Here is a 50619-nt window from a genome sequence, read left to right as displayed (position 1 = left end):
TGCAGGCCGCCGTCGATTTCACGCGTGACATTAACTTTGTCGCCGTCTACCGCCACTTCTGAGGCGAAGGTGTAGTCGATGACGCGTATCACCGCGACGAGGATTTTCATAAGGCATGCTCCAGCGATTGAACCATCGGCTTTTTATTCCGCATAGCAAAATAATATTTCACTTTATAAAAATAACAATAAAAAAACGCCTGCCAAAGGTCAAGCGTTTCCTTGAACAGCCCACCTCAGAAAGGCGACCAACCAAACCATAACGCCAGCAGCGGTATCGCCGCGATCAGAAAGCGCCCGTTCCAGCGGTAACCGATGCGGGTGGCGGGTACGCCAGTAAAGCGCGAGAGAATCAGCATGGAAGCGGTCATTGGGGCTGACACAGCGCCAGCGCCCAGCCTACCATTAACGATGCCCCAATCAGCTCAGGCGTTAACCCATCAATGCCCAGCGTGGGTAACAGGCCCACCAACAGCGTCACCGTAACAATCGGGTTGACGCCTATTTGCGCTAGCCCCACCACCATCAGCATGGCCAACACCGCATTCAACGTGCCCAGCGGGTCTAGCACCGCCAATAGCGGTGCAAGCTGCTGGGTGTCCACTAAGCCCACGCATACATGCCCCAAATAGCCTGCCGCCCCGAGCACCACAATCTCATTGGCGCTGGGAGACAGCAACCAAGGTAGCTGACGATGCACCGCCGTTATGGCGGCAGGCAATCCACCATAGCCTAGCCTACGACGCTGCCAAGCCAGCCATAAAAGCGCCCCGGTAGGCGCGCCCAGCAGCGCGGCAATGGGTAGTCGTAAGTCCAGCAGCCACGCAATGGAAAACACCAGCGCCACAATGCCGATTAGCAAAACGCTAAACTGCGCCAACGGGCGCAGCGACGGGGTGACATAGGTTTTATTGGCAGGTGGGGGCGGGCCGGTAAAATAGTCCCCCGCCCAGCCCGCCATAAAAATCAGCGCGGCGGCCCCTAGAATATAGGGTGCCAGCTGTGGCCAGGTGACCTGAGGAAGGCTTGAGATCACCACGGCTCCCCCAATACCCATGGGCGAAATCAGCGGTGCCAGCGAAAATCCGCGCAGCAGCGCCAGCATCATGCGCCGCTGACGGGCCTCGCGCACCCAGGCGCGCCCTTGGGCGGCACTCAGGGTATTGCTCTTTTCGATCATCGCTGCGAACAGATTCAGCACTCCAATGTTCAGAATGATGCCAAACAGCGCCGAGCCCAGGGATAAGATCGGGTAGCGGCGGCTAGGCGGCTGAAGCAGCATGCTTTGCCCGCAGCGGCGCACTAAACGAGAGCGATAGGCAGGTAGGCGCAACATGCTCAGCGCCACCACAAAGGTAGCCAAAAAACGCGAAACGCCCACTCGCCTCAAACAGCAGCTGCCCAGGCGTAGGCGAGCGCCACAGCGCGAGCAGTGTGAGTACGCCAGCGGCACACAGCAGCCCCTTAGCCATGCGGGTGAGTTGGCCCTTCAGGGTCATCAAATAGAGCAGCAGCACGCCAACGCCTGCGGCTTGCCACGCCACGCTGCCACCCACCAAATGAATCAGCGTGGCAAGCGTCACCAGTAGCAAACAGGAAACCCGCAGGCGGGCTGGGCTCACTCGCTAGACTCCCTCAACTGCGGGTCGGGAACGCCTTGTGACGATTCGCTGCCGCTACGGCGACGAAAAGAGCCTTCGCCCATAGCGACGAGATTGCCCTGCTCATCCACGATCTCACCGCTGGTCATGAAGGTTTTTTGCCCGCCGCCACGCAGCGTGCCCGTGGCCCTTAACACGCCTTGCCGAGCAGGCCCCACAAAGGTGGTAGTGAGTGACAGCGTCATCCCACGACGAATATTCCCCGGCACATCGCAGTGCAGGCCCGCTAGGCTTAAGGCACTGTCCAGCATGGAAGCCAGTACACCGCCATGCACATTGCCGCTGCGGTTAAGGTGCTTGGGTTCAATGGTGAGTTCCACTACCGCGCGCCCCTCTTCCCACTCCACCACGTGCATGCCCAGCAGTTCGTGATAACCCATCAGCGCCTGCGGTGTGATTGAGGCGTCAGCGCCGTCTGTTTCGCTCATAAAGCGCTCTCCTGCTGGGCCAAGTCGCGTAGCCGTCCTTTTAAAATCTTACCGCTGGCAGTGGAAGGCAGCGCATCCATCAGCACAATTTGGGTCGGACGCTTATAAGGCGCAAGCCGTTCGGCAATAAAGGCTTTGAGTTCTGCCATATCAACCTCAATACCCGGCTCGCACTGCACGAATGCCACGACCTCTTCATTGCCTGCCACCTGCCGCCCAACCACTGCGGTTAACGTCACCGCAGGGTGCTCATTAATCACTGCTTCCACATCCGGCGGGTAGATGTTGAAGCCCGAGCGAATAATCAGCTCTTTACTGCGGCCCACGATATAGAGCTGATCGTCGTGATCCAGCTTGGCGATATCACCGGTATTGAGCCAGCCATCTTCCGTTAAGGTGGCGCGGGTGGCGTCCGGCTGGCGGAAGTAACCTTTCATGATATTAGGGCCACGCACCCACAGCTCGCCGATCTCATCGCCTGCCTTTTCTGACGTGCCGCTGCTGCCTAAGGGCTCTAACCGATACTCCAACAGCGGCAGCACGCGGCCCACGGTGCTGCTCTGGTGTCGGTCTTCAATGCGGGTTTGACAAATCGTTGGGCTGGCTTCGGTGAGACCGTAGCCATTGTGCAGCGTTAGGCCAAACGCAGCTTCCACGCGTTTTTTGGTATCGCTATCCAGCGGCGAGCCGCCTGCGGAGATATAGATAAGCGCAGGCGCTTCTAACGCGCGCTGCTCACGCTTCAAGTACTCCAGGGCGCGAGCGTACATGGCAGGCACGCCCTGAAGCACGGTAATGCGCTCCTCTTTGAGCGTTGCCAACAGTTGAGCAGCCTCGAAACGCGGCACGGTGTAAAGGCACGCGCCGTTATACAGCGAGCCCATACACACTGATGAGAGGCCAAACACATGAGACATCGTCAGCACGCCGTACACCCGCTGCCCTTCACTCAGATGACGCATGCCGCCGGAAATAGAGGCGATATACAGAATACCGCGATGGGTCAGCATGACGCCTTTCGGCGTACCGGTGGTGCCTGAGGTGTAGATCATCGCGGCTACCTGCTCGGCACCGCTGGCGTGAACAGGCTCTGGCTCGCTATCAAATAGCGATGAAATCGCCAAGCCGCCGAGCTGCGGATGCTGATAGCGGTCAGCCGCGTGGCGCTCGGCGTGCTGGCTCGCCTCTTGGGAGGCTTCGCAGGTGTAAAACACTCGGCGCGGCAGGCAGTTGCCTTGGATTAAATCCACTTCCTGAGCGGAGAGGCGCGAATTGACAATCGCGACCCAAACATCCATTTCACTGGCGGCCAACAGCAGTACCACCAGGGCACGGCAGTTTTCACTGACCGTCATAATACGGTCGCCGGGCCGTATGCCTAAATTAGCTAACCACTCGCAGGCGGCATGAATCTCTTGCCCCAGCTCGGCGTAGCTCCAGCGAACGCTGCCATCCACAAGCGCGGGGTGATCCGCTAGGCGTTTCGCGTTTTCCAGCACGCGGGTGCTCAAGCGCTCGGGAAGTTCTGCTAAAAGCTCGCTTGCCAGACGGCCAAAGATCTTCTCATCTGGCGCTTGGTAAGGGACCGACAGGGCCATTAGGACGCCTCCCGCACCATGTTCCGGGCAATCACCAGCTGCTGAATTTGCGTCGTCCCTTCGTAAATGCGGAACAAGCGCACATCGCGATAGAAACGCTCAACGGCGTATTCCGACATATAGCCCGCACCGCCGTGCACCTGCACGGCGCGATCCGCGACGCGACCCACCATCTCGGCACAGAACAGCTTGCAGCAGGAGGCTAGGGTTGAGACGTTTTCGCCATCATCCTTGCGGCGTGCGGCGTCCATGACCATGGTTTTACCTGCGTAGGCTTCGGTTTTGCTATCTGCCAGCATAGCCTGCACCAGTTGATGCTCCGCCAGCGGCGCACCAAACTGCTTACGCTCCATGGTGTAGCGCAGCGACTCTTCGACCAAACGCTCGGCCACGCCCACACACACCGCAGAAATATGCAGTCGCCCACGGTCGAGCACTTTCATGGCGGTTTTAAAGCCTTGCCCCTCTTTGCCGCCAATGATGTTTTCAGCCGGTACACGGCAGTTATCAAAAATGATATCGCAGGTATGCGCGCCCTTCTGGCCCATCTTGTTATCTGCCGGGCCGCGAATCAGACCGGGCGTATTGCCTTCAACAATAAAGGCGGAGATACCGCCAGCGCCTTTGTTGTCTGGGTCGGTACGCGCCATCACGGTGAACAGGTCCGCTTCCGGGCCGTTGGTGATATAGCGCTTGGTACCGTTTAACACGTAGTGGTCGCCATCGCGCACGGCGGTGGTGCGCAGGCTGGCGGCATCGGAGCCAGAGTCCGGCTCGGTCAGGCAGAACGAGCTAAGAATTTCGCCGGTGGCCAAGCGCGGCACGTATTTGGCTTTCTGCTCTTCAGTGCCGTCAATCAGAATGCCTTGGGCACCGATACCATTATTCGTACCGAATACCGAGCGGAACGCCGGAGACGTTTTGCCGATTTCCATGGCTACCAGAGCTTCTTCTTCCATCGTGAGCCCTAAGCCGCCGTATTCTTCAGGAATGGATAGCCCGAACAGCCCCATCTCCTTCATTTCCGCGAGGATCTCGGCGGGCACTGCATCCTCTTCGGCAAGCCGTGCCTCATTGGGAATCAAACGCTCCCGTACAAAGCGGGCAATGGTATCAACCAACTGATTCAGCAGTTCGGGATCACGGATCATAACGGCTCCTGGTGGCAACGATATTTTTATGGTTGGTGTTCGCGCGGGCAGTGAGGCCTGCAGCAATAATTCTGCATGGCGAAACTAGCGTTCACTCTCTTGTCAGGCACTTTTGCATAGCCTAGGATGGCAGTCAATAAACGAAATGCTATTTTGCAATGCAGAACAACAAACTCTTGCAGCGAGGATTTTGACCTATGTCCAACGACGCAGTCGCCCATTCGTTCAACACTCTTGGAATTGTCGGCACCGGGGCCATGGGTAGAGGGATTGCTCAGCTCGCCGCGCAGGCAGGCCTGAACGTCATGCTATTTGATGTAAAAGAAGGCGCGGTGGCGGAAGCGACTGCCTTTATTAATGGGTTATGGCGGCGCAGCGCCGACAAGCAGCGGATTACCCAAGCCCAAGCCGAGCAGTACGGCGAACGATTGATTGAGGCCCGCGACCTCGCCGCCCTCGCCCCCTGCGATATCGTCGTTGAAGCCATCATCGAGAAGCTGGAAGCCAAAAAGGGGCTGTTTAGCGATTTAGAGGGCATTGTTCGCCAGGATGCCGTGCTCGCCACCAACACCTCTTCGCTGTCTGTTACCGCAATTGCTGCCGCCTGCCAGCACCCAGAGCGCGTGATTGGCTTTCACTTTTTCAATCCCGTTCCGCTGATGAAAATCGTGGAAGTGATTCCGGGGTTACGTACCGCTAACGACGTCACCCAGCGGGTCAATGCCTTGGGCACCGCCATGGGCCACTTTACCGCCCTGGCCACAGATACCCCTGGCTTTCTGGTCAATCACGCCCGGGCGCGCTTTTGGCACCGAAGCACTGCGCGTTCTGAGTGAGAGCGTGACCGACCCCGCCACCATTGACCGCATCATGGTGGATCAAGGTGGTTTTAGAATGGGGCCGTTTACCCTGCTGGACCTGACTGGCCTGGATGTTTCCCATGCGGTGATGGAGTCGGTGTACCACCAGTATTATGAAGAGCCGCGCTTTCGCCCTTCACCACTCACCCGCCAGCGGCTCTCAGCAGGTTTGTTGGGGCGCAAAACCGGTGAAGGCTTTTATCGCTACGTGGATGGCCAGCAGCAGATGCCGGAAGAGCCCGCCATTGCGCCAGCCTCGCCTTGCCCCGTGTGGATCAGCCAAGACGACCCTGGCAGCGCCGCCCAGCTTGCCGAACTGGTCAGCACGGCGGGTTGGCCACTAGAAAGTGCGGACCAGCCCTCCTCAGAGGCGCTGTGCCTGCTGACACCACTGGGCGAAGACACCACGCAGTGTGCCCTGCGCCAAGGCTTGAATGCCGAGCAGTGCGTCGCGGTGGATATGCTGGCGGGGCTGGATAAGCGCCGCAGCTTGATGGCCTCCCCCATTACCCGCCCCGAACTAGTCAATGCCGCCGCCAGCCTGTTGATTGCTGACGGCACGCCGGTCAGCACGCTTCAAGACAGCACCGGCTTTGTGCTGCAGCGTGTGGTGGCCTGCATCGTCAACGTTGGGGCAGATATTGCACAGCAAGGCGTTGCTGCACCCGCCACTATTGATCGTGCGGTGGAACTTGGCCTGGGCTACCCGTTTGGCCCGCTGCGTATGGGCGACCACTACGGCGCTTCGCGCATCCTGACCATCTTAAACAACCTATTAGACGCCACCGGTGACCCCCGCTATCGCCCTAGCCCGTGGCTGCGCCGCCGCGCCGCGCTGGGCATGTCTCTCACTGACGGGCCAACGGGCTGAACCCCCTCAGTTTCAATTACGGCTCAAGTAAGGCTTACACAAACAAGGAAAATAACCATGCAAGACGCCTATATTTACGACGGATTACGCACCCCTTTCGGTCGCCATGGCGGCAGCCTAGCGGCCATTCGCCCGGATGAGCTGCTGGGCTTAACGCTCAAAGCACTGGTGGCGCGTAATCCGTTTGCCCCAGAAAGCTACGAAGAGGTGTTGGCGGGCTGTACTAACCAGGCGGGGGAAGATTCCCGTAACGTGGCCCGTCACGGTGCGCTGCTAGCGGGCCTGCCGATTGAGGTGGCAGGCCAAACCGTCAATCGCCTGTGCGGCAGTGGCCTAGGCGCGATGATGGATGCCGCCCGTGCCGCTTGCTTAGGCGAAGGTGAGCTATTTTTGGCTGGCGGCGTGGAGTCCATGTCCCGCGCGCCTTACGTGCTGGGCAAAGCCGACTCCCCCTACGCTCGCAATCAGCCGATGTTTGATACCGTGATTGGCTCTCGCTTCCCCAACCCGTGGATTGCCAAAGAGTACGGCAGCCACAGCATGCCGGAAACTGCCGATAACATTGCCCACGACCTGAACATTGGCCGGGAGGCCAGCGACGCCTTTGCCGCCCGCTCCCAAGCGCGCTATGCCAAGGCGCTGGCAAACGGCTTTTATGAAGGCGAAATGTTTGGGGTAGAAGTGCCTCAAGGGCGCAAACAGCCGCCGCTGTTGGTAGATAAAGATGAGCATCCCCGCGCTGAAAGCACCGAGGAAAAACTGGCCAAACTCGGCGCGCTGTTTGAAGGCGGTGTCGTGACCGCAGGCAACGCGTCTGGATTAAACGACGCGGCTGCCGCGCTGATTGTCGGCCCGCGTGCAGCAGGCGAGCGAGCTGGGCTTGCTCCGCGAGCACGTATCGTTGCCAGCGCCGTGGCGGGCGTTGCTCCCCGGGTTATGGGCCTGGGGCCGGTACCCGCCTCGCAAAAAGCGCTGGCCCGGGCTGGCCTTTCGCTTGAGCAGATGGACGTGATTGAAATCAACGAAGCCTTTGCGGTGCAGGTGTTGGGCTGCGTTAAGCAGTTGGGTCTTTCCGCCGACGATCCGCGCCTTAATGCCAACGGTGGTGCGATTGCCATTGGCCACCCGCTGGGTGCCTCGGGCGCACGTTTGGCGCTCACTGCGCTGCGCCAGCTAGAAGCCACTGGCGGGCGCTATGCGCTGGTAACCATTTGTATTGGCGTTGGCCAGGGCATTGCGACCATCATTGAACGCCTGGAGAGCTAACCGCCCTCCTGCGGCGCTAGCACAATATCTAAGGCAGGCGCCGCAGGCCAAGCGTTGACTAAGCTCTCTTATCGCGCTTTGCAACGCCCCAGCGCAGGTATGCGATACTTGCCACTCAATGATTGATTAGCCGAGACGCTTGATGGAACCAACCGACGCCGCTGCTGATGAGCCGCAATCACCCGAAAAACATCGCAACTTTGTCACCGCGCTTGCGCGGGGGTTAGAACTGCTCCGCGCTTTTGGAACAGGGGAAGAGTACCTGGGCAATGCAGAGCTCTCGAATCGCCCCCCCATCCCCCGCCCCACGGTGTCCCGGTTAACCTATACGCTGACCCAGTTAGGCTACCTGCAACACAATCGCCACCTTGAGAAGTACCGCCTCGGGCCGGGTGTGCTGGCGCTGGGTTATCGCTTTCTGGCTAATATGGGCATTCGCGAAATTGCTCGCCCCCATTTACAGCATTTTGCCGACGCCACCGACTGCAACGTGAGCCTGGGCGGTGCCGACCGCAGCGACATGGTGTATCTGGAAACCTGCCACGGCCACGGGCCGCTGATTATTCGCTTGGATGTCGGCTCGGGGCTGTCCATCGCCACCTCGGCGATTGGTCGTGCCTGGCTGTGCGGATTATCTGACGAGCGCCGCCAACAGGTGATGCAAGAGCTAGCCGCGTTTCACGGCAGCGATTGGCCGCGCCTTCATGCCGGTATTGAGCAGAGCCTGCGCGACTATGCTGAGTACGGCTTTTGCCTCTCCGAGCAGGATTGGCAGCGGGATATCAGCGCTGTGGCCATGCCGCTCATTTTGGAAGATGGTGCCGAAGTGATGGCGATTAACTGCGGTGGCTCTAGCCTGCGTTTAGATCATGATCGATTGGTCAACAACCTTGGCCCCAGACTCAAGGAAGTAGCAGCGAAAATTAAGCAGGAGCTGGCCCCCAAGTATCGTGCGTCACGTTAAGAAACGACGGCTTACCTTTCACTAACGCTCGTTTGATTGCATCATAGGCCTTCACTGCATGTGAAGGCACTGAGGAGCAGGGATGCCAAACGAGTGGATCACTCAACATGGCGAGCGTGTCTCGCTGCACGGCGAATGGACACTACGCCACTACGCTGAGCTGAAGCGCGCCCTACAGCAGCAGGGTCAGCTAAGCTCGGCATCGCTGTCGCTACCCGGCTTTGAGGGGCTGGATACCGCCGGCGCGGCGCTGATCGTTGAGCTAATTGGTGCTGACAAAACCAAACAAATTGGCGACTGGGCCAGCGATCTCCCCCAGGTGCAGCAGGCTTTGCTGATACGCATTGCCGAGGCTATGGACGCTCCGCTTGAGAGCCCCCCACTCCGACCCAACCGGATTAGCGAAGCCTTAGCGACAGTGGGCCAGCAAATGGTGGCGCTGGGGTCTCAGCAGCGCCAGCTACTGGCTTTCATTGGCTTGGTGCTGGCCACATTTCCCCCACTTCTGTTCCGCCCCCGCCACTGGCGTATTACCGCCACCGTCGCGCATATTCAGCAAAGTGGCTTGAATGCGGTGCCTATCACTGCGCTCTTAACCTTTATGGTGGGCGCAGTGGTGGCGTTTTTGGGGGCCACGGTGCTCCAAGATTTCGGTGCAACGGTTTACACCATTGATCTCGTAGCTTTTTCATTTTTACGGGAATTTGGCGTGCTCTTGGCCGCGATACTTTTGGCAGGCCGCACCGCCAGCGCCTTTACCGCCCAGCTTGGCGCGATGAAATCCAACGAAGAGATTGATGCCCTCAAAACATTGGGTCTCGACCCGATTGAGCTACTAGTGCTTCCCCGGGTGATGGCGATGTTGATCAGCCTACCGCTTCTAGCGTTTGTGGGCATGCTGAGCGGCCTCGTCGGCGGCGCGGTGGTGGCCACCCTATCGCTGGATATTTCTGTAAGTCAGTTCATCACCACACTGCAAAAAGACGTGTCGGTCACTCATTTCCTGGTCGGCTTGAGCAAAGCGCCGGTATTTGCCTTTGTGATTGCCGTCATTGGCTGCCTAGAAGGGTTTAAAGTTAGCGGCAGTGCCCAATCGGTAGGCGCCCACACCACCTCAAGCGTGGTGCGGTCCATCTTTATGGTGATTCTGATAGATGCGTTAGCGGCGCTATTTTTCATGGAGATGGGCTGGTGACCGAGCGATATTCAGAGATGCCGCAACAGCCCGAGCGCGATGAAGCGGTTATTCGCGTGCAGGGGCTGGTGAATCGATTTGGCGACAACGTCGTTCACGAAGGGCTGGACTTGACCCTCTACCGAGGCGCAATTCTCGGCGTTGTCGGCGGCTCAGGTACCGGTAAATCAGTTTTACTGCGCAGTATTGTGGGCTTAAAGCGGCCAAATGACGGCACAGTAGAGGTGCTGAACCAGCGGTTAAATGAGTTAAGTGAGTCCCAACGCAGCCAAGTCGAGCGGCGCTTTGGGGTGCTCTTTCAGCGTGGGGCGCTGTTTAGTTCGCTCAACCTGCAAGAAAACGTTGCGCTGCCGCTTATCGAGCACGCCAAACTCTCTCGGGAAGAGGCCGAGTATCTGGCGCGTATCAAGCTCTCGCTGGTAGGCCTGCCCCCTCATGCCGCACGGCAATTTCCAGAATCGCTCTCTGGGGGCATGGTGAAACGTGCCGCGCTTGCCAGGGCACTGGCCCTGGACCCGGATATTTTGTTTCTCGATGAGCCTACCGCAGGACTCGACCCCATTGGGGCCGCCGCGTTTGACCAACTGCTGGTCACGCTGCGCGATGCAATGGGCTTTAGCGTTTTTTTGGTCACCCACGACCTCGATACACTCTATGCGGCCTGTGACCGAGTCGCTGTGCTGTCGCAAAAGCGCGTTCTGGTGGTGGATACCCTGGAAAACGTCGCGAAAACGAACGACGAGTGGGTACAGGATTACTTTAATGGACCGCGTGGACGCGCTGCACAGCGCTCTGCTGGCCCAACATCTTCTCAGGAGTGACGCACATGGAAACCCGCGCGCACCATATTTTGATCGGCCTGTTTACCGTGCTAACGGCCGCTGCCGCCCTGCTGTTTGCGCTCTGGATGAGCTATGCGGCTGGCCAACGCGACTATCAACCCTACCGCATTTTGTTCGAGCGCAGCGTCAGCGGCCTCTCGGTGGGTAGCAAGGTGCAGTACAACGGCATTGAAGTGGGCGATGTCACCGAGCTTTCCCTCAATCCTGACGACCCACGCCAAGTGATCACGCTTATTCGCGTGTATGAAGACACTCCGATCAAAGTGGATACCCGCGCAAAGCTAGCCTTTGCCAGCATTACCGGCAGTATGTCCGTGCAGCTCTATGGCGGCACCCCAGAAAGCCAACGCTTGCTAGCGCAAAGCAGCGACGATGCGCTTTTCATTCAAGCCGATCCGTCGCCTATTGCTACGCTGTTTGACGAAGGCGAAGAGATGGTCGAAAACCTCAACGCGATTTTGCAGAGTGTGAACGAGCTCTTCGATGACAATAATCGTGAGCAAGCAGGCAATATCCTGACCAATATTGCCCAAATCACCGAGATGATTGCTTCTCAGCAGTCTGCCCTGGATGAAAACATGGCGCTCTTTGGCGATGTGTCAAGCCAAGCCTCCACCACGCTTGAAAGTATCGAATCGCTTAGCCTAGAGGCGAACCGCCTGCTGAGCCAGGAGGGTCAGCAGGTGATGCGCAGCGCAGAGAGCGCCAGCCGCGATGTTGCCAGCGCTGCCCAGCGGATAGAACAGTTGGTGAACGATAACGCGGGTGCTGTGGAAGGCACTCTACAAAGCACTCGCGACATTGCCCCGGCCCTAGCGGCGTTACGCTCGACACTCGCCACCCTTGAACGCATTACGCGGGAACTTGAAGAGAGCCCCACGGACTTTTTCCTAGGCCGCGACCAAGTAGAGGAGTTCCGCCCATGAATATGCACGTTTTACGTAACGGCTTTCTTCTAAGTGCCTTACTCACCCTTTCGGGCTGCTCTATTTTACCGGAGAAAGCGCCATCGACGCTGTATCGCTTGCCTGCTACCACGATGCAGAGCGACCCTGCCACCATCACGCAGCCAGAGCGACTGGGTATCGCTACACCAGAAGCGGGCCACCTGCTCAGCAGCAATCGTATCGTGGTGTTTCCCGAAGGCAATGTGGTCAATGTGTATGAGGGTGCTCGCTGGCATGAAGATGCGCCGGACATGCTGCAAGCCCAGCTGATTGCAGGGCTGCAGCAGCAAGAGCTGTTCGCCAACGTGAGCAGCGATCGGCTACCTCACGACTTGCTGCTATTAAGCGAGCTGCGCCACTTTCAGAGCGAGTATGACACCTCTCCGCCAAGCGTTAACCTGCAGTTAGACGTTCAATTACTCGGCGCGGACCAACAGCCCGTGGCCTCCACCAGCTTTGCGATTCGTGAGCGCGCCACAAGCACTGAGATACCCGATGTGGTGAACGCCTTTGGTAGCGCCACCGACCGTTTAACCGAACACTTGGCGAGCTGGCTAATCACAAACGCGCCGAATTAACAGTGCCGCCTAACGCAGCGGCGCGGGCAAGGCGCTTTTTCTCACATACTCTTTCGGGTCTTTGGGGTAGAAGTGCTCTGGCTGTCGTTCTAAGTGGGTAAAAAAGCGCGTGTCCTTGTAGGGCATCTTCATAAACCCTGACACGCCCAGCCCCTCGATTTGACTGACAGCGGCCAGCATTCGGCTCAGTAGACTTCGAAACTCTTGTTCGCGTTGGGGGTCGAGCAGCCGATAGTAGCTATGGATTTTGAGATGTTTGGGCAGCGCTTCAAAGATGATCATGCCAGTATGGTGAATCTCATTGAGCCGCTGAAGCATCTGCATAATGGAATCCGGCAGCACCAATAGCTCTTCTGGGTCTGGGCCATCTTCAAAGTAGCTGTGCTGCCGGGTGCGATCCTCCATTTCCGGCACCGCGCTCACTTCGTAATTAATCGCCATCTCTGGCTGGCAGTGAAACGCCTCCTCAGGGCTAACACGCTCTAAGTGCAGCGTTTGGCGGGCATTGAACAGGCAGCTTTTAAATACCCCCTGGCGATGAATGGCCCGTGCTAAGTGCACCATGTTATTCACCGCTTCGATAAACGCGGGCTTTAGCGCTGGGTCATGCAGGTTGAGCGACGAATCGATATAAACACCCTCCCGCTCCCAGCGCACTGCTAAACCGCCTACGACCGGGTATTTGCCCAACCGGCTCACCGAGGCCAAAAAGGCTTTTTCGGTTTCTCCCATGCCCTGCATAAACTGTTTGTAGTAGCGATCAAGCTGCACATCGTTAACGTCATTTAACGTCTCCTCAGCGCTTGCCTCGCGTAAAAACGCCTTTCGTGAGCTGTACACCACGGTATCAATTTCTTGGCTAGCCGGGCGACGCAGGCCTTTTCCCCATACGGGCACTAGCGGCGTTTGGGGGGCGATTGGCAGGTCAACCATAACAAGCTTCGCCATGCGCGGCATTTCACGAATAAAGTAATCCCCCGCTTTACGCCGCACCTGTGGGTCGGGGTCGAGCATGCCATCCAGCGTGCGTGCAAACTCAATGGGCAATCCCAATGAGCTGGCCGGAATTGCTCGATGGCCAAAACGGCAGGACTGCGCCGAGGCCAGCGCATAGAGCGTACCTGCCGCCCCCTGCTCATCGAACCGTGGCGACGAGAGCGCTCCGTTCAACTGCTCTTCACCGATAAAATAGACATCCCCCAGCCGTGCATTGGTTTGCTGCAGATTGTCCGACATCAACTCCATTACGTTGGCACCCACGAACTGAAGCGATTCATCCAACTGTGCGAACACCGATGAGCCCCAGTCGATCAGCGCGATGGATTCACTGACCGCATCGAAAACGAGATTGGAAGGCTTGATATCGCCATGTACCACCGGCCGTACATGTGGGCCCGTTTCACGACGCAGCGCTTTGAGAATATCCGCCAGCTGCGCGGCAATGCGCACGATCAATCGTGGTGGGAGCTTTCCCTGCTTGAGCGACACTTGCTCCAGGTTCCAGCCAGGCGCACGCTCCATGACCAAAATCGACTGGCCGCGTGCGCGCTGGTAGGTAATGAGCTTGGGAATTCGGGGGTGCGATACCTGATCGAGCATGAACGCCTCCTCTTCGAGGCGTTCTTGTAAATGAGTGGGCAGCGTAATGCGTGAAAACTTGAACACGTAGTGCGCCTTGACGCCCTGCTGCCATGCGCTGCCTGCAAAAACAAACCCGTAGGCCCCCTTACCAATCAGCTCGATATTTGAATAGCCCAACTGGGCAAGCTGTGCCTGGCACAGCGCTACCCAGTCTTTTAGCTTTCGCGCATCGTGATGGCTTAGCAGGTACACCGACTGCTCTTCGGGTATGTAAAACTGCTGCAGCGGTGCCTGGCTCATAGCAAGGTGCCTACACGGTTAAGCCAGATGAAGCAGCATGCTTTCCGGCGCCTCTAGAAAGCCTTTCCAGGCGTTGCAAAAACGAGCAATGGTACCGCCATCAATAAAGCGATGATCGCCTGCCCAGGTGACCGTCAAAATAGCCCGGCGCTGCACAGCCCCGTGCTCATCAAAGCGCGGCAGCCACTGGGTTTTGCCAATGGCCACAATGGCGGCTTCCGGCGCCATTAATAATCGGCGCAGCGTAGGTTCCCCCAAGAGCACCAATGTTGGAGATACTGATGGTGCCGCCCTTTAGATCTGCCTGCTCCACGCGCCCTTCCCGAGCGGCATTGGTTAGCCTGCCGACCTCTTTGGCAATCTCAAACAGCGTTAAGCCCTCGACACCTTTCACGTTAGGTACCAAAAGTCCCGCTTTGCTATCCACCGCCATGCCGATATTGCACTGGTCGTAGTAGCTTAGCTCGTTGGCTTCGCTGTTTAACTGTGCATTGATGATCGGCGTCTCCGCCACGGCCAGCGCCATCGCTTTCATAAAGAACGGCATCAGCGTGAGCCGTTCGCCCTTCGCCTCTACCTGCGGCTTGAGCCGCTCGCGCAGCGCCAACAGCTCAGTGACATCAATCTCTTCACCGTAGTGAAAATGAGGAATGGAGCTAGCGGCCTCAACCATGCGCTTGGCCATCACCGCCCGCACGCCGCGCAGCGGCTCTACTTTTGAGGGTGCTAAGCCGGTGCTTGAAGGCATCGAAACACTGGCCGTTTGGTGAGATACCGCTGGCGCGTTGAGGTGCGCTAGCACGTCTTCTTTCAGTACTCGGCCATCTTTGCCACTGCCTGAGATCTCCGACAGGGCTAGGCTGTGCTCGCGTACTAAGCGGCGCACCGCAGGGCTAGCGGGCACTTTGCCTGCAGCAGCCGGGGTAACGGCTTGGCTTTTAGGCGGCGGGCTATTTTCATCAGCGGCCACCCCGTGGCTACTGGGCGGCGCTGAAGGTGCCTGCTCGGTAGCTGCAGTGTCGCTGTTCGACTGACCGGCGGTTTGGTATGCATAAAGCGGCGCGTGAACCTTGGCGATATTCCCCTGCGGCACATACAGCTTGGTGACCGTCCCGGCTTCTGGCGCGGTGATTTCCACCAGCGCCTTGTCGGTCATCACTTCGACAATCGGCTGATCCTCTTCGATGGAGTCGCCCTCGGCCACGCGCCACTCCACCACTTCACACTCAACAATGCCTTCACCGATATCCGGCAGTAAAAAGTCACTCATGGCTGTTCTCCCTGGCGCTAAAAGTTCACACTTTCGCGAATCGCTTCAAAAATTTTCAGGTGGTCGGGCAAGTACTCTTTCTCCAGCACAAGCGGGAAAGGCGTATCCAGCCCGGTAACCCGAGTAATCGGCGATTCCAGATAGAGAAAACAGCGCTCTTGTATCGTTGCAGCAATTTCACCGGCAAAGCCGCCGGTGAGCGGCGCTTCATGGCTAACAATCATACGGCCGGTTTTGAATACCGACTCTGCCACGGTATCCACATCCCAGGGCAACAGCGAGCGCAGGTCGATGACCTCGCAGGCAATGCCCTGCTCTTCGGCAAGCTCGGCGGCTTTACTGATCACTTCCATCTGCGCACCCCAGCCCACCAGGGTAATATCGGTGCCCTCTTTGATCACTTCTGCTTCACCAATTGGCAGTTGGTAATCTTCATCGGGCACTTCACCTACGGCGGCACGATAGAGCCGTTTTGGCTCTAAAAACAGCACGGGGTCGGGGTCACGAATCGCCGCCAGCAGCAGCCCTTTGGCTTGATAGGGGTTGCGCGGCACCACCACTTTTAAGCCCGGCGTGTGGGTAAAGTACGCCTCAGGAGATTGCGAGTGGTATAAGCCCACGGAAATGCCGCCGCCATAGGGTGTGCGAATGGTGAGCCCGCCTACGTTGAAGAGATCCCCAGAGCGGTAGCGGAATTTGGCGGTCTCGTTAACGATCTGATCAAATGCGGGGAAGATATAATCCGCAAACTGGATTTCAGCGACGGGTACAGAGCCTTGTGCGGCCAAGCCGTTCGCAAAGCCAATGATGCCCTGCTCCACCAGCGGCGTATTAAAGCAGCGCGCTTTGCCGTACTTTTCTTGTAAATGGCTGGTGGCTCGGAAAACACCGCCAAAAATACCCACGTCTTCACCAAAACAGATGACTTTCTCATCTTCCGCCATGGCGATATCCAGCGCGTTGTTAATCGCCTGGAGCATATTCATCGTCGCCATATTACGCCTCTCTTTGGGTATCAGTGGCTGACGAAAGCGTCAGATCTAGCGATTTTGCGCCGCGCGGGTAGGCATCTGGGTAGCGGCGAATATGGCGCTTCAACTGATCCAGCTGGTGCTGTAGCGCAGGTGTCACATCGGCATAAACATCGCTGATTAACGACTCCAGCGGCGGCGGCGGGCGTTTTTCGGCGCGCTTCATGGTTTCCAGCACTTCACGGCGCAGGCTCTCCTGCTGGGCAGCTTCCTCTTCATCGCTCCACCAGTCTTTCTTAGCCAGCCAGCGCTGCATACGCAGCAGCGGATCTTTCACGCGCCACGCTTCCTCTTCGCTCTTAGCGCGATAGCCCGACGGGTCATCCGAAGATGAGTGGGCAGCCAACCGGTAGGACATGGCTTCAATCAGCACCGGCTGGTTCTGCTCAACGGCGATTTTTCGCGCTTGGCGGGTCGCTTCATACACCGCTAGGGCGTCGTTACCATCCACGCGAATCACGTGCATATGGTAGCCAAAGGCACGGGGAGCAATGCCGTCAGCGGCAAACTGTTCTGTGGAGGGAGTAGAAATAGCGTAGCCGTTGTTGCGGCAGAAAAAGATCACCGGCACCTGATGCACCGAGGCCATGTTCAACGCGGCGTGGAAGTCCCCTTCTGAGGCTGCGCCTTCGCCAAAAAAGGTCAGCGTACAGTGGCCTTCACCGGCCAGCTTTTGGCCATAGGCGTACCCGGTGGCTTGCGGAATCTGAGTCGCTAGCGGGGAAGAGATGGTCATGTAGTGCAGCTTGCGAGAGCCGTAATGAATCGGCATTTGGCGGCCTTTGCCGTAATCAAGCTCGTTGCCAAACAGCTGATTCATAAACTCATCGATTGAGAAGCCGCGATACATCAAGGCGCCTTGTTCGCGGTACTGGGCCATGATCATATCGGCGTCATCTAGTGCTGCAGCCGCACCCACCACGGCGGCTTCTTCACCGGTGCACTGCATATAGAAACTCAGCCGCCCTTGGCGTTGGGCAGCCATCATGCGCTCATCAAGAATACGAGTGGCTAACATGGCTTGATACAGCCTACGAGCGTGCTCTCGGGTGAGCGAAGGCTCTTCGCCACCCGGATACAGCTCGCCATCCGGATTGAGTAGACTGAACGTCTCGATCAAGAATTCATCACCGGTCATGAAGGCCGGCTGGTGTACGTACTGAGTCATCATTATTGTCCTTGTTTTTACCCCTTTTGAGGGCAGTGTTGTCGGTCATGACCTTTTATGCCAGTGGATTTATCTGACACGGATCAACGCAACACTTGGACAGTAACTCAGTGCAAGCCGTTTAGGGATTCAACTTAAGACGCAGAGAGCACTTAAGAAGCAGAGAGGCGTTGGCGAAGCCGCTGTTGATAGACGTTAAAGGCGCTATCCACGCTCAGCGCCAGCAGTGCAATCAGCAGCGCGCCTTGTAGCACGTAGGCCATGTTGCCATTAACGATACCTGCGATAATGGGGTCTCCCAGATTACTGGCCCCGACAGTGGCACCGAGTGCCGCAGTGGCAATATTAATAGTCACCGAAGTACGCACCCCTGCCAGAATCACCGGGGCTGCCAGGGGCAACTCCACGTGACTCAGCACCTGCCAAGGCGTCATGCCCATCGCCTGGGCCGCCTCTTTGATGGTCGCGTCAACATCGTTAATGCCCGCCAGCGTATTGCGTACGATTGGCAGCAGCCCGTAGAGCATCAGCGCAACAATAATAGGCAGCGTACCAAAGCCCAGAACGGGCACCGCCAGCGCCAGCACCGCTACCGGAGGGAACGTTTGCCCTAAAGAGGCCAACTGCCCCACCAGAGGCAAAAATCCCGCCCTCGCTCGCGGGTAACGGCAATACCTGCCGCCACACCAACCGCAATGGTGACCACTGCCGCCACGGCAACGACTAACACATGGCGGCCCAGCAGCTCGTAAAACGCCGCGCGATCATAGACGACTTGCCGGGCGTCAGGCTCTACCCAGCGAAACAGGCCCTCTAGGAGCGGCATGCCGACGATGCACATCGCCAGTAGCGCGACCCAAATAAGCGGCAGAAACCATTGAATGCTCGGTGCGTTCGGCAGGCTGACGGTGGCAGAATTACGCGTCACGTTGGCTCACCTTATCCAACTGCGCCTCTTTAACGATGCGGCGCAGCGAAAGCTCCCCTATTGGCACATCGCCTTGATCCACCACGGTTAAGCGGTCGCAGTGGTCCCGCAGCATCATGGAAAGCGCTTGGCGCAGCGAGAAATCGGCGGGAATTCGAGATTGTGCCGGCCAAGAAGGCCCAAGCGATGTCATGTGATCTTTTACGCGCGTTAACGCTGCCTGCTTCAACCCCCGCTCAAGCCCACCGAGCAGGGATTCCACAAACGGATCAGCGGGCTGCTGAAGCAGTGCCAGCGGTGTGCCCTGCTGGACAATACGGCCATCACGCATGACGACCAAATGGTCGGCTAGCTTCAGCGCTTCATCCATATCGTGGGTCACGAACACAATGGTTTTGTGTAGCCGTGCCTGTAGCTTGGCCAGCTCATCCTGGAGCTTTTCCCGGGTAATTGGGTCCAGTGCGCCAAAGGGCTCATCCATCAGTAGTATATCGGGGTCTGCGGCTAAGGCGCGGGCCACCCCTACTCGCTGCGCTTGGCCACCTGAGAGCTGATGCGGATATTTATGCGCAAACTCGCCCACTGGCAGGCCAAGTACGCCCATCAGTTCCTCTACACGTGTGTTAATTTCTGTAGCGGGCCATTTCAGCAATCGAGGCACTAAGCCAATATTGCGCGCGACGTTCCAGTGGGGAAACAGCCCGGTACTCTGGATCACATAGCCGATTCGCCGACGTAGTTTTACTGGGTCGTACTGTTCTATCGCCTGGCCATCAAGGAAGATGTCACCACTGGAGTGTTCAATCAGGCGGTTGATCATGCGCAGGGTGGTAGATTTACCACACCCAGAGGTACCGACCAACGCACAGAACTTTCCTTTTGCGATCCGCAGCGTGATGTCTTCCACCGCGATATCGTCACCAAACTGTTTTGAAACATGGGAAAGCTCTATCATTCCTGTCCTCCGGGACGCAGCGCATCTGCCAACGCCCCTAATCCTGCGTCCACTATCAGTGCCAAGATCAGAATGGGCATTGCGCCCAGTAGCACCATATCCATGGCGGCTTGACCCAGCCCTTGAAAAATAAACGTTCCTAGACCGCCAGCACCAATCAGTGCCGCCACTGCCGTTAGCCCAATCGCCTGTACAGCCGTAATGCGCACGCCTTCTAACAGTACGGGAAGCGCCAATGGAAAACGCACCTGCCAAAAACGCTGCCCGGTACGCATACCCATGGCTTTAGCGGCCTGGAGCGTCTCAGCGCTGACCTCTTCCAGAGCAATGTAGGTATTACGCACCATGGGCAGCAGGCTATAAGCAATTAACGCAATCAGCGCTGGAGCATTGCCGATACCGCTGACACCCAACGCTGCCAGCGGGGGTACGTTAGCCGCCAGCCAAGCGAGCGGCGCTAGCAGTAGCCCAAACAGCGCCAAACTTGGGATGGTTTGTAAAAAGTTCAGCAGTGTAAACGCGATTTTTTGCAGGCGCTGATAGCGGCGCATCAGCATCGCTAACAGCATTCCCAGCACCACGCTAACGCCCACGGCTGTGCCCACCAAGGCAATATGTTGACCAATGGCCTGATAAAACTGCCCTTCTCGGGCCTGGAACTCTTGCACGAGGGCAAGACGATCTAGCCACAGCGCGGCACATCCCCACCAAGCAATGCCCACGCCTGCCAGCAGCAGCGTGGGCCACCAGCGGGATAACCCTAAGCGTAGGCGTAGCTCCACCAAACACAGCAACAGTACGAACAGCACGGTCCAGTAGGCTGCGCCAATGCCGAGTCGTGCCTGGGGTAACGAGGGGTCGACCAACCAGTGGCCTGCCACCATTAAGCCAAACGGCATCAACAGCAAGGTGAGTATGATGATGCCCAGCATCGCCCGGTAGTGCCTTGAGGTAGGCACAGACGACAACGCCGCCATGGCGATAAAGAGCAGTGATACCAGTGCCGCGCCCGGCCAGCTAATGGCGTCTACCATGCCAAAAGCCGTGCCGGAAACAATGCGATTAGGAGCAACACTGACAAAGCTTAACAACCAAGCGGCAGCCAGCATGGCACCGCTTAGGCACAACAGCACAACATTCGGGTGCCATGGGCGTCGTTTAAACGATGGCGAAGGCAAGGCGTCGATTAACGACATTCATTAGTCATCCAGGCTGTCTAGGTAGTCACTGGCGACCTGATCCGGCGAGAAGCCATTCACCGCGACATCTGCGTTGAGCTCTTGCAACGTCACTAGGTCTAACGTGGAAAATACCTCATTAAGCAGCGCCTCCATCTCCGGATAGGCATTCAACACCTCTTCCCGCACCACGGGCGCTGGCTGATACACCGGCTGAACGCCTTTAGAGTCTTCGAGCACGACGAGGCCTAAAGCGCTTAAACCACCGTCGGTCCCGTAGGTCATGGCACCATTGACACCACTGGTTTGCTGAGCCGCTGCACGCATCGTTGCAGCCGTATTGCCACCAGAAAGCACCAGCAGTTGGTCATCGCTTAGCTCAAAACCGTAGGCTTCTTGGAAAGCAGGTAACGCCTGGGCGGATTCCACAAACTCGGCGCTAGCGGCAAATTTGAATTCCCCGCCGTCGGCAAGATAAGCAGCTAAATCATCCAACGTGGTTAAGTCATTGGCTTCGGCCACATCCTGACGAATGCTCATAGCCCATGTGTTATTGGCACTTGCTGGTTGAAGCCAAATTAAGCCCTGTTCCGCATCACGCTCACGAACAGTTTGGTAGGCGTCTTCAGCGCTGTTCCATACCGGGCTATCGGTCATATCAAAGAAGAAAGCACCGTTGCCGGTGTATTCGGGATAAAGATCAACCTCTCCCGCCTGCAACGCGCTGCGTACCACGCTGGTACCACCAAGCTGCAGGCGATCTTCCGTGGGAATACCGTTGCGCTCCAGCGTCTGAATAATCAACTCGCCTAGCACCGAGCCTTCGGTATCGATTTTAGAAGAGACCACGACGGGGTCGTTGGCACTGGCCGTGGAGAGCGTGGCCATAGAAATAGCTACCGTTGATAAACCGGCAACCATGGCAGGTGTGAACAATGAGCGCATGGAGTCGTCCTTTTCAATGAGCTTCTGGGGCGTATCGTTCAGTATAAGAGCCTGCTGCGTTGAAGTCAGACGCCGCAGTAACGACGCCTGACTGTTTATCACGATTAAGGCGCTTCGATCACCCAGGTGGTTCCTTCCCGAGAGTCTTTGAGAATGATACCAAGCGCTGCCAACTCATCACGAATAGCATCAGCGCGGGCAAAATCCTTACTTCCTTTCGCCGCTTGTCGCTCGGCGATTTTTGCTTCGATCTCTTCTTCGCTCAGCGCTACCTGCTGCTGGGCACCTTTCAGGAACGTTTGTGGCGTTTGCTGCAGTAGTCCCAGCACACCGGCCAAACGCTTTAATTCACCAGCCAAACGTGGTGCCTCTGCTGGCTGATCACTTTTCGCACGGTTAAGATCGCGGGCCAAATCGAACAGCGAGGCCAAAGCGATGGGCGTGTTGAAGTCGTCGTCCATTGCCGCGGTAAAGCGCTCCGCAGCATCGCTGGCGGCTGCCTGCTCGTCGGCGTTTACTCCTTCTAACGCCGTATACAACCGCGTTAGCGATTTGCGCGCTTCGACCAGCGAATCGACCGAGTAGTTAATAGCGCTACGATAGTGGCTTGCCACCAACAGGTAGCGCACCACTTCTGGGTCGTGCTCGGCTAGTACGTCGCGGATGGTGAAGAAATTGCCCAACGACTTGGACATCTTCTCTTGGTTGACGCGAACGGCTCCAGCATGCATCCAGGTATTGACGTAGGTTTTACCTGTCGCCGCTTCCGATTGGGCAATCTCGTTTTCATGATGGGGAAAGGTCAAATCCGGCCCACCGCCATGAATATCGAAGGTATCGCCCAAGCAGCAGGTCGACATCGCGGAGCACTCGATGTGCCAACCCGGTCGCCCGTCTCCCCAGGGGGAGTGCCAGTGGGCTTCACCGGGCTTGGCCGCTTTCCACAGCACGAAATCCAGCGGGTCTTCTTTGTGCACATCCACGTCGACCCGTGCACCAGAGCGCATGTCATCCAACTGACGGTTATTCAATTTGCCGTAGTCGGCGAATTTACGCACTCGGTAATAAACGTCACCATTGGCCGCTGCGTAGGCAAAGCCTTTTTCGATTAGCGTTTCGATCATGGCGACGATATCACCAATATGCCCCGTAGCACGGGGCTCCTGGCTGGGCGGCAGCACGTTCAGGCGCGCCTCATCCTCATGCATCGCAGCAATCATGCGCTCGGTGAGCGCGCTGATGGTTTCGCCGTTCTCCTCGGCCCGCTTGAGGATCTTATCGTCGATATCCGTGATATTACGCACGTAGGTCACGTCATATCCACGGTGGCGCAGATAGCGGGTAATCACGTCAAAGGCCACCATCACCCTGGCGTGGCCAAGGTGACAGTAGTCATACACCGTCATGCCGCAAACGTACATGCTGACCTTGCCAGCAACCAGTGGGCTAAAAGGCTCTTTGCGGCGTGTCAGCGTATTGTAAATGTGCATATGACGTTTCCTTAACCCTTCTGTTTGATTTTCGCCCAGCTATCTTTCAGACCGACGGTACGGTTAAACACGAGGTGCTCAGCAGTAGAGGCGTGACGATCGGCGCAGAAGTAACCTACTCGCTCGAATTGGAAGCGATCTTCTGGAGCTGCACTGGCTAAGCTTGGCTCGCCGATGGCTTCACATACCACCAGCGACTCGGGGTTCAGGTGCTCCAGGAAGTCGACATCCTTATCGCGGTCCGGCTGCTCGACCATAAACAGGTTGTCGTACAGGCGGACTTCCATCGGTACACCATGGGCAGCGCTGACCCAGTGAATCACGCCTTTCACCTTGCGGCCTTCCGGGTTTTTACCCAGGGTGTCGAAGTCCACGGAGCAGCGCAGCTCAACAATCTCACCTGCATCGTCTTTGATCACTTCATCACAGCGAATTACGTAGCTGTTGCGCAGACGCACTTCTTTGCCCGGTGCTAGGCGGAAGAATTTCTTCGGCGCGTCTTCCATAAAGTCGTCTTGCTCGATGTAGAGCTCACGACCAAAAGGAACTTTACGCATCGGCATGTCTTCACGCGCCGGGTGGCCTGGCACCTCGTAGACCTCTTCGTGGTCTGCCGGCACGTTGGTCAGCACTACTTTCAGCGGCTTCATCACGCACATGGCGCGGGGTGCGTTATCTTCCAGATCTGAGCGGATGGCGTGGGTCAGCATGGCGATATCCACCAAACCGCCATCGGAACGGGTGACACCAATCATCTCGCAGAATTTGCGAATGGACGCGGCGGTATAGCCACGACGACGCATACCGGAGATGGTCGGCATCCGTGGGTCGTCCCACCCATCAACAATCTGCTCATCTACCAGCAGCTTCAGCTTGCGCTTAGACGTTAAGGTGTAGTCGAGATTGAGGCGCGCAAACTCAATCTGACGGGGCTTCGCGGGCACCGGCAGATTATTTAAGAACCACTCATACAGCGGGCGGTGGTCTTCAAACTCCAACGTGCAGATGGAGTGGGTGATGCCCTCAATGGCATCCGACTGGCCGTGGGTAAAATCGTACGAGGGGTAGATTTTCCACTTATCGCCCGTTTGGTGGTGATGAGCATGGCGAATCCGGTACAGGATCGGATCTCGCAAATTAATGTTGGGCGACGCCATATCAATTTTGGCACGCAGTACTTTTTCGCCTTCACCAAACTCGCCGTTACGCATCCGCTCTAGAAGATCAAGATTCTCTTCAGCGCTGCGCTCGCGGTAGGGGCTCGGCTTGCCAGGTTCGGTGAGCGTACCCCGATACTCGCGGATCTCATCCGGAGACAGGTCATCCACATAGGCTTTGCCTTCACGGATCAGGTGCTGCGCCCAGGCGTAAAGATGGTCGAAGTAGTCGGAGGCAAAACGTACCGGGCCTGCCCACTCAAAGCCCAACCAGCTAACGTCTTCTTTGATGGCGTCAATGTACGCCTGCTCTTCTTTTGCTGGGTTGGTGTCGTCAAAGCGCAGATGACACTCACCACCTAACTGCTCTGCCAACCCGAAGTTCAGACAAATCGACTTGGCGTGGCCGATGTGCAAAAAGCCGTTGGGCTCGGGGGGAAAGCGCGTCACAATTTTGGTGACCTGGCCGCCCGCTATCTCGTCGCGTACTTGGTTGCGAATGAAGTTCGGCGCTGGGGTGGTCTCGTTGGTCATGGTGGTGTTGATAACCTCATGGTGGATGGCGTGCTGGGCAAACGTTGCGAATGCAATCTGGGTTTGCGCTTCGCGGTGCCGAGCAAAACCGCTATTATAACGTGACGCCGATGCACAGCGCCAAGGCGAACGCCTTTATTGAACAGGAATTTATCTATGATCGTATTACAGACGAACCACGGTGACATCACCATTGCGCTTAATCATGAAAAAGCCCCGGCTACCGCGGCGAATTTCGAACAGTACGTGCGCGACGGTTTTTACGACGGCACGCTGTTTCACCGGGTCATTGATGGCTTCATGGTTCAGGGCGGCGGCTTCGATCAGGATTTCAACCAGAAAGCCACCCGCGACCCGATTGAAAACGAAGCGGACAACGGCTTGCAGAATACGGTCGGCACGCTGGCCATGGCCCGCACCCAAGACCCTCACTCCGCCACCGCACAGTTCTTCATCAACGTTGGCAACAATAGCTTCCTGAACCACAGCGGCAAAAGCTTGCAGGGCTGGGGCTACGCGGTGTTTGGTGAAGTGGTTGAAGGCATGGATGTGGTTAACGCCATTAAAGGCGTCAGCACCACGCGCCGTGGTATGCATGCCGACGTTCCCGCGGAAGATGTCATCATCGAGCGCGCTTACGTGAAGGAAGCGGAATAACCGTTGGGAGCTTTATGCGTACTCTGCTAGTAGCTGATATGCATCTAAGTCACGACACCCCTGAGATTAATCAGGGGTTTTACCGTTACTTGGAACATACCGCCGAAGGGGCGGACGCGCTCTACATTTTGGGCGATCTTTTTGATGCCTGGATTGGCGACGACCTGCTGGATACTCCTCATCCGTTAAGCGCGGTTGCTCATGAGGTGATTAAACGGCTGCGCACGTTAAGCGACGCGGGTACGGCTGTATATTTCATTCACGGCAACCGAGACTTTTTGCTGGGCGAGCGTTTCATTAATGGCTGCCAAGCCACGCTGCTACCAGAAAGCGAGCAGGTAGAGCTGCAAGGCGTACCCGCCGTCATTTTGCATGGCGACAGCCTGTGCACCAAAGACGAGGCCTACATGGCATTTCGGGCTCAGTCACGCAGTGAACAGTGGCAGTCCCAGATTCTTGCGCTGCCGTTAGAGCAGCGGCTGGAACTCGCCAAGAGCCTGCGCATGCAGTCGGGTGATGCCAATGCCGGGAAAGCAGAGGACATCATGGATGTCACTCAGGAAGAAGTCGTTGCGCTGATGCAGCGCCACGGTGTGTCGACCATGATTCATGGTCATACCCATCGTCCGAAAGTGCACGACCTAACGGTGGAAGACGTGCCCGCCAAACGCTTTGTGTTAGGCGATTGGGATAGCGAGCACGGCTGGGATATTGTGATTGAAAGCTCCAACGATCGCCATGCGGAGCCAGTTTTACGCCAGTTTCCGCTAAACGCTCCGCCCTAAACAATGCTCTTTAAGCATTAAAAAAGCCGATCGAAAATTGATCGGCTTTTTCTTGGCTGCAGGTAGAGATAAATAACCTTTAGCGTTCAATCTCCGCGTCGCTACGCAGGTCATCCATCAACCCTTGGATAACCGACTGAGCGCGCAGTTGCTCGGCCATCTGAGCGACAAACGATGTCATCTGCTCATTCACCTCGCCAATAGAGACGCTATCCAACGCGACGACGGCCACACCTTGGGGCATATTCACGGCACGATAGACGCTTTCGCCCTCTTCAGGGCGCGGCATGCGAAACACTTCACCCACCAGCGCCTGAGGCAGCGTACTGTCAGACTGGCGAGAGATGTTATTGGCTTCCAGCCACTCCAGCTCAACGGCATCGCCCGCACGGAGCGAGGCGATCAATTCTGCTGCCTGCTCCTGAAGTGCTTCTTGGCGCTGCTGAGCAGCAACAGCCTGCTCTACTTCATCGCGCACTTCATCTAGGGGCAGAACAGTCGCATCACGATGCTCGGCGACACGAAGCACTAAGCGGCGGTCGTTGTCTAGCTCAATCACTTCGCTGTTGTAGCCCTCTTCCAGCACGTCTGCGCTGAAGGCTTCTTCCAACACGCCTGGCTCAGAAAGCACACCATCCCCTTCACCACGAGCCAGCCAGTCCGTTTGGTTGAGTGTCAGGCCTAAGTCATCGGCTACGCTCTTAAGATCATCTGCGGCAAAGCTTTCATCAATCAGGCGCTGCACCTGCTCATTGAACTCATCGTTAACGTCGCGCAGAGCCACTTCTTGGGCAAGCGCATCGCGTTGCTCTTCAAACGACGGACCTGCCAGCTCAGTCACTTGAAGAATATGGAAAGCACCGTCCATTTCCACCAGTTGTGAGGTTTCCCCTACGCCTAATGAAAAAGCCGCTTCATCGAACGCATCGCCAAAGAAGCCACGACTGATGACGCCAAGGTCACCGCCATCTTCAGCACTGGCAGTATCATTAGAGTAACGCGCAGCGGTGTCAGCAAAGCTATCACCGTCATTGAGGGAATTGAGTGCCTCATTCGCCACTACCTCGGCTTCTTCGCGGCTACGCTCGTCACCAAAGGTCACCATGATATGAGATACCCGACGGTCAGCGCTTTGATTCTGCTCATGCCAAGCATCTCGAAGCGCCTGCTCATCCACCTGGACATCTTCCGCCATGGCTTGGCGGTCAATTAAAACGTACTCAACACGCACCTGCTCTGGGCGCTCGAAGCGAGCCTCGTTAGCGTCGTAGTACGTCTGCATTTGCGCTTCTGTTACATTGATATCGACGTCAGCATCATCTGCATTCAACATGAAATAGCGGAAATCACGCTGCTGGCGTTGTAACTCGGCTAAGCGCTCTTCTTCGCTGGGGAGGCTGAAATCGCTAAACGCGAGACCCTGCTGCAGGTGCTGACGTTTAATATCAACCCGTAGCTCTTCGCGGAATGACAGCGGCGTATAGCCCGCACCGGCTAGGCGATTACGGAAGATCTCAGCAGAGAAGCGGCCATCCTGATCATGAAACTCAGGCAAGCTGACAATCATTTGATCCAACTGAGCGTCGGAAACAAAAAAACCGCCCTCTTCAGCGTACTGGGTCAATAGTGATTGAGTAATGAGTTGATCGAGCATGTCATTGCGCAAAGCGCGCTCTTGCTCGGGAGGAACTTGGCCAGAACGCAGCGCGCGCTGCACTTCTAGCTCAACTTGCTGGCGCATAATGGGTTCGCCATTAACGCTGGCGACTTCATTGGGGTCACTACCGAACACGCTAAACAGCGACTCCACGCCAAACAGTGCCATGGCAGCCACCATGAGCCCTATAATTATCTTGGCACCCCAGCTTCTGGAGCCATCTCGTATACTTTGCAGCATGCTAGCCTCAGATCATCAAAGCCATCTATTGCCCAAACCATCGGGCCAGAAAAGAACATGGGCGCATCGCGGATGCGATGCGCCCATTAGGTTACAGCAAACGCGAGCCAATTAGTTGACGGCGTCTTTCAGCGCTTTACCGGCTTTAAAGCTGGGCACTTTTGCTGCGCTGATTTCGATTGGCTGACCCGTTTGGGGGTTGCGACCAGTACGCGCAGCACGCTCTTTAATAGCGAAGGTACCAAAACCTACCAGAGAAACACTCTCGCCTTTTTTGAGGCTATCGGTGGCAGACTCCACCATGGCATCCAATGCGCGGGTTGCCGCTGCTTTAGGAATATCTGCAGACGCGGCAATAGCTTCAATCAGCTCGGACTTATTCACCCTTCACCCCTTAACTGTTTCAAAAAATGGCTCTGAACGGCACGGTCACCAAGTGCATCAACCTCAAAGCATAGCTGCGTTTTATAGCAATGCCTTGAAACACCTGTCAAGCGACCGGACCGTGAAATGCCCGCTGCTCAAGGCATTGGGCAAATTTATTAAGTAAAATTAAAGCAAAACTGCTTTAACGCTTAATGGGTACTTGCAACAGCATTTGCATTGAAAGACTTATCTGCGCCCTTTAATGAAGCGCCTTCGGCAACATTCTCTGCCAGCGCCACGGCCAGCACGTCATCTATCCAGCGTACGGGGCGAATATCAAGCGCTCCTTTGATATTCTCCGGTACTTCCTTGAGATCTCGACGATTTTCCTCAGGGATTAAGACGGTCTTTATACCACCCCGCCGGGCCGCCAGCAATTTCTCCTTTAGACCCCCAATCGGGTAATACTTCGCCACGCAGGTTTACCTCCCATGGCATGGCCACATCGCACCTTACTGGCCGCTGAGTATAGGCGGAGACAATCGCCGTTACCATGGCAATGCCAGCACTGGGCCCGTCTTTAGGTGTGGCACCTTCGGGCACATGGATGTGCAGGTCTTCGTTTTCGAAGCGCTGCGGGTCAATTCCATAGGCCTGAGCACGCGCCTTCACGACGGTTTGTGCTTCACTTACCGACTCTTTCATAACATCACCAAGCGAACCGGTCTTGTTAATACGACCTTTACCTGGCGTCACTACCGACTCAATGTTGAGCAGTTCCCCACCTACGGACGTCCAAGCCAAGCCGGTTACACGACCGACCTGGTCCTCCTGCTCCGCCAAGCCATAGCTATAGCGGCGCACACCGGCATAAGTCTCAATCTGATCAGCGGAGAGCACCTGCTGCGCCTGCAGCTTGTTGCCTGCCTTATCTTTCGAGGTGCGCTCAGCTTCTAAGCGCTCACGCAGCACTTTACGACACACTTTAGCGATCTGACGCTCAAGCTCGCGCACACCCGCCTCACGAGTGTAGTAGCGCACCAACTCAAGCAACGCGTCGTCATTCAGCGCTAGCTCTTCTTCCTTAAGCCCGTTAGCTTCTAGCTGCTTGGGTAGCAGGTAGCGCCTAGCGATGGCGAGCTTCTCGTCTTCGGTGTAGCCCGGTAGACGAATAATCTCCATACGGTCCAACAGCGGGCCTGGGATATTCATTGAGTTCGCGGTACAAATAAACAGCGTCTCAGAGAGGTCGTAATCCAGCTCAAGGTAGTGATCACTAAAGTTGTTGTTCTGCTCGGGGTCCAATACCTCTAGAAGCGCTGACGCCGGATCACCACGGTGGTCCATGCCTAGTTTATCCACCTCATCCAACAGGAAAAGCGGATTTTTCACCCCGGCACGGCTCATACGCTGCATCAGCTTGCCTGGCAGCGAGCCAATATAGGTGCGGCGATGTCCACGGATTTCCGACTCATCGCGCACACCACCCAGCGCCAGGCGGACGTACTTACGATTTGTCGCGCGGGCGATGGATTGACCAAGGGACGTTTTACCTACCCCAGGCGGTCCTACCAAGCAGAGCACCGGCCCTTTCATTTTCCGTACGCGCTTTTGTACGGCTAGGTACTCAAGAATGCGCGCCTTCACTTCTTCCAGGCCGTAATGATCTTCATCCAGCACCTGCTGGGCTTTTACCAGATCGTGCTTAACGCGCGTGCGCTTTTTCCATGGAACGGCAATTAGCCAGTCCAGATATGAGCGCACCACGGTCGCCTCAGCAGAATTGGCAGCCATCATTTTGAGCTTATTAAGCTCTTGAGTCGCTTTATCAGACGCCTCTTTGGGCATCCCAGACTCTTTGATCGCCTGTTCGTACTTTTCGGCTTCGTTGGGTACGTTATCCAGCTCACCCATCTCTTTCTGGATGGCCTTCATCTGCTCATTGAGATAGTACTCACGCTGCGTTTTTTCCATCTGCTCTTTAACACGCGAGCGGATGCGCTTCTCGACCTGGAGCAGATCAATCTCAGACTCAATCAGCGCCATCAGGTGTTCAATACGGTCGCGTACGCGATCCATTTCGAGCAGCTCTTGCTTGTCACCAATTTTCAGCGACAGGTGGGCGCAGATGGTGTCGACCAAACGGCTAGGGTCTTCGATGCCCGACAGCGAGTTAAGCACTTCGTTGGGCACTTTCTTAGACAGCTTGACGTACTGCTCGAACTGATTGAGCAGGACACGCACTAGTGCTTCTTGCTCACGACTGGTAAGCGGCTCGCTTTCACGTGGGGTTAAGTGCGCCTGAGTGTAGCCCGCTTCGTTTTCTTCGATATCGATAACATCAGCTCGGAAGCTGCCTTCAATCAACACCTTTACAGTGCCATCAGGCAGCTTAAGCAGCTGCATGATGTCAGCGACGGTACCCATCGCGTAGAGGTCCGCATTATCAGGATCATCCTGTGAGGCCTCACGCTGAGCCACCAGCAGTACACGCTTGTCGGCTTCCATCGCTGCCTCTAAGGCTTGAATGGACTTCTCACGACCAACAAAAAGCGGAATAACCATTTGCGGGTACACAACCACATCCCGCAAAGGCAACAGGGGTAGACATTGTGTCTGATCGGCGTTCTGCTGCATCGCAGACGTTCCTCAAATTCGGATGAGTACTTGAAGGGTACTTAGCCAAGTACCTCACAGTATGAAAGGGCATGACACGACACATCACCGTGTGCTGGCCAGCCGTTTCAACAATAACGTAGAACAACAAGGGGCCGCCTAGGCGACCCCTTGGTTTGGCACAAGCGGTGAAAGCTAGGCCGTGGCACGTACCGAAGGGTTAACCGTCAGTACCGTCGACCCGCGCTTCTTCCTGCTGCGAGTAGATCAACAGTGGCTCGCTTTCGCCAGCAATGACGGAACCATCGATGACGACCTTGCTCACCCCTTCCAAGGAAGGAATTTCATACATGGTATCCAGCAGCACAGACTCTAGGATAGAACGCAACCCACGAGCACCGGTTTTACGTTCCATGGCTTTCACAGCCACAGCCCGTAAGGCGTCGTCTCTAAACTCAAGCGTGACGTCTTCCATCTCGAAGAGCTTGGCATACTGCTTGATCAGCGAGTTTTTCGGCTCAGTCAAAATCTGAACCAGTGCGTCTTCTGTCAGCTCAGTCAGCGTTGCAATCACTGGCAGGCGACCCACAAACTCAGGAATCAAGCCAAACTTGACCAGATCCTCTGGCTCGAAATCCGCGAGTAGCTCGCCAACGCCTCGCGAAGACTCTTTGCTTTTCACGCTGGCATTGAAACCAATACCGCCTTTCTCAGCACGGTCGCGAATGACTTTATCCAAGCCAGCAAAAGCACCACCCACAATAAACAGGATATTGGCCGTATTGACCTGAACAAACTCCTGCTGGGGATGCTTACGCCCACCTTGGGGAGGAACGGACGCCGTTGTGCCTTCAATTAGCTTCAACAGCGCCTGCTGTACGCCTTCGCCAGAAACATCACGGGTAATCGACGGGTTATCCGATTTACGTGAGATTTTGTCGATTTCATCGATATAGACGATGCCGCGCTCGGCTTTCTCAACGTCGTAGTCGCACTTTTGCAGCAGCTTTTGGATGATATTTTCAACATCTTCACCCACATAGCCTGCTTCGGTCAGCGTCGTTGCATCAGCAATAGTAAAAGGTACATTCAATAGCCGAGCCATGGTCTCGGCGAGGAGCGTTTTACCGCTACCCGTCGGGCCAATTAGCAGGATGTTGGACTTACCTAGCTCCACATCGCCTTCACGTACTTCTGACTTCAGACGCTTGTAGTGGTTATAAACCGCTACAGACAGCACCATCTTGGCGCGGTCTTGTCCGATGACGTAGTCGTCCAATGTATGACGTATTTCGCGGGGCGTAGGTAAACGCTCCTCATCGCTCTCGGCATCGGCTTCGAGAACTTCTTCGCGAATGATGTCATTACATAAGTCGACACACTCATCGCAGATATACACGGACGGGCCGGCAATCAGCTTACGAACTTCGTTTTGGTTTTTGCCACAAAACGAGCAGTAAAGCAGTTTGCCACCTTCGTCCTTGCCTTTGCCGTCGGCCATTCGCGTACCTCTGTCACTGCGGCGGCTGACGCCGCCTGAAAAGCTCGTTAGAAAAGCAGAATCCTATCACGCTATCAGGATGTAGGCCGCTTATCCAGCACTGCGTCAATCAAGCCATACTCTTTTGCTTTATTGGCGCTCATAAAATTGTCGCGGTCAGTATCCTGAGCCACTTTCTCAATATCCTGGCCAGTGTGGTGAGCCAGAATCTGATTCAGTTTTTCACGAATACCGAGAATTTCACGGGTGTGAATCTCAATATCCGACGCTTGACCTTGGTAGCCACCTAGCGGCTGGTGAATCATCACGCGGGAGTTAGGTAAGCAGTAACGCTTGCCCGCAGCGCCTGCTGTTAGCAGGAGCGCGCCCATGCTGGCAGCCTGACCAATACATACGGTGGAAACATCCGGCTTAATAAACTGCATGGTGTCATAAATTGACATACCCGCCGTTACCGAACCACCGGGTGAATTGATGTAAAGATGGATATCCTTATCGGGGTTTTCAGACTCAAGAAACAACAGCTGCGCCACGACAAGGTTAGCCATGTAATCTTCTACCGGCCCTACCAGGAAAATCACGCGCTCTTTTAAAAGGCGCGAGTAGATGTCGTAGGCTCTTTCCCCTTTGGCGCTCTGCTCAACCACCATGGGCACTAAACCGCCGGCGTTTTGAATATCAAACTCACTCATTCGGGTGATTCCTTGCGTCCGTTAAGGGAAAAGCGCACCCAGATAGGGTGCGCCACGCGATGAGATCAGGCGCCTGCCTGTTCGCCCTCTTCGGCATTCTCATCTTGCTCAGCCTGCTGCTGAGCAGCAGCCAGCGCTTGCTGGTAAGACATTTCGACGTCTTTAACGTTCGCTTGCTCAAGCAGCTTCTCAACGGCCTTCTCTTCGAGAATGGCAGATTTTACCTGAGTTTTCAGCTGCTCATTACCCATGTAGTACTCAACCACTTCGGAGGGATCTTGGTACTGCTCAGCCAGCTCTTCTACTTTGGCTTTGATGGCCGCGTCGTCTGCGTCCAGTTCATTGGCTTTGATCACTTCAGCTAGCAATAGACCAACCTGAACACGGCTCTTCGCCTGCTCTTCAAATAGCTCATTCGGCAGCTGGCTAACGTCAAAATCTTCACCCAGGCCAAACTGATGAGCGGCTTGACGCTTCATGCCGTCCGTTTCTTGCTGAACCAGCGCGCTGGGCACGGGAATGTCGTTCGCTTTTTTCAGCGCATCCAGCACCTGCTGCTTAACACGGTTGTCAACAGCCTGAGCCGCTTCGCGGGTCATGTTCTTCTTAATTTCAGCACGGAATTTGGCTTCATCGCCGTCTTCTACACCGAAACGCTCGATGAACTCAGCATCAACTTCCGGCAGTTTCTGGCTGCTTACTTTGTGAACGGTCACCTTGAAGGTGGCGTCTTGACCGGCCAGATGCTCGGCTTGGTAATCCGCTGGGAAAGTGACGGAGATGGTTTTTTCTTCGCCTGCTTTAGCACCGATCAGTTGCTCTTCAAAACCTGGAATGAAGCTGTTAGAACCGATGACCAACGCGTGGCCTTCTGCACTGCCACCTTCAAATGGCTCGTCGCCCAGGAAGCCTTGGAAATCGATGGTGACTTGGTCACCGTCAGCAGCGGCAGCGTCAACTTCTTCCCATGCGGCGTTTTGCTTACGCAGGGTATCGATCATTTCATCGACATCTGCTTCGCTGACAGACACAACCGGGCGCTCAACGTCTGTACCTTCGATTGAGGTCAGCTCAACCTGCGGGTAAATTTCCATTACCGCAACGAACTCAAGGTCTTTACCTTCTTCATTAACTTTTGGCTCAATCTGCGGGAAACCGGCAGGGTTGAGTTCTTTTTCTGTGATCGCGCGAACGTAGCGTTCACGCATCACTTCGCCTACCACTTCACTGCGCACGCTGTCGCCATAGCGCTGACGCACGACGGCCATTGGCACCCGGCCTTGGCGGAAACCGTTCAAGCGAACGTTTTTCGCGGTGTCTTTCAAGCGAGCGCTGACGGCCTCGTCGATTTCTGCTGCCGGCACTTGAATCGTGATACGGCGTTCGATCTGGGAGGTCGTCTCGACGGAAACTTGCATGAATTGTCCTCTAGCGGCTGGGCGTTGTGTTGATTGCGTAAAATATGTTCAAGGGGGCAATTTTAAGAACCCTGACGCATGGTGGCAAGCGCCATGCTCGCAAGATGGGGGCGCAAGCACCAATTACAAGGGTTTAAAGGTACAAAAATCGTTACTCCCGTGCAGACCACCACAGGGAAACCGCATGCAGCAGCAGACCACACGTCGCCGCGTGAGAGATAAAGACCTGCCAGCTAATCCAATCAGTAAACATAGCGTGCCAAGCCCCCATCACCAGCGCTCCGAGCACCAGCATGATCGCTAGACGCTTTATTAACGCTGGTAGCGCCTGACGAGCCTCTTGAGACAGCATCCTCCACTGGAACGCGGCTGCGCCAGCCACTAGTACCAAGGCCATCAGCAGAAGGGTTTGGCGCGTCTCATGCCCTCCCACCATATAGCGCGGGAGCGCAGCGAGCATCACGATGCATAAGCCAACCGCTACGCTCACTCGCTTGGGAGAGTAAACCGTTTGCTGCATGGCTATGCTACCTTTAGCTTCTGAGCATCAATCCACTCCTCTACCCACAGCACCGCTGCATCATCCGCCATGAAGGTTTCCATCGCGTCGATTTCAAGGCGCTCACCTAAACGGTGGGCGCCATGATCCTGCAGCAACTCATCTAAGGCTCTCCCCGCGCCACAGTACGTATCACCGTAGGAACTATCGCCAAGCGCGATCAACCCATAACGCAGTCCCGCCAACGAGGGGCTTTGATCTTTTAGACTGCGAACAAAGGGCACAAAGTTACCGGGAAAATCACCGCTCCCGGTGGTAGACACACAGAAAAGCGTTAGATCACTGGCTTGGGAAACATCGTCTACAGAGGGCTGTTCTGAAATATCAACGTCATAGCCCGCCTGCTCAAACAGCGGCTTTCCCTGCTCTGCAACGTCTAACGCACCGCCATACATGGTGCCGACCAGAATGGTTAACTTAGGCATTGGCCTACTCCTCGGCAAAGTTGTCGTACTGCGCTTTGTTAAGTCCGCAAAGTTCAGTCGACAAATACCTGATGAATTTGCTCAAATATTAACACGACTGACAAAAATGACGCACGCCCCACCATGGGCTACCGACAATCGTCCAACAGGAGCGCTTATGCAGCAGACCTTTGAGACATGGATCACGCCCATTATGGTTGGCGGCCTGATCATTTTTATGTGTTTTATTATTTGGGATCTCGCAAAAAAATCGAACGCAGGCAAATTTGGCACGATTATGTTGTTTGTGGTATTAGGTGCCGGAATGTTGGGCTACGTCATTAAAGTGGTGATCACTTGGCTGATTGAGGGTGGAGGTATTTAGCCAGATAGCGCCCTATTTGTAGCCTATAAAAAAGGAGTGCCATTAGGCACTCCTTTTCGTTGGGCAGCTTGATGTACTCGCTACTGCCCACTACTGACCACTTGAGTAGCGTTCTACCTGCTGCTTTAGCTTTTGCCCGGGGCGAAAAGTCACCACACGCCGAGCAGAGATAGGGATTTCTTCGCCAGTTTTAGGGTTTCGCCCAGGCCGCTCGCGCTTATCACGCAGGTCAAAGTTACCAAACCCCGACAGTTTCACCTGCTCGTTTTCACGCAAACAGGCGCGGATTTCTTCAAAGAACGCCTCCACCATCGCTTTTGCTTCTCGCTTTGACAGCGCCAGCTCAGTATGCAAATGCTCAGCTAGCTCTGCTTTGGTCAACGCACCCATAGGGCTCCTCCATGTAGCATACGCATTGCCAAGAACGTGATAAGCGTCGTGTCATGGCATAGCTTAGTTAGCCGCGAAGTTCGGCATCTAATTCGGCTCGCACGTTAGTGATGATCGAGTCGACCAACTGGTTGATTTCTTCATCATTTAGCGTGCGCGAAGCGTGCTGCCAGGTCAAGCCTAATGCAATGCTCTTATAACCCTCGGCTACGCCTTTACCAGCATAGACATCAAATAGCTTAATGTCTTTCAAGTAATCGCCTGCCTGAGTTTTTGCACAATCAAGTAGCGCTTGCACAGGCGTTGCCTCTTTGAGCATAAACGCCAAATCGCGTCGCACTTCTGGGTAGCGTGAAAGCGGCTCAAAGGCGGGAATTTCCCCCTGACTCAATACATCTAGGCGAACTTCGAACAGCACCGCATCAACTTTAAGCCCCAGCTTGGCACGCACTTGCGGGTGCAGTGTGCCAATCCAGCCGGCGGGTTCGCCATTGTAAAAGAGCTGGGCGGTTTGCCCAGGATGCAGAGAGGGATGCTCGCCCGGTTCAAAGCGCCAAGCTTCCTGGGCCCCACCCATTGCCAAAAGACTCTCTAGATCTCCTTTCAGGTCATAAAAATCTACCTGAGCCTTAGTGCTGTTCCACCCTTCCCCTTCACGGCCACCGCACACTAAGGCGCCCATCATCGGCTCTTGGGTTAAGTTATCGAGGTGTCCGTTAAATACCAGCCCTGTCTCGAAAATGCGCACACGGGTTTGCTGGCGATTGAGATTATACTCTAGGGCACGCACTAAACCCGGGAAAAGGCTGGCGCGCATTACCGAGAGGTCCGACGAAATCGGATTCGCAAGCACGGGGGACACAGCATCTGGCAGCATTGCTGCCTGCAGGTCCGGCGCTACGAAGCTGTATGTCACCGCTTCTTGGAAACCGCGAGCAACCATCTGGTTGCGCAACTGAGCCTGAGTGAGGAGTGCCTCGTTAGCTGGGCGAAGTGCTAGTCGAGCGGCTGGGCGACGAACCGGAAGGTTATTGTAGCCATGGATACGCGCCACTTCCTCGATGAGGTCTTCCTCAATGGCAACGTCAAAACGCCAGCTAGGGGCGACCACTGACCAACCTTCCGCCTGTTTATCAACCTCAAGCCCTAAACGCTGAAGGATATCGGTGACATCATCCGGCTGCAGCCGCTTGGAGAGCGCACTCTCAAGGCGAGCCTCGCGGAGCATAATGATGCGCGGTGCCGGTAAATGCTCATCGCTTACCGTCTCAACCACGGGCCCTGCCTGCCCCCCACAAATCTCCATCAGGAGCTTTGTGGCACGCTCAACCGCCATGGCAGGAAGCTCTGGATCGACGCCACGCTCATAACGATGCGATGCGTCGGTATGCAGACCGTAGGAACGCGCCTGCCCAGCAATGCCAAGCGGAGCAAAAAAGGCCGACTCAAGAAAAATCGTGTGCGTTTTTTCGTTTACCCCTGAATTTTCTCCACCCATGATGCCAGCCATTGCCAGGGGGCCACGTTCATCGGCAATTACCAGTGTTTCAGGGCGAAGTGCTACCTCTTGGCCATCCAGCAGTGTTAAACGCTCCGCCTCTCGTGCCAAACGGACAGTAATGCCACCCTGCAGGTTGTCCCGATCAAACGCATGCAGCGGTTGACCAAGCTCTAACATGACGTAGTTGGTGACATCCACGACGGGGTCAATCGAGCGTACGCCGCTACGACGTAGCCGCTCAACCATCCACAGCGGCGTTTCAGCCTCTACATTCACGCCCTTAATAACACGCCCTAAGTAGCGCGGGCACTGCTCAGCCGCCTCAATAGTGACGGGGAAAGTATCGTCGATACTCGCTTCAACTACTGTGATCTCAGGGCCACTCACCGGCAGGCGATTAAGCACACCTACCTCTCTCGCAAGACCTTTAATGCTCAGGCAGTCGCCGCGGTTAGGAGTGAGATCCACCTCGAGGGTCATATCGTCGAGCTGCATATACGCGCGAAAGCTCGTGCCCACGGGGGCCGACGCCGGTAACACTAGGATGCCGGGAGAGGTTTCTTCCTCTAAGCCCAGCTCTGATGCCGAGCAGATCATGCCACGCGACTCAACGCCACGCAGTTGTGCCTTTTTGATTTTAAAATCGCCCGGCAGCACGCCACCCACTTGGGCGAAGGGAATTTTCTGGCCCACATCAACGTTGGGCGCACCGCACACTACTTGCACCGGCTCACCGGTACCGTCGTTCACCGTGCATACGTTGAGCTTATCGGCATCAGGGTGCTTCTCTTTGGTCAGCACTTCAGCCACGACCACACCGCTAAACGCAGCGGCGACCGCTTCAACGGCATCCACTTCAAGGCCCGCCATGGTGATCTGATCGGCCATAGCCTGCGTATCAAGCTGCGGGGCTACCCATTCACGCAGCCACTGTTCTGAAAATTTCATGTTGATTCCCGTCGCTGGCAGCGGTCTTAGGTGAATTGACGAAGAAAGCGCAGGTCGTTCTCAAAGAACAAGCGCAGGTCATTAACGCCGTAGCGCAGCATCGCCAAACGCTCTGCGCCCATACCAAAGGCAAAGCCGGTGTATCGTTCGGTATCAATGCCGGAGTGCCGGAAAACTTCAGGGTGCACCATCCCGCAGCCCATCACTTCCAGCCAGCCGCTATGTGAGCAAACACGACAACCGTTACCACTACACATCACGCACTGAATATCGACCTCAGCAGAGGGTTCAGTGAATGGGAAGTAAGAGGGGCGGAAGCGGACCGATAGATCATCACGCTCAAAAAACGCCTGAAGGAAGTCCTCAATGGTGCCTTTTAGATCAGCAAAGCTCACGCCCTCATCGACCAACAGACCTTCTACCTGATGAAACATCGGCGTATGCGTCAGGTCCGAGTCGCTGCGATAGACGCGCCCCGGGCAGACGATACGGATGGGCGGTTCACTACTCTTCATTGTGCGTACTTGCACAGGAGATGTATGAGTACGCAGCAAGCTTGTAGCGTCGAAATAAAACGTCTCTGCCATCCCCCGCGCCGGGTGATGCGCGGGAATATTGAGCGCCTCGAAGTTATGGTAGTCATCCTCAATCTCAGGACCTACCGCCACATCATAACCAATGCGGGTAAACAAACCCTCTATACGCTCAAGCGTGCGTGTCACAGGGTGCAAGCCACCACTCTCCTGCCCACGACCCGGCAATGTTACATCGATCCGCTCAGCTGCCAAGCGGGCATTCAGCGCCTCACTCTCAAGCTGCTGTCGTTTGGCGTCTATCTCGGCTGATAGCGTTTGCTTGGTTTGGTTAATTTGCTCACCAGCCGCAGGACGCTCTTCTGCCGATCGTTTGCCCAACCCTTTCAATAAGGCCGTCACTTCGCCTTTTTTACCCAAGTAACGTACGCGCAACTCATCTAGCGCTGAGACGCTCTGCGCAGCTTGGATAGCATCGCGGGCCTCTGACACCAGAGTAGGAAGGTGGTCCATCCGATTTACTCCGAATTAAGCGGTTCCATCTTTAAAGATGGCTGGCATGTTGAAGGTGACAAAAAAACAGGGGAAGAGCGGCTGCTCTTCCCCTGCATGGGTCACACTGAAATGACCTCGGCATTTCACACTGAATTTAGCTCAGTGCGAATTGCCTTATTGGGCAGCCTTGGCTTTTTCCACGATAGCAGCAAATGCTGCCTTTTCGTGTACTGCCAGATCGGCCAACACTTTACGGTCAATTTCAATACCGGCTTTCTTCAGACCGCCAACAAAGCGGCTGTAAGACATGCCGTTGATGCGCGCACCAGCGTTGATACGCTGAATCCACAGAGCGCGGAATTGGCGCTTGCGGTTGCGACGGTCACGGTACGCATACTGGCCGGCTTTGATGACAGCCTGTTTGGCTACACGGAAAACACGCGAACGGGCACCGTAGTAACCTTTGGCCTGCTTCAGTACTTTTTTATGGCGACGACGGGCCACTACGCCACGCTTAACACGGGTCATAACACACTCCTGACTTTATGACTGAGGCTAAATGCACTCAGATAAGAAAATTCGACCTTACAGGTTCGGCAGCATGCGCTGGATCAGCGCTTTGTCGGAAGCATGAATCTGCTTCATGCCACGCAGCTGACGCTTTCGCTTGGTCGACTTCTTGGTCAAGATGTGGCTACGGAAAGACTGCTTGTGCTTGAAGCCGTTAGCGGTCTTTTTGAAGCGCTTAGCAGCGCCGCTGTTGCTTTTGATTTTCGGCATGAGAGAACTCCGCTCGATATTTTTTAGAAAACCCAGGGCCGACCAGCGCCTTCGCGCTGGCCCGTTAACTTCGCCGTTGGATCACTTCTTTTTCGGGGCAAGAATCATGATCATTTGGCGGCCTTCCATTTTCGGGAAAGACTCCACCGCTCCGATCTCTTCCAGGTCTGCCGCGATCCGTTCCATTAGCTTACGGCCAATGTCCTGGTGCGCCATTTCACGACCACGGAAGCGCAATGTGACCTTACCCTTGTCACCACCTTCCAAGAAGCGGATCAGGTTTTTTAGCTTCACCTGATAATCGCCTTCGTCGGTGCCAGGACGGAATTTAACTTCCTTAACCTGGATTTGCTTCTGCTTTTTCTTTTGAGCCGCTTTCTGCTTTTTGGTCTCAAAAACGAATTTGCCATAATCCATGATCTTACAAACAATCGGATCGGCATTCGAAATTTGCACGAGATCTAAACCGGCAGCTTCCGCACGCTCAAGAGCCTCAGTGGTGGGCACAACACCCTACTGCTCACCTTCGGCATCAATTAGACGTACTTCTTCTTCGGTAATACGCTCGTTCATTGGTGGGCGTTTGTCTTGTGGACGCCCGCGCTGATTGCTTCGCTTGATCGCTCCGTCTCCTTAGGCAATTGACGATGTCGCCAGGGCTGCTCGCTCTGCACTAAAACGTTCGATGAATTCATCGACAGTCATGGTGCCGAGGTTTTCGCCGCTGCGAGTTCGCACGGCCACTGAGTCAGCTTCGACTTCCTTATCTCCCACCACAAGGAGATAGGGAACTTTCTGTAACGTATGCTCACGGATTTTAAAGCCGATCTTCTCGTTCCTCAAGTCCGCCTTAACCCGTAAGCCATTTTTTTGCAGCCGCTGCTCCAAATCGAGCGCATAATCACGCTGCGCGTCGGTAATGGTCATAAGCACAGCTTGCTGCGGGGCCAACCATAGTGGCATAGCACCAGCGTAATGCTCAATCAGTATACCCAGGAATCGTTCAAATGAGCCCAGGATAGCACGATGGAGCATTACAGGGGTTTTACGCGTGCCGTCTTCATCGACGTATTGCGCCCCTAAACGCCCTGGCAAATTAAAATCTAGCTGAAGAGTACCACACTGCCAAACACGATTCAGGCAATCTCTTAGCGCAAACTCAATTTTCGGCCCATAAAACGCACCTTCACCCGGCTGCAGATCCCAAGCCAAGCCAGTAGCGTTCAGCGCGGCCTCAAGGCCCTGCTCTGCCCGATCCCACATTTCGGCTTCACCCAGAAAGTCTTCGGGACGGGTGGAGAGCTTGAGCTCAACGTCTTCAAAACCGAGCGTTTTATAGACTTGCAGCGTTAGAGCAATAAACGCCTCAGCCTCAGCCTGAATCTGACTTTCGGTACAGAAAATATGGGCATCATCTTGCGTAAACCCACGAACCCGCATCAGACCATGCAGCGAGCCTGAAGGTTCATTTCGATGACAGCTACCAAATTCGGCCAAACGTAGCGGAAGGTCACGGTAGCTCTTAAGGCCTTGATTAAAGACCTGCACGTGACATGGGCAGTTCATCGGCTTCACCGCATACTCGCGCTTTTCCGACTCTGTGGTGAACATCAATTCACTGTAATGTCCCCAGTGGCCTGATTTCTTCCACAGTGACAAATCCACTACTTGCGGCGTTTTGATTTCCTGGTAGCCATGCTCACGTTGAATTTTACGCATGTACTCTTCTAACGCCTGATACATCGTCCAACCGTTAGGGTGCCAAAAAACCATCCCCGGCGCTTCTTCTTGAACGTGGAACAAGTCCATCTTCCGCGCTAGCTTACGGTGGTCTCGCTTCTCAGTTTCTTCCAGCCGCTTCAAGTAAGCTTTTAACTGCTTTTTATCGCCCCATGCCGTGCCATAAATGCGCGTCAGCATCGGATTGGAGGAGTCACCACGCCAGTAAGCACCTGCCAGCTTCGTCAGCTTAAATGCTTTTAAGTGTCTTGTGTTAGGCACATGGGGCCCACGGCACATGTCCGTGTACTCTTCGTGGTGGTAAAGGCGGATAGTCGCACCTTCCGGGATATCACGGATGATCTCTTGCTTATACGGCTCATCACGCTTTTCAAACGTTGCCATCGCTTGGTCGCGGCCGACGTATTCACGAATAACATCGTACTCATGATCGATGAGCGACTGCATGCGCTTTTCAATGGCTTCCATATCGTCTGGCGTGACTGATTTGCCAAAGTCAATGTCGTAATAAAAGCCATCATCAATTACAGGACCGATGGCCATTTTGGCATCGGGATATAGCTGTTTCACCGCGTGACCAATCAAGTGAGCACACGAGTGACGAATAATTTCCAAACCTTCTTCATCGCGGGCAGTAATAATAGAGACGTCCGCATCCTGCTCAATCGTATCGGCAGCATCAACCAGCACCCCGTTAATTTTGCCTGCCACACAGGCCTTGGCCAAACCAGGGCCAATGGACTCTGCCAGCTGCATAATAGAGAGTGGTGCTTCAAACGTTCTTTGGCTGCCATCGGGCAGTGTCACAATAGGCATTCAGGTATTCCTTGAGCGCAGTGGTGATCCATACCAAGGATCACATTTCGCTATCAATGGTCGGGGGTGTTGGGCACATCTTGAAGGCTGCTCAGCCTACCAGAATTTATGACTGCGTAAAATAAAACGGGAGGCATAAGCCTCCCGTTCTTTGTCAAAGGGTTTAACGAACCAGCATGCTGGCCCTACCCATTGATGACTCAGCTAAGTGGATTATTTCCACTCATCCAATTCTACACGACGGTTCTGGAAACGACCTTCGTCAGTGTCGTTGGTAGCAATCGGACGCTCTTCGCCATAGCCAACAGCACGCATACGGTTAGCTTCTACACCGCGCTGGGCTAAATAAGCAGCAACAGACTCAGCACGACGCTGTGACAGGTCTTTATTGTACTGATCAGAACCACGAGAATCGGTGTGACCTTCAATGCTCACACGTACATCTGGGTTGTTAACCAGACGCTCAGCAACGCCGTTAAGAACATTTTGTGCATTCGGTGTTAGCTGGGCGGAATCGAACTCAAAGTTCACATCCTGAAGAACAACGCTTTCCGGACAACCCAGTGCGTTTACTTCAACGCCTGCCGGGGTATTCGGGCACTGGTCACGGTAATCCGGCACGCCGTCGTTATCTGAGTCCAGCGGGCAACCGTTGGCGTTAACTTCTACACCAGCCGGCGTGCCCGGGCACTGGTCACGGTAGTCCGGCACGCCATCACCGTCGGAGTCCAGCGGGCAGCCTTCGGCATCAACAGCAACGCCAGCTGGCACTTCACCGTAGCTCGGGCACTGCGGTGCTACCGGCTCGGGAGTGCGATCTGCACACAACAGACCACCAATAGCAGCACCTGCTACAGCACCTGTGGCAGAACCGCTCTCTTCATCAGAGCTACCGCTGGTGGCATAGCCAATGCTGCCACCAATAAGACCACCCGCCAAACCACAAACAGCCGGATGCTGATACCAGCTACGATCGCTGCTAGCGCTTGCCTGACCGGAAGACTGAGAGGCAGAACTGGCACAGCCAGAAAGACCTACTACAAGTGCAGAACCGATTAGCAAGCCAGTCGTTGATTTTTTCATGCAAGACTCCTTCTTGATCCAATGCTGATTTGGTCAATCGACCAAATCTATCCAATGCTTCTTATCGCGAGAGCATCCATTTTTCGCTGTTCTGCTTCAAGGGCAGGACAACCCGCCCCCTGAACCCGAACAAGGCGCCTATCATTAACGTTTCGGCGTTAGAAGGCAACAATGCCAATATATCAACTTCTTGCCAATACTGGCCCTTCCAGCATAGCAAAGCTGGCATCGTTGACATTAAAAAATTTCATTGAAGTGTAGATGGGCTCTCAGCCCGCCATTTAAGCACCTCAGCAGCGGCAGCTAGCACAGCGGGACGCATTTCGTCTTCAACGGCTAGGCGATCCTTGTCTTCCTGCATTCTTTCCCTAGGCGTGAGCTGTTTTCGCGCAGAGTGTGTCTTTAAATGGCGAGTGCGCTCATATACATCCGCAAACGCCCGGAACTCAGGGCGCTCCGTCAAGCTAGGGTCAACAATTTCAAGCAGCACCTTACAGCGCCACGAACCTTCGGTGATATCAACCTGCTCTTGGACGAGCGCACTCACCACATAATCAAGGTTTTCAAGACTGTTTTGCTGAGCGCGCTGCTCTTCGTCAAGTCGAAATTCCTCGCGTCGCTTTACCTCTTTGCGCAAGAAGAAAGCATAGCCGCCGAGTGCAGCGATGACCGTAACAGCCAGCGCAAGCAGTATAAGTGCAACCGTAGAACTCATAGAGCTCCTTATCCCCAGTAAGTAAATAGCTTAACGAGAATTGTACACCTAATTGCCTCAAGTAGACCAACCTGATTCATGCGCCTTCAGGTTGCTTGCATTTGATGGGCAAAGAACAGTATCCGGCCCCGCCTTTTGGTACCGCCAGCACCACCACGCCCATCCCATGCTCAGCGCTAGCAATACAGCCCCTGCCGTATGCAACAAGGCTAACCCAAGCGGCAGCCAGAGCAGAACGTTAGCGACCCCAAGCGCCACCTGTAAGCAATAAGCTCCTAATGCGAGACTCAAGGCGATGCTGACTACTTTGATGCCCCGATAGCGCCACCATAACGCTAGTAAAGCGGCACCCAACAACATTGCTCCCATACGATGGACCATATGAATAGCGGTGCGAGCATCTGCGTGTAGTTGACCATGGAGATAATTAGGGCCAACGTTTTGGGTTAGGTGGAAGCCTTCGCTTAGGTCCATGCTTGGCCACCATTGTGAATTACAGGTAGGGAATCCTTGGCAAGCAATACCGGCATAGTTGCTTGTGACCCAGCCACCCAGTGCAAGCTGCAACAATAAAACCCCACCTGCCAAGTACCACAGTACGCCACCCTTTTTAGCCTGCCCTATTTGCCCACGCCATGAACGGCGTATGCGAAGATGCAGCCAAAAAAACAGCATTAAAACGCTCAACCCACCCAGCAAATGAAGTGTCACCACCTGCGGCCATAGTTTTAATGTCACAGTAAAAGCACCAAACGCCCCTTGTAACAGAATAACGGCCAACAGAACCATGCTTAACCGCCATGGATAACCCGCTTGATTACGTACCGACCAACCCAGCGCAAGAACGCTAAGTACTATCAACCCTAGAAAGCTCGCCACATATCGGTGAGCCATTTCCACCCACGCTTTAAAGGGCTCTAACGGAGCATCTGGATGGCGAAGGGCAACATGCTCACTATCAGGCACAATTAGGCGCCCATAACAGCCAGGCCAATCAGGGCAGCCTAGGCCAGCATCCATTAACCGAGTCCATGCGCCTACCAATATGACGAACGCAGTCAACAGGGTTCCCGCCAGCGTAACCCTCATGAGCCAACGAAGACGGCACTCTCGGTAGGTCTTCATTAAGTTTCCTTACGGCTATTGCTAGCCGAACATAAGCTAAATAGGATTTACTTTGAATAGGTGCCGGATGTCATCAAGAATGTCGGCGGTTGCCGCTTCTTGAGTAAACGCGAGTGCTGGCCTTCCCATGGGGTCGAATAACCAAACGCTGTGCGCAATGCTCCAAGAGGGTACGCTTTGCCAAACTGTCACCGTCTCCCCAGGCAGCGTGGCATCGTCACCACCAACTCTTAATCGCTTTAATCGAGTGGCTTCACGCCCTAATGCACGGTGTAACCGCCACAGTTCATCCTGTTGCTGCACACAGTTTGCGCCGCAGTCTAATACCAGCGTCCATTGTTCAGAGGCAGTGATGGAAGCCATCAGCGGCCAATCCTCAAGCGGCGGCACATCTATGGTTACTTTTCCGTGGGCAGTATGGCCCTGAGGAATTCCAACATTCCAAGTCACCATTCCCCAGGCCGTCACAATAGGAGCGGCAAAAATGGCAAACAAGAGACCCACCTTAAGCCTTGCGTAACGTACTGGACGACGGTGGTGCATGTTAACGCCCTCCTTCGTAGCTTTCTCGAAAGTCGCTCACTAGACGGTATCCACCCAATAGCATGATCACCAACGCTGCCAGCGCCAGTCCCCACCATTGAAAAGCGTAGCCAAGATGCCGGCTTGGTGGCATCACATTTGCCTCCCACCAAGGGGTAAAAACACCTGCACCCTGCTGGGCATGAAGCCAGCCATTATGGCTGAAGACGCCCAGCGCCTCTTCCCAAGGAGCCAAGCTCAGCTGTTGAAGCCTGACGCCTTCTTGGTTGGCTCTATAAAGCGGCCCTTGCGATTGCTCCGCCTGCCACTCGCCAGACACCTCAACCGTGCCATGAGGGGTGAATACCGAAGGAGACGCCCGGCTTGTACCTGTTTCAATAAAACCACGTTGTACTAACCAGAGCTGCCCATGGGAGTCTTTCATCGGTGTCAACACCGCGACGCCTAGGCGACCGTTAACGATACGGTTATCTAAGTAAAGCGTATGCTGCTCAAGATAGTCGCCACGTAGATGCACCTGCGCCCCTCCTTCCGGTGTTTGGATTGGCTCAACCACTGTTGGCGCTGCATCACGAATGGCTAGCAGTTCACGCTTGTCAGCGGCCCTTTCCCACTGCCATAGTCCTAGGAGCAACCCTAAAACCACTACAACACTCCAAAACACACACCATGCGTATAGTCGCGCTGGAAAATAAGAGGGCTTCATCATGTGGTTAAAACTGCTCATTGCATTAGTGTTTATAGGAATGGTGGCCAGCTTAGCCGCAGGTGCAGGCTTTTTACTACATGACGAAAGCACCTCCAGGCGGTTACTCACATCGCTTAAATGGCGCATTGCGTTAGCCTGCGTGTTGATGGCCCTGCTTCTCTTTGGTTTCTTATCTGGCGAGCTTGGATAACTCACTAAAATACATAAACAAAGATAAAGAGCCCTACCCACACTACATCAACGAAATGCCAATACCAGCAGGATGCCTCAAAACCAAAGTGATGATCGCTAGCAAAGTGACCTTTGATAATTCTTACCAGCATGCTCGCCAAAATAAGCGTACCAATAATGACGTGGAGACCATGAAAGCCTGTCAATATAAAAAAAGTAGCCCCAAAAATACCGGCCTCTAGGGTAATACCGTAATGATGATAGGCTTCATAATATTCGACGCCTTGGATAAGGATAAAGCAAATGCCCAGCAGTACTGTGCCTGCTAGCCAGTTACGACAGGTCTGACGATAGCCAAGCTTCAGAGCTTCATGGGCAACCGTTAGTGTGATACTTGATGTCACCAAAATCAGTGTGTTCACTAAGGGCAACTGCCAGGGGCTAAGTACGCTGGAGGGCCCTGCCACAGAGGCATCAGGGGGATTGAGTAGCGGCCATTGAGGAACAAATTCGGGCCATAGCAAAGCAGATACGCCTTCTGCCCCTTCCCCTCCTAGCCATGGAATTGTGAAGGTCCTTACATAAAACAGTGCGCCAAAAAAAGCGGCAAAAAACATTACTTCTGAAAAAATAAACCAGCCCATTCCCCATCGAAACGAGCGATCCATTTGTGCGTCGTATAAACCGCCCATCGACTCGTGAATGACGTCTCGAAACCAAAACCCCATGACACAAATAACGCTTAGTAAGCCAATAACTAACAATGGCGCCCCGGTGTTGTAAACTAACTTGATACCAATACCGGCCATCATGGCACCTAGCGCAAGCGACCCTAAAATAGGCCACCGGCTATTCGCAGGAACGAAATAGCTGCCGCCGCTCATATTTTATCCCCCGCTGCGTTATTGTTATTGAGTGGATTAAGCGCAATGCGCTGTACCGGGTATAGGGTATACACCAAGGTAATGGTGCTGATTTCTTCAGGTAAGTCTTTAGCTAACTGAAACACCAGCGGAATGGTTAGTCGCTCATCGCCTTGTAGCTGCTGTTCTTGGAAGCAAAAACAGCTGACTTTACGTAAATGCGTTGTTGCACTAGAGGGTGATACGCTAGGCACAGCGCGTCCCCAACTTTCTTGGTGGCTGTTATTCGTAAAGGTAAAATCCACTTCTGCGGTTTGGCCTGGATGTACCCGCATTTGCCGCGTTTCAACACTCATTTGCCATGGCAGTCCCGCACTACCACGGGTAATAAATTGAACCGTAATGAAGCGCGACTGATCCACCTCTTCATGAATGATAGCTTTTGCCGTGGTATCGACCTTTCCGTTTAAACCCGTTACCTGACAAAACACGTCGTAAAGAGGAACTAAGGCAAACGCAAAGGCAAACATGCCAATAAGGGCTGCGACACTGCGAATGACGGTCCGCCTAACGCCAGCTTGTTGAGAACCATCTGCTGCCATTTTTCATCCCTCCGCCTTCTCCAACGCTTTTATGCATTAATCGTGCGATTGAGCACGGTGAAATACCGGCGGCGTTTCAAAGGAGTGTAACGGCGCAGGGCTAGGCACACTCCACTCTAAATCAACAGCACCCTCCCAAGCTTTTGCAGGCGCTTTTTGGCCACCTCGTACACACAGCACTACCACCAGCACAAAAAGTAGTTGCGAGGCACCAAAGAAGAAGGCGCCAATACTTGAGAGCAGATTAAAATCGGCAAATTGCAGCGCATAATCAGGGATGCGCCTAGGCATGCCTGCCAAACCGGCAAAATGCATGGGGAAAAAGGTTAGATTGACCCCAATGATTGAGCACCAGAAGTGGCACTGCGCCAGACGCTCGTTAGGGTAATGGCCTGTCCATTTAGGCAACCAGTAGTAAACCGCCCGCCATGATGGCGAAGATCGCGCCAGGCACCAATACATAGTGGAAGTGCGCCACCACAAAGTAGGTATCGTGGTACTGAAAATCGGCGGGTGCGATGGCTAACATCAGGCCTGAAAAGCCGCCAATGGTAAATAGCACTACAAAAGCCAAAACAAAAAGCATAGGGGGCTCAAAACTAATCGACCCGCGGAATAGCGTTGTCACCCAGTTAAATACCTGCACCCCTGTTGGCACAGCAATCAACATGGTGGAGTACATAAAGAACAGTTCCGTCGTCAAAGGCACGCCCACAATAAACATATGGTGCGCCCACACCAGAAATGACAGCAGCGCAATGGCTGCAGTGGCATAAACCATCGAGGCGTAGCCAAATAAGGGCTTACGAGCAAACGTAGGGATAATCGCCGACACGATGCCAAATGCTGGCAGGATCATAATGTAGACTTCTGGGTGGCCAAAAAACCAGAACAGATGCTGGAATAAGACAGGATCTCCTCCGCCCGCTGCATCAAAGAAGCTAGTCCCAAAGTTAATGTCCATTAACATCATGGTAATGACGCCCGCTAACACCGGCATAACGGCGATAAGTAGAAATGCCGTAATCAGCCATGTCCAAACGAATAGCGGCATATCCATCATGCGCATGCCAGGCGCACGCATATTCAGGATGGTCGCGATGATATTAATCGCCCCCAAAATAGAGCTAATGCCTGCCATATGCAGCGCTAAAATAAAAAAAGTCGTTGAAGCTGGCGCATACGTTGTTGATAACGGAGCGTAAAATGTCCAGCCAAAGTTGGGGCCCGCCCCCAGGCATAAAAAGAGTAGACAGCAGCAGGGTAAAAGCGACCGGCAGTAGCCAAAAACTGAAGTTATTTAGCCGCGGCAAGGCCATGTCAGGGGCTCCAATTTGCAGCGGAATCATCCAGTTAGCTAGGCCTGTAAACGCTGGCATAACGGCTGCGAACACCATAATCTGAACCGCCCCGGCTTTACCGGAGACT

The 50619-nt window shown here is 55.0% G+C and carries 47 protein-coding genes and 4 pseudogenes; 11 read left to right on the top strand and 40 right to left on the bottom strand.

Features of this window, described 5'->3' with window-relative positions; all coding sequences use genetic code 11:
- Nucleotides 1-235: 235 nt before the first annotated feature.
- From B4967_RS20040 to B4967_RS03360, 6 genes are read right to left on the bottom strand one after another with little or no spacing between them, the layout of a single operon-like run.
- Entirely contained in the window at nt 236-358 is a 123-nt protein-coding gene (locus B4967_RS20040) for a hypothetical protein (protein ID WP_279384643.1), read from the bottom strand.
- 8 nt (nt 359-366) lie between these two features.
- Complete coding sequence (locus tag B4967_RS03375) at nt 367-1335, bottom strand: hypothetical protein (RefSeq protein WP_243470305.1); 969 nt, start codon at nt 1333-1335, stop codon at nt 367-369.
- A complete protein-coding gene (locus tag B4967_RS18705; protein ID WP_243470304.1) occupies nt 1262-1621 on the bottom strand; it encodes a hypothetical protein in 360 nt (119 codons plus the stop codon). The genes B4967_RS03375 and B4967_RS18705 overlap by 74 nt, the downstream gene beginning before the upstream one ends.
- Nucleotides 1618-2088, bottom strand: coding sequence for a PaaI family thioesterase (locus tag B4967_RS03370; RefSeq protein ID WP_083023570.1), 471 nt, complete (start codon nt 2086-2088; stop codon nt 1618-1620). The genes B4967_RS18705 and B4967_RS03370 overlap by 4 nt, the downstream gene beginning before the upstream one ends.
- Nucleotides 2085-3686: a class I adenylate-forming enzyme family protein gene (locus B4967_RS03365; RefSeq protein WP_083023568.1), complete on the bottom strand. Its 1602-nt coding sequence runs from the start codon at nt 3684-3686 to the stop codon at nt 2085-2087. Before B4967_RS03365 ends, B4967_RS03370 begins: the two co-directional genes overlap by 4 nt.
- Nucleotides 3686-4837, bottom strand: a complete 1152-nt coding sequence (locus B4967_RS03360) for an acyl-CoA dehydrogenase family protein (protein ID WP_083023559.1) — start codon at nt 4835-4837, stop codon at nt 3686-3688. The genes B4967_RS03365 and B4967_RS03360 overlap by 1 nt, the downstream gene beginning before the upstream one ends.
- A 197-nt stretch (nt 4838-5034) precedes the next feature.
- On the opposite strand from B4967_RS03360, the pseudogene B4967_RS03355 reads away from it, so the two are divergent.
- The 7 genes and pseudogenes from B4967_RS03355 to B4967_RS03325 all read left to right on the top strand — a co-directional run bounded on the left by B4967_RS03355 (nt 5035) and on the right by B4967_RS03325 (nt 12360).
- A pseudogene (locus B4967_RS03355) lies at nt 5035-6568 on the top strand (3-hydroxyacyl-CoA dehydrogenase).
- A gap of 57 nt (nt 6569-6625) precedes the next feature.
- Nucleotides 6626-7834, top strand: coding sequence for a 3-oxoadipyl-CoA thiolase (locus tag B4967_RS03350; RefSeq protein ID WP_083023557.1), 1209 nt, complete (start codon nt 6626-6628; stop codon nt 7832-7834).
- A gap of 142 nt (nt 7835-7976) precedes the next feature.
- On the top strand, nt 7977-8798 hold the full coding sequence (locus B4967_RS03345; RefSeq protein ID WP_083023555.1) for an IclR family transcriptional regulator: 822 nt from the start codon (nt 7977-7979) through the stop codon (nt 8796-8798).
- 82 nt (nt 8799-8880) lie between these two features.
- Nucleotides 8881-9993, top strand: coding sequence for an MlaE family ABC transporter permease (locus B4967_RS03340; RefSeq protein WP_083023553.1), 1113 nt, complete (start codon nt 8881-8883; stop codon nt 9991-9993).
- Between the two features lie 17 nt (nt 9994-10010).
- Nucleotides 10011-10814 (top strand): ABC transporter ATP-binding protein, encoded by an 804-nt coding sequence (locus B4967_RS03335; protein WP_083023573.1) that lies wholly within the window; start codon nt 10011-10013, stop codon nt 10812-10814.
- 5 nt (nt 10815-10819) lie between these two features.
- Nucleotides 10820-11761 carry an MlaD family protein gene (locus B4967_RS03330; RefSeq protein ID WP_083023551.1) on the top strand — a complete coding sequence of 314 codons (942 nt, stop codon included), beginning with the start codon at nt 10820-10822 and terminating at the stop codon, nt 11759-11761.
- Entirely contained in the window at nt 11758-12360 is a 603-nt protein-coding gene (locus B4967_RS03325; protein WP_083023549.1) for an ABC-type transport auxiliary lipoprotein family protein, read from the top strand. The genes B4967_RS03330 and B4967_RS03325 overlap by 4 nt, the downstream gene beginning before the upstream one ends.
- Before the next feature lie 9 nt (nt 12361-12369).
- On the opposite strand, the gene B4967_RS03320 is transcribed toward B4967_RS03325, so the two are convergent.
- The 11 genes and pseudogenes from B4967_RS03320 to B4967_RS03275 all read right to left on the bottom strand — a co-directional run bounded on the left by B4967_RS03320 (nt 12370) and on the right by B4967_RS03275 (nt 24897).
- Nucleotides 12370-14241, bottom strand: a complete 1872-nt coding sequence (locus B4967_RS03320) for a protein kinase domain-containing protein (RefSeq protein WP_083023547.1) — start codon at nt 14239-14241, stop codon at nt 12370-12372.
- Between the two features lie 18 nt (nt 14242-14259).
- Nucleotides 14260-14448, bottom strand: a complete 189-nt coding sequence (locus B4967_RS21180; protein WP_422821837.1) for a 2-oxo acid dehydrogenase subunit E2 — start codon at nt 14446-14448, stop codon at nt 14260-14262.
- Entirely contained in the window at nt 14411-15511 is a 1101-nt protein-coding gene (locus tag B4967_RS03315) for a 2-oxo acid dehydrogenase subunit E2 (RefSeq protein ID WP_422821836.1), read from the bottom strand. Before B4967_RS03315 ends, B4967_RS21180 begins: the two co-directional genes overlap by 38 nt.
- 17 nt (nt 15512-15528) lie before the next feature.
- A complete protein-coding gene (locus B4967_RS03310) occupies nt 15529-16506 on the bottom strand; it encodes an alpha-ketoacid dehydrogenase subunit beta (protein WP_083023546.1) in 978 nt (325 codons plus the stop codon).
- A gap of 1 nt (nt 16507) precedes the next feature.
- Nucleotides 16508-17710 (bottom strand): thiamine pyrophosphate-dependent dehydrogenase E1 component subunit alpha, encoded by a 1203-nt coding sequence (locus tag B4967_RS03305; RefSeq protein WP_083023544.1) that lies wholly within the window; start codon nt 17708-17710, stop codon nt 16508-16510.
- Between the two features lie 152 nt (nt 17711-17862).
- Nucleotides 17863-18638 (bottom strand): annotated as a pseudogene (locus tag B4967_RS03300) (ABC transporter permease).
- On the bottom strand, nt 18628-19593 hold the full coding sequence (locus B4967_RS03295) for an ABC transporter ATP-binding protein (RefSeq protein ID WP_083023542.1): 966 nt from the start codon (nt 19591-19593) through the stop codon (nt 18628-18630). The pseudogene B4967_RS03300 and the gene B4967_RS03295 overlap by 11 nt, the downstream one beginning before the upstream one ends.
- A complete protein-coding gene (locus tag B4967_RS03290; protein WP_083023541.1) occupies nt 19590-20789 on the bottom strand; it encodes an ABC transporter permease in 1200 nt (399 codons plus the stop codon). The genes B4967_RS03295 and B4967_RS03290 overlap by 4 nt, the downstream gene beginning before the upstream one ends.
- 3 nt (nt 20790-20792) lie before the next feature.
- Complete coding sequence (gene osmF, locus B4967_RS03285; protein WP_392567156.1) at nt 20793-21692, bottom strand: glycine betaine ABC transporter substrate-binding protein OsmF; 900 nt, start codon at nt 21690-21692, stop codon at nt 20793-20795.
- A gap of 128 nt (nt 21693-21820) precedes the next feature.
- Complete coding sequence (gene cysS / locus B4967_RS03280; RefSeq protein WP_083023539.1) at nt 21821-23206, bottom strand: cysteine--tRNA ligase; 1386 nt, start codon at nt 23204-23206, stop codon at nt 21821-21823.
- 11 nt (nt 23207-23217) lie between these two features.
- The gene (locus tag B4967_RS03275) at nt 23218-24897 is read right to left on the bottom strand and encodes a glutamine--tRNA ligase/YqeY domain fusion protein (RefSeq protein ID WP_083023537.1); all 1680 of its coding nucleotides are present in this window, start codon (nt 24895-24897) and stop codon (nt 23218-23220) included.
- A gap of 156 nt (nt 24898-25053) precedes the next feature.
- Between B4967_RS03275 and B4967_RS03270 the strand changes: the two genes are divergently transcribed.
- A complete protein-coding gene (locus B4967_RS03270; protein ID WP_083023535.1) occupies nt 25054-25554 on the top strand; it encodes a peptidylprolyl isomerase in 501 nt (166 codons plus the stop codon).
- Between the two features lie 14 nt (nt 25555-25568).
- Nucleotides 25569-26339, top strand: a complete 771-nt coding sequence (locus B4967_RS03265) for a UDP-2,3-diacylglucosamine diphosphatase (protein ID WP_083023534.1) — start codon at nt 25569-25571, stop codon at nt 26337-26339.
- 79 nt (nt 26340-26418) lie between these two features.
- Here the strand turns inward: B4967_RS03265 and B4967_RS03260 are convergent, their stop codons facing one another.
- From B4967_RS03260 to B4967_RS03225, 8 genes and pseudogenes are all read right to left on the bottom strand, one after another.
- On the bottom strand, nt 26419-28236 hold the full coding sequence (locus tag B4967_RS03260; protein WP_083023532.1) for a SurA N-terminal domain-containing protein: 1818 nt from the start codon (nt 28234-28236) through the stop codon (nt 26419-26421).
- A gap of 111 nt (nt 28237-28347) precedes the next feature.
- Nucleotides 28348-28620: an HU family DNA-binding protein gene (locus B4967_RS03255; RefSeq protein WP_083023530.1), complete on the bottom strand. Its 273-nt coding sequence runs from the start codon at nt 28618-28620 to the stop codon at nt 28348-28350.
- Nucleotides 28621-28811: 191 nt separating this feature from the next.
- Nucleotides 28812-31239, bottom strand: a pseudogene (gene lon / locus B4967_RS03250) (endopeptidase La).
- Between the two features lie 199 nt (nt 31240-31438).
- Complete coding sequence (gene clpX, locus B4967_RS03245; protein WP_083023528.1) at nt 31439-32719, bottom strand: ATP-dependent Clp protease ATP-binding subunit ClpX; 1281 nt, start codon at nt 32717-32719, stop codon at nt 31439-31441.
- Nucleotides 32720-32793: 74 nt separating this feature from the next.
- A complete protein-coding gene (gene clpP, locus B4967_RS03240; RefSeq protein WP_083023527.1) occupies nt 32794-33411 on the bottom strand; it encodes an ATP-dependent Clp endopeptidase proteolytic subunit ClpP in 618 nt (205 codons plus the stop codon).
- Nucleotides 33412-33476: 65 nt separating this feature from the next.
- Nucleotides 33477-34829, bottom strand: a complete 1353-nt coding sequence (tig, locus tag B4967_RS03235; protein WP_083023525.1) for a trigger factor — start codon at nt 34827-34829, stop codon at nt 33477-33479.
- Between the two features lie 151 nt (nt 34830-34980).
- Nucleotides 34981-35349 (bottom strand): hypothetical protein, encoded by a 369-nt coding sequence (locus tag B4967_RS03230; protein ID WP_044629426.1) that lies wholly within the window; start codon nt 35347-35349, stop codon nt 34981-34983.
- Between the two features lie 2 nt (nt 35350-35351).
- Nucleotides 35352-35813 carry a flavodoxin domain-containing protein gene (locus B4967_RS03225; RefSeq protein WP_083023523.1) on the bottom strand — a complete coding sequence of 154 codons (462 nt, stop codon included), beginning with the start codon at nt 35811-35813 and terminating at the stop codon, nt 35352-35354.
- Nucleotides 35814-35970: 157 nt separating this feature from the next.
- On the opposite strand from B4967_RS03225, the gene B4967_RS03220 reads away from it, so the two are divergent.
- On the top strand, nt 35971-36177 hold the full coding sequence (locus tag B4967_RS03220; RefSeq protein ID WP_044629428.1) for a DUF2788 domain-containing protein: 207 nt from the start codon (nt 35971-35973) through the stop codon (nt 36175-36177).
- Nucleotides 36178-36267: 90 nt separating this feature from the next.
- On the opposite strand, the gene B4967_RS03215 is transcribed toward B4967_RS03220, so the two are convergent.
- From B4967_RS03215 to B4967_RS03160, 12 genes are all read right to left on the bottom strand, one after another.
- Nucleotides 36268-36567: an integration host factor subunit alpha gene (locus B4967_RS03215; RefSeq protein WP_044629429.1), complete on the bottom strand. Its 300-nt coding sequence runs from the start codon at nt 36565-36567 to the stop codon at nt 36268-36270.
- 67 nt (nt 36568-36634) lie between these two features.
- Complete coding sequence (pheT, locus tag B4967_RS03210; protein ID WP_083023522.1) at nt 36635-39016, bottom strand: phenylalanine--tRNA ligase subunit beta; 2382 nt, start codon at nt 39014-39016, stop codon at nt 36635-36637.
- Nucleotides 39017-39042: 26 nt separating this feature from the next.
- On the bottom strand, nt 39043-40062 hold the full coding sequence (gene pheS / locus B4967_RS03205) for a phenylalanine--tRNA ligase subunit alpha (RefSeq protein ID WP_083023519.1): 1020 nt from the start codon (nt 40060-40062) through the stop codon (nt 39043-39045).
- A gap of 156 nt (nt 40063-40218) precedes the next feature.
- Nucleotides 40219-40572: a 50S ribosomal protein L20 gene (gene rplT / locus B4967_RS03200; RefSeq protein ID WP_009097607.1), complete on the bottom strand. Its 354-nt coding sequence runs from the start codon at nt 40570-40572 to the stop codon at nt 40219-40221.
- A gap of 57 nt (nt 40573-40629) precedes the next feature.
- Nucleotides 40630-40824, bottom strand: coding sequence for a 50S ribosomal protein L35 (rpmI, locus tag B4967_RS03195; protein WP_009724291.1), 195 nt, complete (start codon nt 40822-40824; stop codon nt 40630-40632).
- A gap of 81 nt (nt 40825-40905) precedes the next feature.
- The gene (gene infC, locus B4967_RS03190) at nt 40906-41331 is read right to left on the bottom strand and encodes a translation initiation factor IF-3 (RefSeq protein WP_479694218.1); all 426 of its coding nucleotides are present in this window, start codon (nt 41329-41331) and stop codon (nt 40906-40908) included.
- Between the two features lie 126 nt (nt 41332-41457).
- Entirely contained in the window at nt 41458-43380 is a 1923-nt protein-coding gene (thrS, locus tag B4967_RS03185) for a threonine--tRNA ligase (RefSeq protein ID WP_083023518.1), read from the bottom strand.
- Between the two features lie 213 nt (nt 43381-43593).
- On the bottom strand, nt 43594-44463 hold the full coding sequence (locus B4967_RS03180) for an OmpA family protein (protein ID WP_083023516.1): 870 nt from the start codon (nt 44461-44463) through the stop codon (nt 43594-43596).
- Nucleotides 44464-44710: 247 nt separating this feature from the next.
- Nucleotides 44711-45178, bottom strand: coding sequence for a DUF2489 domain-containing protein (locus B4967_RS03175; RefSeq protein ID WP_083023514.1), 468 nt, complete (start codon nt 45176-45178; stop codon nt 44711-44713).
- A gap of 57 nt (nt 45179-45235) precedes the next feature.
- A complete protein-coding gene (locus B4967_RS03170; protein ID WP_083023513.1) occupies nt 45236-46303 on the bottom strand; it encodes a COX15/CtaA family protein in 1068 nt (355 codons plus the stop codon).
- A 36-nt stretch (nt 46304-46339) separates the two neighbouring features.
- Nucleotides 46340-46807 carry a hypothetical protein gene (locus tag B4967_RS03165; protein ID WP_340638679.1) on the bottom strand — a complete coding sequence of 156 codons (468 nt, stop codon included), beginning with the start codon at nt 46805-46807 and terminating at the stop codon, nt 46340-46342.
- A 40-nt stretch (nt 46808-46847) separates the two neighbouring features.
- Entirely contained in the window at nt 46848-47492 is a 645-nt protein-coding gene (locus B4967_RS03160) for an SURF1 family protein (RefSeq protein ID WP_340638678.1), read from the bottom strand.
- 61 nt (nt 47493-47553) lie between these two features.
- Here B4967_RS03160 and B4967_RS03155 point away from each other — a divergent pair, with 61 nt between their 5' ends.
- Complete coding sequence (locus tag B4967_RS03155; RefSeq protein ID WP_062373900.1) at nt 47554-47745, top strand: DUF2909 domain-containing protein; 192 nt, start codon at nt 47554-47556, stop codon at nt 47743-47745.
- Nucleotides 47746-47749: 4 nt separating this feature from the next.
- Here the strand turns inward: B4967_RS03155 and B4967_RS03150 are convergent, their stop codons facing one another.
- The 3 genes and pseudogenes from B4967_RS03150 to B4967_RS03140 all read right to left on the bottom strand — a co-directional run.
- The gene (locus B4967_RS03150; protein WP_083023509.1) at nt 47750-48610 is read right to left on the bottom strand and encodes a cytochrome c oxidase subunit 3; all 861 of its coding nucleotides are present in this window, start codon (nt 48608-48610) and stop codon (nt 47750-47752) included.
- On the bottom strand, nt 48607-49191 hold the full coding sequence (locus tag B4967_RS03145) for a cytochrome c oxidase assembly protein (RefSeq protein WP_058576336.1): 585 nt from the start codon (nt 49189-49191) through the stop codon (nt 48607-48609). Before B4967_RS03145 ends, B4967_RS03150 begins: the two co-directional genes overlap by 4 nt.
- 36 nt (nt 49192-49227) lie before the next feature.
- A pseudogene (locus B4967_RS03140) lies at nt 49228-50619 on the bottom strand (cytochrome c oxidase subunit I); the annotation flags it as partial.

The organism is Vreelandella lionensis (genome assembly GCF_002087295.1).
GTDB classification, from domain to species: domain Bacteria; phylum Pseudomonadota; class Gammaproteobacteria; order Pseudomonadales; family Halomonadaceae; genus Vreelandella; species Vreelandella lionensis.
This window is presented reverse-complemented; position numbering and strand designations above follow the sequence as displayed.

Coding starts and splice junctions, on each gene's coding strand:
- B4967_RS20040 (WP_279384643.1), bottom strand. CDS start 358: ATGCTGATTCTCTCGCGCTTTACTGGCGTACCCGCCACCCGCATCGGT.
- B4967_RS03375 (WP_243470305.1), bottom strand. CDS start 1,335: ATGTTGCGCCTACCTGCCTATCGCTCTCGTTTAGTGCGCCGCTGCGGG.
- B4967_RS03370 (WP_083023570.1), bottom strand. CDS start 2,088: ATGAGCGAAACAGACGGCGCTGACGCCTCAATCACACCGCAGGCGCTG.
- B4967_RS03365 (WP_083023568.1), bottom strand. CDS start 3,686: ATGGCCCTGTCGGTCCCTTACCAAGCGCCAGATGAGAAGATCTTTGGC.
- B4967_RS03360 (WP_083023559.1), bottom strand. CDS start 4,837: ATGATCCGTGATCCCGAACTGCTGAATCAGTTGGTTGATACCATTGCC.
- B4967_RS03350 (WP_083023557.1), top strand. CDS start 6,626: ATGCAAGACGCCTATATTTACGACGGATTACGCACCCCTTTCGGTCGC.
- B4967_RS03345 (WP_083023555.1), top strand. CDS start 7,977: ATGGAACCAACCGACGCCGCTGCTGATGAGCCGCAATCACCCGAAAAA.
- B4967_RS03340 (WP_083023553.1), top strand. CDS start 8,881: ATGCCAAACGAGTGGATCACTCAACATGGCGAGCGTGTCTCGCTGCAC.
- B4967_RS03335 (WP_083023573.1), top strand. CDS start 10,011: ATGCCGCAACAGCCCGAGCGCGATGAAGCGGTTATTCGCGTGCAGGGG.
- B4967_RS03330 (WP_083023551.1), top strand. CDS start 10,820: ATGGAAACCCGCGCGCACCATATTTTGATCGGCCTGTTTACCGTGCTA.
- B4967_RS03325 (WP_083023549.1), top strand. CDS start 11,758: ATGAATATGCACGTTTTACGTAACGGCTTTCTTCTAAGTGCCTTACTC.
- B4967_RS03320 (WP_083023547.1), bottom strand. CDS start 14,241: ATGAGCCAGGCACCGCTGCAGCAGTTTTACATACCCGAAGAGCAGTCG.
- B4967_RS03315 (WP_422821836.1), bottom strand. CDS start 15,511: ATGAGTGACTTTTTACTGCCGGATATCGGTGAAGGCATTGTTGAGTGT.
- B4967_RS03310 (WP_083023546.1), bottom strand. CDS start 16,506: ATGGCGACGATGAATATGCTCCAGGCGATTAACAACGCGCTGGATATC.
- B4967_RS03305 (WP_083023544.1), bottom strand. CDS start 17,710: ATGACTCAGTACGTACACCAGCCGGCCTTCATGACCGGTGATGAATTC.
- B4967_RS03295 (WP_083023542.1), bottom strand. CDS start 19,593: ATGATAGAGCTTTCCCATGTTTCAAAACAGTTTGGTGACGATATCGCG.
- B4967_RS03290 (WP_083023541.1), bottom strand. CDS start 20,789: ATGTCGTTAATCGACGCCTTGCCTTCGCCATCGTTTAAACGACGCCCA.
- osmF (WP_392567156.1), bottom strand. CDS start 21,692: ATGGTTGCCGGTTTATCAACGGTAGCTATTTCTATGGCCACGCTCTCC.
- cysS (WP_083023539.1), bottom strand. CDS start 23,206: ATGCACATTTACAATACGCTGACACGCCGCAAAGAGCCTTTTAGCCCA.
- B4967_RS03275 (WP_083023537.1), bottom strand. CDS start 24,897: ATGACCAACGAGACCACCCCAGCGCCGAACTTCATTCGCAACCAAGTA.
- B4967_RS03270 (WP_083023535.1), top strand. CDS start 25,054: ATGATCGTATTACAGACGAACCACGGTGACATCACCATTGCGCTTAAT.
- B4967_RS03265 (WP_083023534.1), top strand. CDS start 25,569: ATGCGTACTCTGCTAGTAGCTGATATGCATCTAAGTCACGACACCCCT.
- B4967_RS03260 (WP_083023532.1), bottom strand. CDS start 28,236: ATGCTGCAAAGTATACGAGATGGCTCCAGAAGCTGGGGTGCCAAGATA.
- clpX (WP_083023528.1), bottom strand. CDS start 32,719: ATGGCCGACGGCAAAGGCAAGGACGAAGGTGGCAAACTGCTTTACTGC.
- clpP (WP_083023527.1), bottom strand. CDS start 33,411: ATGAGTGAGTTTGATATTCAAAACGCCGGCGGTTTAGTGCCCATGGTG.
- tig (WP_083023525.1), bottom strand. CDS start 34,829: ATGCAAGTTTCCGTCGAGACGACCTCCCAGATCGAACGCCGTATCACG.
- B4967_RS03230 (WP_044629426.1), bottom strand. CDS start 35,349: ATGCAGCAAACGGTTTACTCTCCCAAGCGAGTGAGCGTAGCGGTTGGC.
- B4967_RS03225 (WP_083023523.1), bottom strand. CDS start 35,813: ATGCCTAAGTTAACCATTCTGGTCGGCACCATGTATGGCGGTGCGTTA.
- B4967_RS03220 (WP_044629428.1), top strand. CDS start 35,971: ATGCAGCAGACCTTTGAGACATGGATCACGCCCATTATGGTTGGCGGC.
- B4967_RS03215 (WP_044629429.1), bottom strand. CDS start 36,567: ATGGGTGCGTTGACCAAAGCAGAGCTAGCTGAGCATTTGCATACTGAG.
- pheT (WP_083023522.1), bottom strand. CDS start 39,016: ATGAAATTTTCAGAACAGTGGCTGCGTGAATGGGTAGCCCCGCAGCTT.
- pheS (WP_083023519.1), bottom strand. CDS start 40,062: ATGGACCACCTTCCTACTCTGGTGTCAGAGGCCCGCGATGCTATCCAA.
- rplT (WP_009097607.1), bottom strand. CDS start 40,572: ATGACCCGTGTTAAGCGTGGCGTAGTGGCCCGTCGTCGCCATAAAAAA.
- rpmI (WP_009724291.1), bottom strand. CDS start 40,824: ATGCCGAAAATCAAAAGCAACAGCGGCGCTGCTAAGCGCTTCAAAAAG.
- thrS (WP_083023518.1), bottom strand. CDS start 43,380: ATGCCTATTGTGACACTGCCCGATGGCAGCCAAAGAACGTTTGAAGCA.
- B4967_RS03180 (WP_083023516.1), bottom strand. CDS start 44,463: ATGAAAAAATCAACGACTGGCTTGCTAATCGGTTCTGCACTTGTAGTA.
- B4967_RS03175 (WP_083023514.1), bottom strand. CDS start 45,178: ATGAGTTCTACGGTTGCACTTATACTGCTTGCGCTGGCTGTTACGGTC.
- B4967_RS03170 (WP_083023513.1), bottom strand. CDS start 46,303: ATGAAGACCTACCGAGAGTGCCGTCTTCGTTGGCTCATGAGGGTTACG.
- B4967_RS03155 (WP_062373900.1), top strand. CDS start 47,554: ATGTGGTTAAAACTGCTCATTGCATTAGTGTTTATAGGAATGGTGGCC.
- B4967_RS03150 (WP_083023509.1), bottom strand. CDS start 48,610: ATGAGCGGCGGCAGCTATTTCGTTCCTGCGAATAGCCGGTGGCCTATT.
- B4967_RS03145 (WP_058576336.1), bottom strand. CDS start 49,191: ATGGCAGCAGATGGTTCTCAACAAGCTGGCGTTAGGCGGACCGTCATT.